Annotated in this window: 47 protein-coding genes and 1 tRNA gene (1 of these 48 running past the window's edge); 17 read left to right on the forward strand and 31 right to left on the reverse strand. The window is 47.1% G+C overall.

Features of this window, described 5'->3' with window-relative positions; genetic code table 11:
• Positions 1 to 110 carry the final stretch of an aminopeptidase P family protein gene (locus A1sIIB60_RS06975; RefSeq protein ID WP_095677785.1) on the forward strand. 1,342 nt of this gene lie to the left of the window's left edge, so 110 of the gene's 1,452 nt are visible here — the last part of the coding sequence; its start codon lies off the left edge, out of view; its stop codon occupies positions 108 to 110.
• Here A1sIIB60_RS06975 and A1sIIB60_RS06980 read toward each other — a convergent pair whose 3' ends face one another.
• The 10 genes from A1sIIB60_RS06980 to A1sIIB60_RS07025 all read right to left on the reverse strand — a co-directional run bounded on the left by A1sIIB60_RS06980 (position 111) and on the right by A1sIIB60_RS07025 (position 8,199).
• A complete protein-coding gene (locus tag A1sIIB60_RS06980; RefSeq protein WP_095677786.1) occupies positions 111 to 449 on the reverse strand; it encodes a fluoride efflux transporter FluC in 339 nt (112 codons plus the stop codon). It abuts the gene before it with no gap.
• Positions 446 to 799, reverse strand: a complete 354-nt coding sequence (locus A1sIIB60_RS06985) for a fluoride efflux transporter FluC (RefSeq protein ID WP_095677787.1) — start codon at positions 797 to 799, stop codon at positions 446 to 448. The genes A1sIIB60_RS06980 and A1sIIB60_RS06985 overlap by 4 nt, the downstream gene beginning before the upstream one ends.
• Before the next feature lie 3 nt (positions 800 to 802).
• Positions 803 to 1,561, reverse strand: coding sequence for a succinate dehydrogenase/fumarate reductase iron-sulfur subunit (locus A1sIIB60_RS06990; protein WP_095677788.1), 759 nt, complete (start codon positions 1,559 to 1,561; stop codon positions 803 to 805).
• Positions 1,561 to 3,447, reverse strand: a complete 1,887-nt coding sequence (locus A1sIIB60_RS06995) for a fumarate reductase/succinate dehydrogenase flavoprotein subunit (protein ID WP_095689572.1) — start codon at positions 3,445 to 3,447, stop codon at positions 1,561 to 1,563. Before A1sIIB60_RS06995 ends, A1sIIB60_RS06990 begins: the two co-directional genes overlap by 1 nt.
• Before the next feature lie 15 nt (positions 3,448 to 3,462).
• Positions 3,463 to 4,263 (reverse strand): hypothetical protein, encoded by an 801-nt coding sequence (locus A1sIIB60_RS07000; protein ID WP_095671732.1) that lies wholly within the window; start codon positions 4,261 to 4,263, stop codon positions 3,463 to 3,465.
• Positions 4,264 to 4,396: 133 nt separating this feature from the next.
• Positions 4,397 to 4,482, reverse strand: a tRNA-Ser gene (locus tag A1sIIB60_RS07005).
• Positions 4,483 to 4,529: 47 nt separating this feature from the next.
• Positions 4,530 to 5,345 (reverse strand): HAD family hydrolase, encoded by an 816-nt coding sequence (locus A1sIIB60_RS07010; RefSeq protein WP_095689573.1) that lies wholly within the window; start codon positions 5,343 to 5,345, stop codon positions 4,530 to 4,532.
• Positions 5,342 to 6,610: a serine--tRNA ligase gene (gene serS / locus A1sIIB60_RS07015; RefSeq protein ID WP_095689574.1), complete on the reverse strand. Its 1,269-nt coding sequence runs from the start codon at positions 6,608 to 6,610 to the stop codon at positions 5,342 to 5,344. Before serS ends, A1sIIB60_RS07010 begins: the two co-directional genes overlap by 4 nt.
• Positions 6,611 to 6,613: 3 nt before the next feature.
• On the reverse strand, positions 6,614 to 7,453 hold the full coding sequence (gene pheA, locus A1sIIB60_RS07020) for a prephenate dehydratase (protein WP_095689575.1): 840 nt from the start codon (positions 7,451 to 7,453) through the stop codon (positions 6,614 to 6,616).
• Positions 7,454 to 7,494: 41 nt separating this feature from the next.
• Complete coding sequence (locus tag A1sIIB60_RS07025) at positions 7,495 to 8,199, reverse strand: glycerophosphodiester phosphodiesterase (protein ID WP_095689576.1); 705 nt, start codon at positions 8,197 to 8,199, stop codon at positions 7,495 to 7,497.
• Positions 8,200 to 8,255: 56 nt separating this feature from the next.
• Here A1sIIB60_RS07025 and A1sIIB60_RS07030 point away from each other — a divergent pair, with 56 nt between their 5' ends.
• Together A1sIIB60_RS07030 and A1sIIB60_RS07035 are read left to right on the forward strand one after the other, a co-directional pair.
• Positions 8,256 to 9,032 carry a PP2C family protein-serine/threonine phosphatase gene (locus A1sIIB60_RS07030; RefSeq protein ID WP_095689577.1) on the forward strand — a complete coding sequence of 259 codons (777 nt, stop codon included), beginning with the start codon at positions 8,256 to 8,258 and terminating at the stop codon, positions 9,030 to 9,032.
• On the forward strand, positions 9,029 to 10,579 hold the full coding sequence (locus A1sIIB60_RS07035; protein ID WP_095689578.1) for a protein kinase domain-containing protein: 1,551 nt from the start codon (positions 9,029 to 9,031) through the stop codon (positions 10,577 to 10,579). Before A1sIIB60_RS07030 ends, A1sIIB60_RS07035 begins: the two co-directional genes overlap by 4 nt.
• Position 10,580: 1 nt before the next feature.
• Here the strand turns inward: A1sIIB60_RS07035 and A1sIIB60_RS07040 are convergent, their stop codons facing one another.
• Positions 10,581 to 11,210: an aminodeoxychorismate/anthranilate synthase component II gene (locus tag A1sIIB60_RS07040; RefSeq protein WP_095689579.1), complete on the reverse strand. Its 630-nt coding sequence runs from the start codon at positions 11,208 to 11,210 to the stop codon at positions 10,581 to 10,583.
• A 99-nt stretch (positions 11,211 to 11,309) separates the two neighbouring features.
• Between A1sIIB60_RS07040 and A1sIIB60_RS07045 the strand changes: the two genes are divergently transcribed.
• The 3 genes from A1sIIB60_RS07045 to A1sIIB60_RS07055 all read left to right on the forward strand — a co-directional run bounded on the left by A1sIIB60_RS07045 (position 11,310) and on the right by A1sIIB60_RS07055 (position 13,816).
• Complete coding sequence (locus A1sIIB60_RS07045; protein WP_095671740.1) at positions 11,310 to 11,576, forward strand: cell division protein CrgA; 267 nt, start codon at positions 11,310 to 11,312, stop codon at positions 11,574 to 11,576.
• A gap of 66 nt (positions 11,577 to 11,642) precedes the next feature.
• On the forward strand, positions 11,643 to 12,359 hold the full coding sequence (locus A1sIIB60_RS07050; RefSeq protein WP_095689580.1) for a response regulator transcription factor: 717 nt from the start codon (positions 11,643 to 11,645) through the stop codon (positions 12,357 to 12,359).
• A gap of 8 nt (positions 12,360 to 12,367) precedes the next feature.
• On the forward strand, positions 12,368 to 13,816 hold the full coding sequence (locus tag A1sIIB60_RS07055) for a sensor histidine kinase (protein WP_095677795.1): 1,449 nt from the start codon (positions 12,368 to 12,370) through the stop codon (positions 13,814 to 13,816).
• Here A1sIIB60_RS07055 and A1sIIB60_RS07060 read toward each other — a convergent pair.
• Genes A1sIIB60_RS07060 through dcd form a run of 3 tightly spaced genes read right to left on the reverse strand, consistent with a single transcriptional unit; the run spans position 13,813 to position 15,916 of the window.
• Positions 13,813 to 14,724: a M48 family metalloprotease gene (locus A1sIIB60_RS07060; RefSeq protein WP_095677796.1), complete on the reverse strand. Its 912-nt coding sequence runs from the start codon at positions 14,722 to 14,724 to the stop codon at positions 13,813 to 13,815. The genes A1sIIB60_RS07055 and A1sIIB60_RS07060 overlap by 4 nt on opposite strands.
• A 6-nt stretch (positions 14,725 to 14,730) precedes the next feature.
• Positions 14,731 to 15,282, reverse strand: a complete 552-nt coding sequence (locus A1sIIB60_RS07065) for a LemA family protein (protein ID WP_095677797.1) — start codon at positions 15,280 to 15,282, stop codon at positions 14,731 to 14,733.
• Positions 15,283 to 15,337: 55 nt separating this feature from the next.
• Complete coding sequence (gene dcd, locus A1sIIB60_RS07070; protein WP_095671745.1) at positions 15,338 to 15,916, reverse strand: dCTP deaminase; 579 nt, start codon at positions 15,914 to 15,916, stop codon at positions 15,338 to 15,340.
• A gap of 78 nt (positions 15,917 to 15,994) precedes the next feature.
• Here dcd and A1sIIB60_RS07075 point away from each other — a divergent pair, with 78 nt between their 5' ends.
• Together A1sIIB60_RS07075 and A1sIIB60_RS07080 are read left to right on the forward strand one after the other, a co-directional pair.
• Positions 15,995 to 17,821, forward strand: a complete 1,827-nt coding sequence (locus A1sIIB60_RS07075) for an acyl-CoA dehydrogenase (RefSeq protein ID WP_095677798.1) — start codon at positions 15,995 to 15,997, stop codon at positions 17,819 to 17,821.
• Between the two features lie 49 nt (positions 17,822 to 17,870).
• A complete protein-coding gene (locus tag A1sIIB60_RS07080; protein WP_095677799.1) occupies positions 17,871 to 18,791 on the forward strand; it encodes a DMT family transporter in 921 nt (306 codons plus the stop codon).
• Between the two features lie 2 nt (positions 18,792 to 18,793).
• Here A1sIIB60_RS07080 and dnaB read toward each other — a convergent pair whose 3' ends face one another.
• Positions 18,794 to 20,245 carry a replicative DNA helicase gene (gene dnaB, locus A1sIIB60_RS07085; RefSeq protein WP_095689581.1) on the reverse strand — a complete coding sequence of 484 codons (1,452 nt, stop codon included), beginning with the start codon at positions 20,243 to 20,245 and terminating at the stop codon, positions 18,794 to 18,796.
• A gap of 270 nt (positions 20,246 to 20,515) precedes the next feature.
• Between dnaB and A1sIIB60_RS07090 the strand changes: the two genes are divergently transcribed.
• Complete coding sequence (locus A1sIIB60_RS07090) at positions 20,516 to 21,487, forward strand: magnesium and cobalt transport protein CorA (protein WP_095689582.1); 972 nt, start codon at positions 20,516 to 20,518, stop codon at positions 21,485 to 21,487.
• Positions 21,488 to 21,543: 56 nt separating this feature from the next.
• Here A1sIIB60_RS07090 and rplI read toward each other — a convergent pair whose 3' ends face one another.
• The 7 genes from rplI to A1sIIB60_RS07125 all read right to left on the reverse strand — a co-directional run bounded on the left by rplI (position 21,544) and on the right by A1sIIB60_RS07125 (position 26,918).
• Entirely contained in the window at positions 21,544 to 21,993 is a 450-nt protein-coding gene (gene rplI / locus A1sIIB60_RS07095) for a 50S ribosomal protein L9 (RefSeq protein ID WP_095677802.1), read from the reverse strand.
• A 14-nt stretch (positions 21,994 to 22,007) separates the two neighbouring features.
• On the reverse strand, positions 22,008 to 22,295 hold the full coding sequence (rpsR, locus tag A1sIIB60_RS07100) for a 30S ribosomal protein S18 (RefSeq protein ID WP_095526666.1): 288 nt from the start codon (positions 22,293 to 22,295) through the stop codon (positions 22,008 to 22,010).
• 64 nt (positions 22,296 to 22,359) lie between these two features.
• Positions 22,360 to 22,869, reverse strand: coding sequence for a single-stranded DNA-binding protein (locus A1sIIB60_RS07105; RefSeq protein WP_095671750.1), 510 nt, complete (start codon positions 22,867 to 22,869; stop codon positions 22,360 to 22,362).
• 108 nt (positions 22,870 to 22,977) lie between these two features.
• The gene (gene rpsF, locus A1sIIB60_RS07110) at positions 22,978 to 23,262 is read right to left on the reverse strand and encodes a 30S ribosomal protein S6 (protein ID WP_095671751.1); all 285 of its coding nucleotides are present in this window, start codon (positions 23,260 to 23,262) and stop codon (positions 22,978 to 22,980) included.
• A gap of 104 nt (positions 23,263 to 23,366) precedes the next feature.
• Positions 23,367 to 24,584: a glycosyltransferase family 87 protein gene (locus tag A1sIIB60_RS07115; protein ID WP_095689583.1), complete on the reverse strand. Its 1,218-nt coding sequence runs from the start codon at positions 24,582 to 24,584 to the stop codon at positions 23,367 to 23,369.
• 3 nt (positions 24,585 to 24,587) lie between these two features.
• Positions 24,588 to 26,495, reverse strand: a complete 1,908-nt coding sequence (locus A1sIIB60_RS07120) for a transglycosylase domain-containing protein (protein WP_095689584.1) — start codon at positions 26,493 to 26,495, stop codon at positions 24,588 to 24,590.
• Between the two features lie 9 nt (positions 26,496 to 26,504).
• Complete coding sequence (locus tag A1sIIB60_RS07125; protein WP_190276882.1) at positions 26,505 to 26,918, reverse strand: DUF5318 family protein; 414 nt, start codon at positions 26,916 to 26,918, stop codon at positions 26,505 to 26,507.
• Between the two features lie 53 nt (positions 26,919 to 26,971).
• Here A1sIIB60_RS07125 and A1sIIB60_RS07130 point away from each other — a divergent pair, with 53 nt between their 5' ends.
• A complete protein-coding gene (locus A1sIIB60_RS07130; protein WP_095689585.1) occupies positions 26,972 to 28,249 on the forward strand; it encodes an MFS transporter in 1,278 nt (425 codons plus the stop codon).
• Here the strand turns inward: A1sIIB60_RS07130 and A1sIIB60_RS07135 are convergent.
• Entirely contained in the window at positions 28,208 to 29,653 is a 1,446-nt protein-coding gene (locus A1sIIB60_RS07135) for a CCA tRNA nucleotidyltransferase (protein WP_095689586.1), read from the reverse strand. The two genes, A1sIIB60_RS07130 and A1sIIB60_RS07135, sit on opposite strands and share 42 nt — an antisense overlap.
• Positions 29,654 to 29,684: 31 nt before the next feature.
• Here A1sIIB60_RS07135 and A1sIIB60_RS07140 point away from each other — a divergent pair, with 31 nt between their 5' ends.
• From A1sIIB60_RS07140 to A1sIIB60_RS07170, 7 genes are all read left to right on the forward strand, one after another.
• Complete coding sequence (locus tag A1sIIB60_RS07140; RefSeq protein ID WP_095677808.1) at positions 29,685 to 30,293, forward strand: NUDIX hydrolase; 609 nt, start codon at positions 29,685 to 29,687, stop codon at positions 30,291 to 30,293.
• Entirely contained in the window at positions 30,290 to 31,405 is a 1,116-nt protein-coding gene (locus tag A1sIIB60_RS07145; protein WP_095689587.1) for a DUF6049 family protein, read from the forward strand. Before A1sIIB60_RS07140 ends, A1sIIB60_RS07145 begins: the two co-directional genes overlap by 4 nt.
• A complete protein-coding gene (gene murJ, locus A1sIIB60_RS07150) occupies positions 31,392 to 33,035 on the forward strand; it encodes a murein biosynthesis integral membrane protein MurJ (protein WP_095689588.1) in 1,644 nt (547 codons plus the stop codon). The genes A1sIIB60_RS07145 and murJ overlap by 14 nt, the downstream gene beginning before the upstream one ends.
• Before the next feature lie 23 nt (positions 33,036 to 33,058).
• Positions 33,059 to 33,979: a thioredoxin-disulfide reductase gene (gene trxB, locus A1sIIB60_RS07155; RefSeq protein ID WP_095689589.1), complete on the forward strand. Its 921-nt coding sequence runs from the start codon at positions 33,059 to 33,061 to the stop codon at positions 33,977 to 33,979.
• Positions 33,980 to 34,052: 73 nt separating this feature from the next.
• A complete protein-coding gene (gene trxA / locus A1sIIB60_RS07160) occupies positions 34,053 to 34,373 on the forward strand; it encodes a thioredoxin (RefSeq protein WP_095671761.1) in 321 nt (106 codons plus the stop codon).
• A gap of 24 nt (positions 34,374 to 34,397) precedes the next feature.
• Entirely contained in the window at positions 34,398 to 35,399 is a 1,002-nt protein-coding gene (locus A1sIIB60_RS07165; RefSeq protein ID WP_095689590.1) for an N-acetylmuramoyl-L-alanine amidase, read from the forward strand.
• Positions 35,400 to 35,447: 48 nt separating this feature from the next.
• Entirely contained in the window at positions 35,448 to 36,707 is a 1,260-nt protein-coding gene (locus A1sIIB60_RS07170; protein WP_095689591.1) for an aminotransferase-like domain-containing protein, read from the forward strand.
• A gap of 16 nt (positions 36,708 to 36,723) precedes the next feature.
• Here the strand turns inward: A1sIIB60_RS07170 and A1sIIB60_RS07175 are convergent, their stop codons facing one another.
• The 8 genes from A1sIIB60_RS07175 to rpmH all read right to left on the reverse strand — a co-directional run bounded on the left by A1sIIB60_RS07175 (position 36,724) and on the right by rpmH (position 41,516).
• Positions 36,724 to 37,599 carry a ParB/RepB/Spo0J family partition protein gene (locus A1sIIB60_RS07175; RefSeq protein WP_095689592.1) on the reverse strand — a complete coding sequence of 292 codons (876 nt, stop codon included), beginning with the start codon at positions 37,597 to 37,599 and terminating at the stop codon, positions 36,724 to 36,726.
• Positions 37,596 to 38,525 carry a ParA family protein gene (locus A1sIIB60_RS07180; protein ID WP_190279205.1) on the reverse strand — a complete coding sequence of 310 codons (930 nt, stop codon included), beginning with the start codon at positions 38,523 to 38,525 and terminating at the stop codon, positions 37,596 to 37,598. Before A1sIIB60_RS07180 ends, A1sIIB60_RS07175 begins: the two co-directional genes overlap by 4 nt.
• Positions 38,526 to 38,533: 8 nt before the next feature.
• Entirely contained in the window at positions 38,534 to 39,172 is a 639-nt protein-coding gene (gene rsmG / locus A1sIIB60_RS07185; protein WP_095689593.1) for a 16S rRNA (guanine(527)-N(7))-methyltransferase RsmG, read from the reverse strand.
• 9 nt (positions 39,173 to 39,181) lie between these two features.
• On the reverse strand, positions 39,182 to 39,715 hold the full coding sequence (locus A1sIIB60_RS07190; RefSeq protein WP_095671766.1) for a Jag family protein: 534 nt from the start codon (positions 39,713 to 39,715) through the stop codon (positions 39,182 to 39,184).
• A gap of 69 nt (positions 39,716 to 39,784) precedes the next feature.
• A complete protein-coding gene (gene yidC, locus A1sIIB60_RS07195) occupies positions 39,785 to 40,732 on the reverse strand; it encodes a membrane protein insertase YidC (RefSeq protein WP_095689594.1) in 948 nt (315 codons plus the stop codon).
• Positions 40,732 to 40,992: a membrane protein insertion efficiency factor YidD gene (gene yidD, locus A1sIIB60_RS07200; protein ID WP_095677816.1), complete on the reverse strand. Its 261-nt coding sequence runs from the start codon at positions 40,990 to 40,992 to the stop codon at positions 40,732 to 40,734. The genes yidC and yidD overlap by 1 nt, the downstream gene beginning before the upstream one ends.
• Positions 40,993 to 41,352, reverse strand: coding sequence for a ribonuclease P protein component (gene rnpA / locus A1sIIB60_RS07205; protein WP_095689595.1), 360 nt, complete (start codon positions 41,350 to 41,352; stop codon positions 40,993 to 40,995). It abuts the gene before it with no gap.
• 26 nt (positions 41,353 to 41,378) lie between these two features.
• A complete protein-coding gene (gene rpmH, locus A1sIIB60_RS07210) occupies positions 41,379 to 41,516 on the reverse strand; it encodes a 50S ribosomal protein L34 (RefSeq protein ID WP_095671770.1) in 138 nt (45 codons plus the stop codon).
• Between the last annotated feature and the right edge of the window lie 126 nt (positions 41,517 to 41,642).

Genomic DNA, 41,642 nt, shown 5'->3' on the forward strand with positions numbered 1-41,642 from the left:
GTATCGAGGACGATGTCATTGTTACTGCAGATGGTTGCCGCAACTTAAGTGAAGATATTCCGCGCCATCCTGATGCAATTGAAGCTTGGATGGCTTCAATCCTCGGTTAATTAACCAGCTATCTGTAAACCTAGGTAAGCGGCAGCTAAGCCAAAGCCGAGTGACATAACTAAGTTAATTGTTATCTCGCGATAGCGCTTTAACTCAAACCCTAGGTAAATATCTAGCATAAAGGTTGACCAAGTTGTAAATGCGCCTGCAAAGCCAACGGCCAATAAATCGTAAAGGGTTTCAGATTTTGTAAAAGTTAAGCCAATGATAAATGAGCCAATTACATTTACGAGAAAGATTCCGTATGGCTTGTCGGTGTAGCGGCGAATGTATTGATCAATCGCAAAGCGCGCAGGTGCGCCAACTGCGGCGCCAAGAATCACATATAAGGTATTCATCTACGCACCGGAATCAACTTGCGGCTAACTGGCAGAACAATAAGCACGATTAGTAGGCTTAAAACAATGTTTTCAATTAAGAATAGAAATCCACCAGTGATCGGTTCTACAACTTGTACGGTAACTGAAGAGAATGTTGTCATTCCTGCGCAGAATCCGGGCAACAATAGATGCCTAAGTTCTGTAACACCTCGACGTTCCATTAACACCAAGAGCGCGCTAGCAAGAGCTACACCAAGCAAATTGGCGGCGAGTGTTCCGTTGCGATCATCAGGGATCGCAACTGAAAGCCCGAATCTAACTAAGGTTCCTGCTACGCCGCCAATCGCGACAAGTAGCAGTGACTTCATGGTTTAGTTGCGCTTCTCTCGCTTGAGAAGACCGGCGAACATACGAGCTGGATCGTACTTAATATCTACAACGCGCTCCTTCATCGGAATGATTGCGTTATCGGTGATCTTGATGTGCTCTGGGCAAACTTCAGTACAGCACTTGGTGATGTTACACATTCCAAGACCGTGCTCTTCTTGCGCAGTGCGCTTACGGTTTTTCAAGGTATCAAGTGGGTGCATATCAAGTTCTGCAATGCGGATAAAGAATCTTGGGCCAGCAAATGACTTCTTATTCTCTTCATGATCGCGAACTACGTGACAGACATCTTGGCAAAGGAAACATTCGATGCATTTGCGGAACTCTTGTGAACGCTCAACATCGATTTGCTCCATGCGTGCTTCCCCTGGCTTTAGATCTGCAGGTGGTGCATATGCCGGAATCTCCATCGCTTTTTTATAGTTAAAAGAGACATCGGTGACGAGATCTTTAATCACTGGGAATGCACGTAGCGGAGTAACTGTGATTCTTTCTTCATCACCGTAAGCAGCAACTTGTGTCATACATGCAAGGCGTGGCTTACCGTTGATCTCCATTGAACAAGATCCACATTTGCCGGCTTTACAGTTCCAGCGCACTGCCAGATCGCCCATTTGGGTCGCTTGTACGCGGTGAATTACATCGAGGACTACTTCACCATCGTTGGCTTCAACCTGTACATCTTGAAGTCCACCATCAGTTGAGTCTCCTCGCCAGATACGAAGATTTACTATGCGCGCCATTAGTTGGAACCGCCTTTCGCAATTTCTTCCGGTGTCATGTACTTCTTAAGTTCATCGACTTCAAAGAGGTCGAAGAGTTCTTTTGGCATAAATGGCAATTCTTGTTTGCGAACGCTCACTTGGTTGCCATCAAATGATGCGATGTGGTTATGTTGACGCCACTCTGAATCCATACCTGGGAAGTCATCACGTGTATGACCACCGCGTGATTCTTCGCGGCTGATTGCAGACTTGGCGGTGCTCTCTGCAACTAACAACATATTGTCGAGGTCGAATGCCAAGTGAAATCCTGGGTTGAACTTGCGTCCACCAGCAACCGCCACATTTGCACTGCGCTTTCTAATTTCAGAAATCTTTTCGATCGCATCCTTTAGTTCAGCGCCGGTACGGATAATTCCGACCAAGTTATGTGTAACTTCTTGCAGCTCTGCGTGGAGTGAATATGAATTCTCTCCACCGCTACGAGCAAATGGCGCTTCGATGCGCGCTGCTGCAGCTGCAACAGTTGCATCCGATACAGGTGCGGCAGTTGTCTGCTTAACGTAGGCAGCTGCTCCCATTCCGGCGCGGCGACCAAAGACCAAGAGATCTGAAAGTGAGTTACCACCAAGGCGATTTGAACCGTGCATTCCGCCAGCAACTTCACCTGCAGCAAAGAGCCCTGGAACGCCAACTGCTGCTGCAGTATCTGGCTCAACTTCCACGCCACCCATTACGTAGTGACAGGTTGGGCCGACTTCCATCGCCTCTTTTGTAATGTCCACGCCAGCTAGTTCGTAGAACTGGTGCCACATAGATGGCAGGCGCTTCTTAATTACTTCGGCAGATAAACGCTTTGAAACATCTAGGAATACACCGCCGTGTTCGGTGCCGCGCCCTGCTTTAACTTCAGAGTTAATTGCGCGCGCAACTTCATCGCGTGGCAATAACTCTGGTGGGCGGCGGTTATTGTCTTGATCGACATACCAACGATCGGCTTCTTCTTCATTGTCGGCATACTTATCTTTAAATACATCTGGGATGTACTTAAACATAAAGCGCTCACCCTTGTTGTTGGTAAGGATTCCACCTTCACCGCGAACTGATTCAGTAACAAGAATTCCGCGCACCGATGGTGGCCAAACCATTCCGGTTGGGTGGAATTGCAAGAACTCCATATCAACCAAATTAGCGCCCGCCTTTAAGGCAAGGGCATGGCCATCGCCAGTGCCTTCCCAAGAGTTAGAGGTAATTTTGAAAGTCTTTCCGACACCACCTGTTGCAATGATTACTGCAGGTGCTTCGAAGAGAACTTCAGATCCTGATTCGCGCCAGTAACCGTATGCGCCTGCGATCTTGCTATCTTCTTTTAGAATTTCAGTAATTGTTAGTTCTGCAAAAACCTTGATATGTGATTCATATTCGCCATGTTCGCGCTTATCTGCTTGTTGAAGTGCAACGATCTTCTGTTGCATTGTGCGAATAAGTTCTAGGCCGGTACGGTCACCAACGTGTGCAAGTCGTGGATATTCGTGTCCGCCGAAGTTTCGTTGGCTGATCTTTCCTTCTTTGGTGCGATCAAAGAGCGCGCCCCACATTTCAAGTTCCCAGATGCGATCTGGCGATTCTTTGGCGTGAAGTTCTGCCATGCGGAAATGGTTAAGGAACTTTCCACCGCGCATTGTGTCGCGGAAGTGAACCTGCCAGTTATCGTTTGAATTCGCGTTACCCATTGAGGCAGCAGCGCCACCTTCAGCCATAACGGTGTGGGCCTTGCCGAATAGTGATTTACAGATGATTGCTACGCGTAGACCTGATTCGCGAGCTTCTACTGCTGCACGCAGACCTGCACCGCCTGCACCAATTACCAAGACATCGTATTTGTGACGTTCTAGAGCGTTTGTCATATCAGTCGGCATCCCTTAGAAGAAGTAGAAGTTGGTCCAGGCGCCAGTTGCAACTTGGCGGACATAGATATCGGCAAAGGCAACTGCGGCAAGTGAATACCAGGCATATTGCTGATGTGAATGATTTAGTACTGAGACCCAACTCCAAAGCTTGTAACGAACTGGATGTTTAGAGAAGTGCTTTAAACGGCCGCCAATTGTGTGGCGACAGGTGTGGCAAGACAATGAATACATCCAGAGCATTGTTGCGCTCAAGGTAAGAACGATTGAGCCGACGCTCATGTGGCCCCATTCACCTGCTGGGTTCTTAAATGAAATCACTGCGTCGTAAGTAAGGATTACGTTAAATACCAAACCTGCGTAGAAGAACCAACGGTGGGCGTTCTGCAAGATAAGTGGTGCACGAGTTTCGCCTGTGTATTTGCTGTGTGGTTCCGCAACGGCGCATGCAGGTGGTGACAACCAGAAAGCACGGTAGTAAGCCTTGCGGTAGTAGTAACAAGTCATACGGAAACCAAGTGGGAATATCAAAATAATCAACGCTGGTGAAAGTGCGAAGTTAAAAATTTCTGCGCTAACTGGAGTCCAACCAAAAAGCGTTGCTTCAGGTACGCATGCTTCGGAAAGACATGGAGAATAGAAAGGAGAGATCAGGTGATCTTTGTAGTAGTTCGCACCTTCGAATGCGCGGAATGTTGCATAGACAATGAAGCTAAATAAAACTCCAAAGGTAATTGCCGGTTGCAACCACCATTTATCTGTGCGCAGCGTGCGCTCTTTAATCTTGGCGCGTGTTGGAGAAAAGACTCCGGACATTTCTACCCCTTTTTAGCCCATCAATCCTTGGAAGGATTGTTCTTGCTTAAGGAGAAGTGTCCGCTTCTGAGGCAAAACTCGCCAGATGGTTGCCCGCATCGTGGCTATGAAGTCAGCCACAGCGAGAGAAAAATGGCGGAGGGCGTGGGATTTGAACCCACGAAACTTTCGTTTGCCGGTTTTCAAGACCGGTGCACTCGGCCGCTATGCGAGCCCTCCGTGGGAGAGATTACCCGAAGTTGGAAGGCATTAAAAATCGGCGCTAATTACTGGGGTAGTTCGAGCAGTCGTTCAATAACGATGGCTACGCCATCTTGATTATGAGGCGGTGCCACATCTTTGGCATTTGCAGGTCCTGCATGATGTCCATCGATCATTGCATAAGAGCGTCCGGCCCATTGCAACATAGAAAAGTCATTTGGATTATCACCAAAGGCGACGCAATCTTCAGCAGTAATTCCGATACGCGCTGCCATCATTGCAAGCGTTTCACCTTTGGAAACGCCAAGGGCGGAAATTTCAAGCAGTGAATCGTTATTTGCCGAATGCGTAACATTTACAACGCCTTGTAGCGCAGGCGTTGCTAAGGCCAACATTTCATCTGCTGAAATTTCTTGCTGTGAAAGGCGAGCTAATAACTTTAGCGCCGGACGATTTGTAACAGTGTCGATTGTGTCAACGCCAATATCGTCCATGCCAACATCCCAGCGCGGGATATATGCCTTCTCGCGGTGGAAGTGATCATTTGATTCAACAGCAAATGAAACATTTGGAATAGTTATGCGCAAGATATCAACTGCTTTTTGAAGTTCTGTTGGCGCAATCATCCACTGTTCTAAAACTTTATCGTTATGCAAATCGTAGAGAAGTCCCCCGTTGCAGCAAATTGCAGAACCGAAATCAAATGCTTCTCGCACATCACCCATCCAACGTGGCGGACGGCCGGTGACAAAGAATATTTCTACGCCGAGATCGCGCGCCTTGGTAAATGCAGCAATTGTGCGATGAGAAATTGCCTCATCGTGCGGAACGATCGTGCCATCTAAATCTGTTGCAATTAACTTTGGGCGACGATCGCTCACACAAGCTCAAATCTCTTGGTGCCGAGGAATGGTTGCAGTGCAGCAGGCACATTTACTGTGCCATCTGCATTTTGGTGGTTCTCCAGAATCGCAACGATCATGCGGGGAATAGCGACCAGCGTGCCATTTAACGTTGCGACAGCCTTTGTGCCATCAGCATCTTTATAGCGAATATTTAAGCGGCGGGCTTGGAATTCTGTGCAGTTAGAAGTACTTGTTACTTCACGATATGCCTTCTGTGTTGGGATCCAAGCTTCGATATCAAATTTACGCGTTGCGCTTGATCCGAGATCACCAGATGCCACATCGATTACGCGGAAAGGGATCTCCATCGCATTTAAGAAATCTTTCTCCCATTGCAGTAAACGCTTATGTTCTTCCTTGGCTTCTTCCGGCTTACAGAAAGAGAACATTTCAACTTTATCGAATTGGTGTACTCGGATAATTCCGCGGGTATCTTTTCCATAACTTCCGGCCTCGCGGCGGAAACAAGTTGAATACCCGGCATAACGCATCGGCAATTTATCCGCTGGTAGTACTTCATCCATATGGAATGCAGCCAGTGGAACTTCACTTGTGCCGACTAAGTAAGCGTCATCTTTTTCAAGGTGATAAACATTTTCGGCTGCTTGTCCAAGAAAGCCGGTACCTTCCATCGCAGCAGGCTTAACAAGTACTGGTGGAATAACAGGGGTAAATCCAGCCTTTAGCGCGCTTTGAATCGCGTAGTTAACAAGTGCGAATTCCAGCATCGCTCCAACGCCGGTTAAATAATATGAACGAGAACCAGAAACTTTTGCACCACGTTCAGTGTCAATTGCGCCAAGTAGCTTTCCAAGTTCAACGTGATCTTTTGCTTCAAAGCCATCTTTCGCAAAATCACGTGGTGTGCCAACGTGTTCAATGGTTACGAAATCTGCTTCGCCACCGATAGGCGCTTCTGGGTCCAGTAAGTTTGAAAGTTGCATGACAAGTGCGTTGGCTTTAGCTTCGATTTCAGCGCGCTTAGCATCGGCAGCTTTTACTTTATCTGCCAGCGCTTTTGCATTCTCTAATAACGCAGCCTTTTCATCGCCTTTTGCAGCTCCGACTGATTTTGAAAGGGTGTTCTGTTCTGCGCGTAAAGTTTCGAATTCGGTAATTGCGGCACGGCGCACATCATCGATAGCAAGTACTTGATCCACGATCGTGACATCTTCACCACGACCTGTTTGTGATGCGCGAACTAGATCTGGATTCTCGCGAAGGAGTTTGATATCGATCATGCTTTAACGCACCTCTCGTGGGTAAGAACCTAAGAATCTGATGTCATCGCAAATCTCACGAAGTTCGGCAACGCTGCCACCGACTGCTTCGTCGTTGATATGTCCTTCGACATCAATAATGAAATGGTAGTGACCAAGTTCGCGGCCAGTAGGGCGACTTTGAATAAAAGTTAAGTTGACGTTGCGCTTGGCAAAAACCTGCAGGATCTCAAGCAGCGCTCCAGCGTGGTCGATATCGATAAAGATCGCCATAGAGGTGCGGTCATCACCAGTTGGCTCAGGAATCCATCCAGGTTTCTGGGCAGCGATAAAGCGAGTGACTGCTCCATTGTTATCGCCAATATTTTCGTCACGGATTTCTAAGCCGAAGTGTTCTGCGGCAACGCTTGATGCGATTGCTGCATCGAGCTCGCCTTTACTTACTAACTCAGCGGCGGCAGAGGTTGAATTCGTTGGGACAACTTCTGCATGCGGATAATTTTTAGCGATGTAGCTGCGGCACTGAGACTCAGCATGTGGGTGGGTGCCAATTCTTTTAATTTCTGTTGCACCTGGCTTAGTCATAAGCGCAAAGGTGACCGGCAAGGTAACTTCGCCAGAGATAGTTAGAGGGTCCCCCGTTGCGAGTTCATCGAGAGTGCGTGCGACAACGCCTTCCACGGAATTTTCAATTGGGACTAGGGCGTAATCAACTTCGCCGGTGCGAACTGCGTTAAGTGCGGCAGTGACATTTGCATAAGGAATTTTTACATCGGTGTCGCAAGTGATCTTATTTAGCGCAGCCTCAGTGAAGGTACCTACTGGACCTAAATAGGCGAATCTATGGCTATCTGCGGCGCTCACTTGCTAAGGATACCTGCTCCATAGCCAAAGATTTCCAGTAATTAATTGGAGGCAAGAACCTCACGCGCAAAGGCGGGGCGATTGGTAATCAAATTATCGACGCCGAGATGGCGACACAAGATGATGTCGGATGGTTCATCAACGGTCCAAACATTTAATTTCTTGCCGGCCGCTTTTATCTTCTGCGCTAACGCAGGCTTCTTGCGAAGTAGCTCGATGCCAGGACCAATTGAGTGAGCAGATGAGTAGCGTGTAGAAAACCACGGGGTGTAATCGTGAAGTAAATAGGTAGTTGAAATCTTGCTATCTAAAGCTTTTATCCGCTCTATCGCAAACCAAGAAAATGACATTACCGTTACATCGATTCCAGCTTTTTCGATTCTTTTGGCTTCTTTATGTAATTTCTGAACAACTTGGTTTTCAATTTCAGTGCGTGAAGGAACTGGATGTTTAGTTTCCAGCAATAAAGATTTCTTCTCGGTAATTCCAAAATCTATGAATTGATCGAGGGTAACAATCTGCGGATAGATTGCCACTAGCTGCGCATATGTTGATTCGTGAACTACGGCGGCGTTATTTGCGCGACGCTTTAAATCTGCATCATGCCAAAGAACTACGATGCCATCTTTAGTTAGTCGTAGATCGCATTCGAAACCATCGGCGCCTTGCTTAACCGCGCCTTCATAAGCCGCCATCGTCATCTCAGGAAAGTCATATGAGGCTCCGCGGTGAGCGTAAATCTTCATAGTTCGAGATTAACATCAATACCCCAGTACCAATGGGCTTGGGTAGGCTTAGCGTCATGAAGGCCTTGTACTTCCAATGCGCTGCACGTTCAGCGCTAGGTTTGGTGCGCAACGGCAATGAGGACTCTGCACTTATAGGCGCGCAAGTTATCGCCGTCGCTGATGGTATGGGTGGCCACGCAGGTGGTGAAGTTGCATCGAGCGTTGCAATAAATACGCTCTCAGAAATCGCACCGACTTTTACGGCTGAAAATATTGATCTTGATTCGGCGAGCGATCTTTATTTAAATTCACTACACACTATCGATGCGCAGATTCGCGCCGTCGCTAGCGATGAACCAGCCCTTTCCGGGATGGGAACAACTCTTACCTCTCTATTCATAAGTGGTACTGAGGTTTCTTTGCTTCATATCGGGGATTCCCGCGCTTATCGTCTGCGTGGAAACACTCTCGAGCAGCTCAGCGCCGACCACACCGTTCTGCAAGAGTTATTAGATAAAGGCGTAATTTCTGAATCAGAGGCGCAAGTACATCCACAACGCTCAATGCTGACGCAGGCGCTGATGGGTGAGGGAAATCTTGAGCCATCACTTCATGTTTTCGAAGGAAAAGTTCAGGATCGCTACCTATTGTGCAGCGATGGCTTAAGTGGGGTTCTCACTGAGAAAGAGATAAAAACTCTTATCAAGGGTAAAGATGCCGCTGAAGCAGTTGATGCCTTGATTGATGCGACTTATATAAATGGAGCACCAGATAACGTCACGATCGTAATCGCTGATATTGTCGAAGAAAGTTCCACCCAAGTAGAAAAGTTAGGAGCGGCAAAACCATGATGAATAAAATTTTGGGCGGCCGCTACCAACTCGGCGCGATGATCGGCACCGGCGGAATGGCCGATGTTTATATTGCACAAGATCAGCGTTTATCTCGCGAAGTCGCAGTAAAGATTCTGCGTAGTGATCTCGCGAAAGATCCAACCTTCGTTTCACGCTTTCGTAAAGAAGCAAAAGCTGCCGCTGGTTTAAACCACCCAGGCGTGGTTGCCGTTTATGACTCAGGTGAAGAACCTGCGCCATACATTGTTATGGAGCTTGTCTCTGGCCACACCCTTCGCGAGTTAATTCATGGTGGCGAGCGTTTGCCACTTGATCGCGCACTTGAAATCGGCGGTGGAATTTTAGAAGCCGTTGATTATTCACATCAACGCGGCATCGTTCACCGCGACATCAAACCCGCAAACGTGATGATCACCGATGGTGGCGACGTGAAGGTGATGGATTTCGGAATTGCGCGCGCCATGGATGATCTCGGTGCAACGTTAACTAGCACCTGGAACGTGGTCGGTACCGCACAATACTTATCTCCGGAACAAGCTCTTGGTGAAGTTGCAGATACTCCGACAGATATTTACTCAACTGGTTGCTTGTTATACGAACTGTTAACTGGCCGTCCCCCATTTACCGGTGAGACTCCAGTATCAATCGCCTACCAACATGTTTCAGGTCATTTAACACCGGCTCGACAACTTCAACCTGATCTTCCCGAGAGCGTTGAAGTTATGTTGGAAGTTGCTCTATCTAAGAAACCAGAAGATCGTTATATTTCTGCGCGCGCGATGCTCGAAGATTTAAATAAAATTCGCGCCGGTGAAAGTATTTCAACGAAAGTTGCACGTGGGCCGCTTGTCTCTCGTCGCACCGCTGTTATCTCTGGAATTTCGCTCTTGTTAGTTGGCGTTCTTGCCGTTGTAGGTCTTTCGCTAAACGGCGGTTCAACTCCTTCGCTAGGCAATGAAATCCCTAACGTGGTTGGCCTTACTGAAGATCAAGCCCGGGCTCTGTTAGGTGATTACACAGTCACGGTGCAGCGTGCGCCTGATCCACGGATTCCTAAAGATCGCGTTGCCAGCCAAATTCCACTTGCAACTAGCCAAGCAACAAAGGGTTCTGCCGTAACGCTAACTATCTCTGATGGTCCAGGTGATGCGATCGTTCCCGATGATTTAGTTGGAATGTCTTTAATTGATGCCCGCACTTCACTTGCTGCGGCAGGTTTAGTTATCTCTCGCACTGAAGCTGCACCATCAGATGAACCGCAAGGAACTGTATTAAGCGTGCTTCCTGAACCTGGTTCAACAATTACCGCCGGCACTGGAGTTGTCTTAACTATCGCTAGCGGAGAAGTTGAAGTTCCTAATTTGATTGGCGTTGAAGCGATCCAAGCGAAAACGCTTTTGATTCAGGCTGGCTTCTTAGTTCGCGAATTCAATGATTATGATGCCGCGCAGGCTGTTGGCGTTGTTATTCGCCAAGCACCTGATGCGGGCACAACTCAAACTATTGGTAAGCCTGTAACAATTACAATTAATAAAGCGCCGTAATTTAAGCGCGCTTACCAACAACTGGAGATAAGCCCACAGACTTTGCGAGCGCATCGATGTCTCCGCATTGTGTTAACCAGTTAGCGAGCATTAAATGTCCGTGTTCAGTCAGTACTGATTCGGGGTGGAACTGCACACCTTCAATTGGCAAAGTTTTATGGCGCATCGACATAACAACGCCAGATTCTGTTGAACCAGTAATCTCTAATTCGCTGCTAACCGTGTCGCGTTCTACTGCGAGTGAGTGGTAACGAGTTGCCGTAAATGGTGATGGAAGGCTTGTTAAAACACCTTTTCCTTCGTGCAACACTTGTGAAGTTTTTCCATGCAGTAACTCGGGTGCGCGCGAAACAGTTGCGCCAAATGCAACGCCGATTGCTTGATGTCCTAAGCAAACGCCAAAGAGTGGAATGTTTTTATCTGCGCAATATTTGATCATCGCGATACTGATGCCGGCCTCTTCTGGGGTGCCGGGCCCGGGAGAGATAAGTACTCCGTCATATTCGCCGGCTTCCTCAACGCTTACTTCGTCATTTCGCTTAACGATGCATTCGGCGCCAAGTTGGCCGAGGTATTGCACCAAGTTAAATACGAACGAGTCGTAGTTATCGATGACGAGGATGCGGGACATGGGTCAATTCTTGCAGGGTTGGCGGGCGGGCAGTTTCCAGATTTGTTCTTTTCAGTGCTGCAGTTTCCAGGATTGGGTTTTCCATGTAGCCTTCTACCTATGCCAAAGTCGAAATTGCGTAAAAAGGTTCAAGAAAAGCACGCTCACGAAGAGCAGATCTTTGATGCTGAGCCACACGGCCCAATCGAGAGCCCAAGCTGGCTTGCTCCAGTTATGGTCGCCAACTTCCTGGTCGGCCTCTTCTGGATCGTCGTCTTCTACGTAAGTCAGACCACCTACCCAATTCCGGGTATCGGCGCATGGAACATGATTATCGGCTTTAGCTTTATTGGGGTTGGATTCAGCCTCGCAACCAAGTGGCGTTAGGCGAATAACCCTCTTTTTTACACCTTTTCTCAGCCTTCTCTCAGCCTATGAGAGCATTCTCAAACCATGCCTAAGAGCTCTGAAAGCACCAATTACCGAATTCTCGTCGTTGATGATGAATCCAGTATCAGCGATCTAATCTCAACAAGTCTGCGCTTCGTCGGTTTTGAAGTTCGCACTGCTGCGACCGGCTCTGAAGCTTTAACAGTTGCTGAAGAATTCAAACCGCATGCTGTCGTACTCGATGTGATGCTTCCAGATTCAGATGGTTTTGAAGTCTGTCGCCAACTGCGCAGCGAAGGTTTAAATATTGGCGTGCTCTTCTTAACCGCTAAAGATGGCATGGAAGATAAAGTTGCCGGGTTAACAATCGGTGGCGATGATTACATGACCAAACCATTTAGTTTGGAAGAACTTGTTGCGCGTTTGCGTGCCCTGCTTCGCCGTATTGGTGTTGCTGAGATAAATACCGATGATGAAAAGATTCGCTTTGCTGACCTTGAACTAAATGAAGCAACTCATGAGGTTCGTCGCGGCGGCGTTTTACTTGAGATGTCTCCAACTGAATTTCAACTTCTGCGCTACTTATTAATTAACGCCGATCGCGTTGTCTCTAAATCTCAAATTCTTGATCACGTCTGGCAATACGATTTCCGCGGTGATGCCGGAATTGTCGAAACATATATCTCCTACTTACGAAAGAAGATCGATATCTTCGATCCACCACTAATTCATACGGTTCGCGGCGTTGGTTACCGCTTGCGCTTGCCAGCAGCGAAGTAGCATGAGCAATGCCATCGTTCTCTAGTTGGAGTCTGCTCAACCGCCTGACTTTAGGTGTTGTTCTGCTTTCTACACTAGGTGTGGTGGCGTCAGATATCTCTGCTCAATCGCTACTTCGAACTTACTTAACTCAAGAGGTAGATAACGAACTATTAAGTGTCGCTGGTGGTTCTATCCCGCGACTAGAACGTGCGGGAATCGAATCTGATTACGATGATTTCAGCGACAACGAAGCTCGTTCAATGCAGATGCGGCCACTGCGCAGTATCCCAACTTCAACTTCAGTCACTTTGATTGGACCTGCAGGAATAGTTCTAGGCCAAATTGGTGGAGATTTAAATGCCACCGAGATAACTAGTTATTTAACGGCAATTACCCCTGAAAAAGCTTCTGAAAATGGAGATCGCCCGTTCACTATTGAAACTGACGAACATGATTTCCGCGTTCTTTTGCGAACACTTCCTTCTGGTTTAGGAAATGTAGTAATCGCACATTCATTTGAAGATATCGATCGTATTCTCGCTCGCCTGCAAGGTCTCTTTATTCTTATTGGTTTATTCATGATCTTCTTTATCGCACTCGCCTCTCGCAAGATGATTATCGTTGGACTTAAGCCACTGGCAAACGTTGAAGCCACAGCCGAAAGAATTGCTGAAGGAGATCTAACTGCGCGTCTTCCAGATGTAAAACCAAATACTGAAGTCGGGCGCTTGGTCGGTACGCTAAATACAATGTTGGGGCGCATTGAGGAATCTTTCGCTGCGCGTTTAGAGAGCGAAAGTAAGTTACGCCGCTTTGTGGCCGATGCTTCACACGAACTTCGTACACCGATTACCGCTATCCGCGGCTTTGCCGAACTCCATCGTCAGGGAGCGGTTACTGGTGAAGAGAAGACGAAAGAGCTAATCGGTCGTATCGAGAACGAATCTAAGCGGATGGGTTCACTTGTAGAGGATCTACTGCTCTTGGCTCGCCTTGATCAATCGCGGGAAATGAAATCAGATCCGATTAACCTCACACAAATTGTCTCCGATGCAGTTGCATCTGCACGCGCCGCCGGACAAAATCACACCGTCAACTTTAATGAGCAAGCTGAAGAAATTTACGCACTTGGAGATAAGGATCGAATTCATCAAGTTATCGCAAACTTGCTTGCCAATGCGCGTACTCACACACCTGCCGGAACGGTTATAGATGTCTCACTAAAGCAAGATATTGATGGAGTTCGTATTCGAATTGCGGATAACGGTCCTGGTTTAACGGATGCGGATCAAGCGCGAATCTTTGAGCGCTTCTATCGCGCTGATGCTTCGCGTGTTCGCACCGATGGTGAAGGAACAGGTTTAGGACTTTCCATTGTTGATGCGGTTATGCGCGCCCATGCTGGCCAAGTAAGTGTTCAATCCGAAGTCGGAAAAGGTGCTGCATTTACCCTCTTCTTCCCGTTAGGAAGTTAGTTTCCTAACGACTCCATCGCACGCAGAGTTGAAATGCGCTCTTCAATTGGCGGATGGGTAGAGAACATCTTGGAAACTGCTTTGCCATCCAGCGGTGACTCAATCCAGATATGAGCAACTGCATTTGATTTCTGTTGCACGACCGTTGAATCTGCCGCAAGTACTTCAAGTGCTTTGCGAAGACCGGCAGGGTTGCGAGTAAATGAAACAGCAGTGGCATCAGCGAGTGATTCACGACGGCGTGAAATTGCGCTCTTAAGTAGTGTTGCCGCAATTGGCGCCAGGATTAAAACGAATAGTGAAACTACCAACATGATTGGGTTGGCGTTGCTATCGCGATCGCGACGACCACCACCAAACCACATCATGCGCATTAAGAAATCGCTCAAGATCGCAATTGCACCTGCAGTAGTTGCGGCAACTGCAGAAACTAAAGTATCGCGGTTTGCTACGTGCGCCATCTCGTGCGCAATAACGCCTTGCAGTTCATCACGATCCATAACTTCCAAGATGCGAGTTGTAAATGCAATTAACGCATGATCGGGATCGCGCCCTGTTGCAAAAGCGTTTGGCGCAGTGTCGACCACGATTGCAACCTGTGGCATTGGTAGTCCACTTGCGATAACAACTTCTTCAATGACGTTAAAGAGTTCGGGGTTATCTTCGCGCTGAATTAACTTAGCTCCAGTCATCTTTAGAACTAATTTATCTGAGCCGTAATACGAACCCCATACGCCGATCAGTGAAATACCAACTGCAAGTGGCACCATGAAGGTTGATGTGCCGGCGCCGAAGTAAGTTAGCGCTGCATATGCAACTAGACCGGTGAGTAAACCCATTGAGGCAAGAAGGAAATAAGTCTTTCCTTTATTTGTGCTCTGTTGGGCGCGAAAATCGTTTGTTGCCATTGTTTCTTAGAAAGTTACCTTTGGAACGTTGCGATCTTGAGGATCGGTAACTTCATAAAATTCGCGCTCTGTAACCTTTGCAAAACCTGCGAAAAAGCTGGTCGGGATGGTTTTTACAGCGGTGTTGAGGTTGCGAACGTTGTCGTTATAGAACTGACGTGAGAAAGCAACTTTATTTTCAGTTGTTGAAAGTTCTTCTTGTAGAGATAAGAAGTTTGATGATGCTTTGAGATCTGGGTAAGCCTCAGCGACTGCGAGCAATCCGCGGAGCGCTTGCGTCAACATTCCATCAGCGGCTGCAACATCGGCAACCGTTGAAGCAGTGGTCGCCTTAGCGCGCGCTGTAACAACGGCATCGAAGGTGCCTTGTTCGTGCGCGGCATAACCTTTTACGGTTTCAACTAAATTTGGGATTAAGTCAGAGCGGCGCTTTAACTGCACTTCGATCTGAGCAAATGATTCATCGACGCTGATATTTAAGCGGATGAGTCGGTTGTATTGAGCAACGAAGAAAAGTACGAGAAGACCAACAACTGCGAGCGCGATAATGATTTCCATAATTAATTCAACCCCTTAAGTAAAGGTTGTATTCCCTTTACTAGTTTATTGTGGATTACTTGATCTTGCTTTGGTGGAAATTTAAGAAGGAGCGGCTTGCGGTTGGTCCGCGTTGACCCTGATATCTAGAGCCGTATTTCGCACTGCCGTATGGATGCTCAGCAGGAGATGAGAGTTTGATCAGACAGAGCTGACCGATCTTCATTCCTGGGAATAGCTTTACCGGCAGATTTGCTACGTTGGAAAGTTCAAGGGTGATGTGTCCAGAAAATCCCGGATCGATAAAGCCAGCAGTTGAATGTGTAAGCAAGCCAAGGCGGCCGAGTGAAGATTTTCCTTCAAGGCGACCGGCAATATCATCGGGCAAGGTGATGATTTCGTAGGTGCTGGCGAGAACGAATTCGCCTGGGTGCAAGATAAATGCTTCGCCATCTTCGGCGACGACTTCGCGAGTTAGCTCGGCTTGTTCGATCGATGGATCGATAACTGAGTACTTGTGGTTTTCAAAGACGCGGAAGAATTTATCGAGGCGGACATCAACCGATGAAGGTTGGATCATCGCCTCTTCAAATGGTTCGACGGCGACGCGGCCGGCGTTGATTTCAGAGCGGATATCGCGATCACTTAGAAGCACGGCGTGAGCCTATCTGACCGCGGTAGAAACGCTTAGTTAGGGCTTGCGTAAGTTACTGGTGGGTAGCATTATTTGCCCATGAGCCATTACAACGCCAACCTGCGCGATATCGAATTCTGCCTCTTTGACCTCTTCCAAACCGAGAAGGTGCTGGGGACTTCCATCTTTAGCGAACTCGATCGCGAAACTGCGATGGGGATGTTGGAAGAGATGAAGCGCTTAACCGAGAACGATCTCGCTGAATCTTTCGTTGAAGGCGATCGCGTTGGTGCGATTCTCAATAAAGAAACTGGAAATGTCACACTTCCAGAAAGTTTTAAAAAATCTTATAAAGCTTATATTGATGGTGAATGGTGGCGTCTTGATGCGCCGGTTGATTTAGGCGGAACAAAAGTTCCGGCTGCAGTTCGTTGGGCGATCGCCGAAATGGTTTTAGGTTCAAACCCTGCGATTCACATTTATGCATCTGGTTATGCATTTGCACAAGTTGCATATGTTTTGGGCACCGAAGATCAGAAGCAGATGGCGAAGTTGATGGTTGATCGCCACTGGGGCGCAACGATGCAGTTAACAGAACCAGATGCTGGTTCAGATGTTGGTGCAGGTCGCAGCAAGGCGGTGCAACAACCTGATGGAACTTGGCATATCACCGGCACAAAGCGCTACATCACATCAGGTGATGCAGACTTCTACGAGAACGTTATGCACTTCGTTCTTGCTCGCCGCGAAGGTGGCGGACCAGGAACTAAGGGGTTGTCACTCTTCTTAATTCCTAAATTTATGTTTGATCTCAAGACCGGTGATCTCGGAAAGCGTAACGGCGTTTTTGTAACCTCACTTGAAAACAAGATGGGTCTAAACGTCTCCGCTACATGCGAAGTAAACCTCGGCGAGAAAGAGCCAGCAGTAGGTTATTTGTTAGGTGAAGTCCACGAAGGTATCGCGCAGATGTTTAAGGTAATTGAATTTGCGCGCATGATGGTTGGTACAAAGGCGATCGCGACTTTATCCGCTGGATATCAGCAAGCACTTAGCTATGCGAAAACCCGCGTACAAGGCGGGGATATGAAGGTTATGAACGATAAGGCGAGCCCGCGCGTAACGATTATCCATCACCCAGATGTGCGTCGTTCGCTGATGGTGCAGAAGTCATACTCCGAAGGTATGCGCGCACTAGTTCTATACACCGCAACTATTCAAGATGAGATTGAACTTGCTCGCGCAGCTGGCGATGAGGCAAAAGTTAAGACAATGGAAGCGCTTAATGATCTCTTGCTGCCAGTTGTTAAGGGTTACGGCTCTGAAAAATCTTGGACACTTCTTGGTACTGAATCGCTACAAACATTTGGTGGCGCAGGATTTACGCAAGATTGGCCGCTAGAACAATATGTTCGCGATGCCAAGATCGATACTTTGTATGAAGGCACAACTGCAATTCAGGGTCTTGATTTCTTCTTCCGTAAAGTTGTTAAAGATGGCGGAAAAGCACTTGGCCTTCTTGGAAAAGAGATCCAAACATTTGCTGAAGCAGGCGGTGCACATGCTGAAGAGAAGCAAGCGCTTCTCAAGGCTCTCGGTGATCTAAATGGCATGGTCGGCGTTCTTGTTGGACATGCCATGGCATCACAAGAATCTGCGCCAGAGATTTATAAAGTTGGTTTAAATACATCGCGTGTATTGATGGCAGTTGGCGACATCATCACTTCTTGGTTATTACTACGCCAAGCAGATATCGCTGCTGAGCGTTTGCCGAGCGCATCTGCAAAGGATGCCGATTTCTACACCGGCAAGATCGCATCAGCTAAGTTCTTTGTGACAAATTACCTGCCACATATCACCGCTGATCGTAAGATCGTTGAGGCCACCGATAGTTCAATCATGGAAATCTCTGAAAACGCCTTTTAAATAACTTTTGCTAATTAGGCGTATATCTAACTTAAGATAGGCTCACCCAATGCTAAATAAGCATCGGGGCGAGTTCTACCTAGTAATAGGTGCGATCTTCTTCTCCATGAACGGGGTAGTTGTCACCTTGGTCCTCGACCATATGACCACCTTCCGCCTGGCCCAAGTGCGCGCACTTGGAACCTTCTTCCTCCTCTTTCTTATTACCTTTATTCAGGATCGAAATTCCCTAAAGGCCGAACGCCGTGAAATCCCAACCTTGCTCTTCTATGGCGTTTTTGGCTACGCGATGGTGCAGCTCGGTTACTTCATCGGCATTTCTCGCGGAGTTCCGCTTAGCTTGGTGCTGATTATCGAATTTACCGCACCAATATGGATCGTTCTCTGGATCAAATTTGTTCGTAAATCAGTCGTTGCTAAAGATATGTGGGTGGCAATTGCACTTTCATTACTTGGGTTAATTCTGGTTGCAAAAGTTTGGCAAGGATTCTCATTCGACTTAATCGGATCTTTTGGCGCCCTTGGCGCCGCGTTGGCTTTGGCCGTTTACTTCTTAATGAGCCAATCGCAAGGCACAAAACGTTCTGCGCAAGCGATGGTTGTTTGGGGAATGGGAGTCGCAGGGCTTTTCTGGTCTTTAGTGCTGCCGATCTGGAATTTTCCGACAGCGATTTTTACAACAGAGATTAATTTGCAGGGGCGCTTTAGTGGCTACAGCGCACCAGGTTGGTTATTGATCGCCTACGTAATTGTTTTTGGAACCTTGGTTCCGTACCTATTTGTGGTTGGTGGAATTCGCAGGCTAAGTGCTTCAACATCTAGCGTTATCGGAATGCTTGAACCAGTTTTGGCTGGAGCATTTGCTTGGATCTGGTTATCGCAATCATGGACAGCGATTCAATTATTTGGCGGGCTTATTGTATTAATCGGTATCTATATTGCAGATCGAGCAAAGACAAACGCTAAATAACTTTATTCGTTCCAAGCGCCATCTTGTGGTTCTTGCTGTGCAGTGAAGTCGCGACCTGCACCGGCACTCGGCGCCATATCTGCAAAGCGCGCAAAGTGAAGTTGCGCAGCAACGGTGATCGTCTTGGTCTGACCGTTACGGTGCTTAGCAACGATTAGATCTGCTTCACCTGATCGGTTTTGAGAGTCATACATATCATCGCGGTGGAGCAAGATAACTACGTCGGCATCTTGTTCGATCGAACCAGATTCGCGAAGGTCTGAAAGCATTGGCTTCTTATCTGAACGCTGTTCCGGTGAACGGTTGAGCTGTGAGATCGCGATAACCGGAACGTTTAACTCTTTAGCCATAAGTTTTAGGTGGCGAGAAAATTCAGATACTTCTTGCTGACGGTTTTCTACGCGCTTGCCGCTAGTCATCAACTGCAAGTAGTCGATAACAATTAACTTGAGGTCGTGGCGCTGCTTTAAACGGCGGGCTTTAGCGCGGATCTCCATCATCGAAAGGTTTGGAGAGTCATCGATAAATAGAGGTGCGGCAGAGATTTCTCCCATACGGCGCGCAAGCTTCGACCATTCTTCATCGCTTAACTGACCGGCGCGAATATTATTTAAACCAACTCGCGCTTCAGCAGACAACATACGCATTGTGATTTCAGAGCGCGACATTTCGAGCGAGAAAATAACTGATGTTTTGCCGTCGTGGATTGATGCATGTCGTGCAATATCAAGGCCGAGAGTTGATTTACCAACTGCAGGACGAGCCGCCAAGATAATCATGTTGCCGGGATGGAAGCCGTGCGTTAAGAGATCTAGATCGCGGAAACCAGATTTAACTCCTTCAATGCCTGTTCCTTTTTGAATCGCTTCGATCTCATCGAGGGCTTCAGGTAGCAGCGTTGCAAGTTGTACATAATCTTCTGAGGTGCGGCGTTCGGTAACTGCATAAACTTCGGCTTGCGCTTGATCAACAGCGTCATCGACTTCACCTTCGACGTTGTAACCGAGTTGCACAATCTTGGTGCCGGCTTCAACAAGGCGACGCATGATCGCGTGTTCGCGAACAATCTTTGCGTAGTAACTTGCATTTGCTGCGGTTGGAACTGATGAAATTAAAGTGTGTAGGTAAGGTGCACCACCTGCACGTGCAATGTCACCGCGCTTTGTGAGCTCTGCAGAAACTGTGACCGCGTCCGCTGGTTCGCCGCGACCATAGAGATCGAGAATTGCATCGTAAATTAACTCGTGCGCTGGGCGATAGAAATCGCGTTCGCGTAAAATCTCTAGGACATCTGCTATTGCATCTTTTGATAAGAGCATTCCGCCGAGAACAGATTGTTCTGCGATTAAATCTTGTGGCGGTGTGCGCTCGAACTCGGCGCTAATGTTGTTTTGGGAATTGTTATACGATGAGTTGGCTCGCGAAGAGTTATTGGGTAATTCAGCGATGCTCACGGGTGTAACTTCCCACCTTGCACTGACAAAAGCGAAGGCACCTGGGGATAAGGCTGTGCATAAAGGGGTGGATAAGCGCCTTTTCCTGTGTAAATCCCTGTGTGCAGGGTGTGGGTAACTATTCTCTTTTTCAATCTTTTCAAGGAAAGCGCAGGTCAGATAGGGGTAGCACTCACCGCGGGCTGTGCATGAAAGTAAATTCTCACTTCTCAACCAGTGAGACTTTCTGGCAATAACCATTTATTCATCTAAATACTGGAGACTTCTCGCATGATCGTTGACTACGCCTTGTATCAAAATGGAGTTCGCTACAAAGAACCTTCTAATCTCCCTGAGTTAATTAGTAAAGCGCGCAATGGCGAAGGTTTTATCTGGTTGGGGCTAGCTGAGCCAACCCCAAATGAATTTGAGAAAATAGTAGGAGATTTTAGATTCCATCCTTTAGCAGTCGAAGATGCAATCACCGCTCATCAACGCCCAAAATTTGAAGAGTATCCGGGAGTGCAAGCGTTTGTTTTAAAAACCGCATTTTATGATGAGAGTAGTAGCCAAGTCTCAACTGGAGAAATCTTCTGTTTTATTGGAGATTACTTCATCGTCGTTGTTCGCCACGGAAATGGTGCACCACTTGTTAATACGCGCCATGCCCTCGAAAGCAATCCCGAGCAGTTGGCCAAAGGCCCTTATGCAGTTATGCATGCGATTCTCGATCATGTTATCGATTGTTATATTGATATTTCAATTGAATTAGAAAATGATGTGATTGGAGTGGAGCAGAAAGTATTTAGCGGAACTTCCAAAACGGTATCGCGAGATATTTACTTGCTAAAGCGCGAGATTATCGAATTCCGCCATGCGATTGATCCGCTACTTTCGCCGCTACAACAAATTGCAAGTGTGGGCGCACGTAATATTCCTGAATCGCTAACGCCGTTTTTCCGCGACACCCTTGATCATTTAGCGCGCGCATCTGATGCCGCTGCTGGATTGGATTCATTGCTTGCATCTGCGCTACAGGCAGATTTAGCGCAAGTTCAAGTTCAACAAAATGCAGATATGCGAAAGATTACTTCTTACGTAGCTTTAGCATCGGTCCCAACTATGGTCGCTGGTATTTACGGAATGAACTTTGATGTAATGCCTGAATTACGCTGGAAATATGGCTATCCGCTAGTAGTTGGTTCGCTGGCAATTCTTACCGTAGTTCTTTATCGCAAATTTAAGAAATCTGGTTGGCTCTAGCTTTTTTAAGGCAAAAACCCCGGCCGCATTAGCGACCGGGGTTTTTAATTAATAACTTACTTAGCAGCTACAACCTTTACGGTCACTGTTGCAACAACTGAATGTGCAAGTGAGACCTTAACTGTGTGCTCGCCAGCCTTCTTGATATGTCCAGCAGTCTTGATGCTGTGACGGTCGATATCGACGCCTGCTGCTGCCTTGATAGCTGCTGCGATGTCTTTATCTGTGACAGAACCGAATAGGCGGCCAGCTGTTCCAGCTTTAACTGAAACTGTAACTGCTGCCTTTTCAAGTGATGCCTTGATCTCTTTAGCGTGATCGATATCGCGGACTTCACGTGCAGCGCGAGCGCGACGGATTCCTTCGATCTGCTTTTCGCCACCAAGTGACCATGCGATTGCAACGCCACGTGGCAACAAGAAGTTGCGTGCGTAGCCATCTTTAACAGTTACTACATCGCCGGCTGAACCGAGCTTTGTAACTTCGCGAGTAAGGATAAGTTTCATTTTCTCATTCCCCCTTAGCGAGCCGTCGATGTGTAAGGCAAGAGCGCTACTTCACGGCTGTTCTTGACAGCTGTTGCGACCGAGCGTTGGTGTTGTGTGCATGCGCCAGTGACGCGACGAGCGCGGATCTTGCCGCGATCGGAAATGTACTTGCGAAGTGTGGCGATATCTTTGTAATCGATATATGTCACCTTGTCGCGGCAGAAGCTGCAAGGCTTCTTCTTGAACTTCTTATTTAGGGCTGCAGCTTTTGCGCCCTTATTTTTCGGTTCCTTGAGGTTCCGGTTATTTCTTGCTCCCATTGTGGTGCTCCTTTTAAGTGGGCCCTAGTTATTAGCTAGGAATGGATGGTTAGGTTTATAAGGCTTAAAAAGGTGGTTCTTCAGAAGTTGTGGTTGCCCATCCTCCGCCTGCATTGCTTGTTGAAGCAGCAGCCCATGGATCGTCATTAAATGACTCTCCGCCGGTTGCAGCTGGTGCAGAGAATCCGCCACTTGTTCCGCCTGCGCGTTGTGCACGAGTCACCTTTGCAGTTGCGTTACGTAGTGATGGACCGACTTCATCAACTTCTACCTCAAAAACAGTGCGCTTTTCACCTTCTTTAGTTTCATATGAACGCTGCTTTAGTCGACCAGAGAGAATGACGCGCATTCCCTTGGTTAGCGACTCTGCAACGTTCTCCGCAGCTTGACGCCAGATCTGACATTGAAGGAAGAGGCTCTCGCCATCTTTCCATTCGTTTGTTGTCTTATCTAGATAACGAGGTGTTGAGGCAACGCGAAATTTTGCAACGGCCGCACCTGATGGTGTGAAACGAAGCTCTGGATCGTCAACTAGGTTGCCGATCATTGTGATTGTTGTATCTCCTGCTGCCATTTTTTTACCTCTTCTCTCAGTTCACTGAGACTTATCTACTGGTGGAGTCCTTGCTATAAATTATCGTCAACGAGTGACAATTAAGGAGCGACGCTCCCTAACTGTGGATTACTCGGGACGCATAACCTTTGTACGGAGTACAGATTCATTCAAATTAAGTTGGCGATCCAACTCTTTGATTGCTGCTGGTTCGCAATTCATATCGATGACTGCGTAGATACCTTCGCCTTTTTTCAGAATTTCAAAAGACATACGGCGCTTGCCCCAAAGGTCAAGCTTGTTTACTGTGCCACCGCTATCTTTGATGATCTTGAGATATGTCTCAAGGCTTGGTGTGACTGTGCGTTCTTCAAGTTCTGGATCAAGAATGACCATTAATTCATAGTGACGCATGCGTTAACCCGACCTCCTCTGGACTAAGACGGCCACGGTATTTCCGTGACAGGAGGGTTAGTGCTTCTTTGTTTAGCCCCCGATGGGAGCCTCACGCTGAAGGGTTAAGGGTACGCGTTGCCGCTTTCAAAGAGAAATTCACGCAGGGATCTGTGGGCGGCTGGCCCCTGGGTGCCGCCGGCCAGCCCGCGGCGCACGAAGATGGCGATTAAGTAAAGGGTGGCGGCGATGCGCAGCAAGGTAATTAGCGCGTAACCGTAGAGCGGTAGGCCAAATGTTGCGCCCGTGACGGTCGCTAAGTGCTGCCAAATAGCAACGTGATAAATAACTTCGGCGCCTTGCCAGATCCAAAAGGCATGTAAATCGCGCTTATCAATTAAGGCAATTACCGCAAGTGGAGTTAGCCATAAAACATATTGCGGTGAGTAAACCTTGCTAGCCACCATCACCGATGCGAGAACAATGAAACTTAGCGAAGCAAGTGACGGAATGGTGCGGAGTTCGAGAATGTAAATGATGATTGCAGCAAAAGCTGCCAGCAAAATTAATATTGATATGTAATTTAAATTTGGTAGATACACACCGAGTGCGGTGAGTGCATACCAAAGCGATCCCCAATCCGAACCGCGCGAAAGATTTAACTGATAGAAACGTAACCAACCTTCAGGGGTCGTTAAGTAAACCGGCAAGTTGATCGCCGCAAATGTTGCAGCTGTGATTAGTAGATAACGAAGCGCCCCAGAAATTTGGTTACGTCGTAAGAAGATAAAGGCGATCGGAAGCAGTAAAAAGATCGGTATAAATTTTGTTGATATGGAAAGACCAAGTGCAAGCGCGCTTAAATCTAATTTCTTTCGATCAAACCAATAGATCGCACCTAACATCGAAATAATCGCCCAGAGATCCCAGTTGATGTAAAGGGATGCAATTGCCGCTGGTGCAAGTGGAGTTAAGTACGCAAACTCAGGGCGCATCTTGGCGACAATTAGCGAGATGAAGATAAAGAGCAGCGCTAGAAAAAAGATATTTGCGTAAAAGTAATTTTGTAGTGCGTTATCGCCTGTCGGAATTGCCTTGGCAACCACCCACATAATCGCACCAGTTACGACTGGATATTCAACTGAAGCATCGCCATTGCTATAGGCCCATTCGCCTTTATTTAAGCCTCTTTCGCCATATAAAGCAGGTAGGTCGGAATAACAGGCATGAACATATTGCCCAGGTGTTTCCCAGTCAGTTGATATGCAGGGGCTAAATTTTGCGAAACTCAATAGTGATGCAAGTATTGCTAGCGCAATTAACGCGCGTGCGCTTTTCTGCACAACTTATTCTTTTCTTGTTTGAACGCCGCCGCTAGTCATCACAATTGGATCGAGTCCACCGACATTTGCTGGCGCTGGGAAACTCATCACTGGCTGACCTTTCAGCGCGCCCTTCATAAATGCAGTCCAGATTCGCGCAGGGAAAGTTCCACCTGTAACAGATGTCAGCCCGCCAATTCCGTTTAGCGATTCTGATGCGCTATCGCGGAAGAGCGCAACTGATGCTGCAAGTTGCGGTGTGTAAGCACTAAACCAGGCTGATGCATTTGATTGGCTAGTTCCGGTCTTTCCAGCTGCTGGACGACCGAGTGCAAGGGCGGCAGAACCGGTTCCACCATTTACAACGCTCTTTAGCGCATAAGTTAAATCAGCCATTACATCTTTAGGGAAGACTTCTTGGGTCTGCATTGTTCCTTCATAGAGCAGACCTTTATTTGGGCCAGTAACTGATGTGATCAAATAAGGCTTTGCATAAACACCTTGTGCGGCAAATGTCGCATAAGCGTTTGCAACATCAATTACATGCGGGCTAGCAACACCGAGTGATACAGATGGTGCTGGCACCATCGCGACTGATTCTGGAATACCGGCACGTCGCGCAGCATCAACAACTTTATCTAGACCAGCTTTTTGTCCAAGTGGAACATAGATGGTGTTGATTGAGTGTTTAGTTGCCTGCAGAAGATCTATCTGGCCCCAGCCTTCATTTCCATAATTTGAAACTTCATATGGCTTTCCTAGATCATCAAATATTTGTGGTGAATCACCGTTCCACATTGAAGTAAGTGGAATACCGGCTTCAAGCGCTGCGATAAGTGCGAAGGGCTTAAAAGTAGAGCCGGCTAGCGCAATTGACTGGGTGGCATCGTTTAATTGGCGTTCCAAATAATCTCGTCCGCCAAACATTGCAACTATCTCGCCCGTTCCGGGACGGATCGCAGCTAAACCAATTCTTAAATTATCTGGTGCTTTCTTGGGATAGAACTTAGTTACCGCATCAACGGCTGATTGCTGTGCGCGCTGATCGATAGTTGTTTTGATTACTAGACCACCGACAAGTAATTGGTCTTCGGTAAAACCTAACTTGCCCATCTCTTTTTGAACTGCGGCGACAATATGTCCCTTAGGTCCGCTCAACTGACCAGTTTTGGTACGTGGAATAACTGTTGGGAATTTCGCCTTAGCGGCATCTTCAGGAGTAATCCATTCGCGTTCTAACATGCCATCAATTACATATTTAAATCGGTTCTCTAAACGTACGCCATTCTCTTCAGAAAGAGATGGGTCGTAGTAACCAGGAGAACGCAAAATACTTGCGATCACCGCCATCTGAGATAAGTTGAGTTGGTTAGCGTTACGATTGAAATATTGTTGCGATGCGGTCTGCACGCCATATGAACCGCGGCCGAAGTAAATAGTATTTAAGTAATTTTCAAGAATCTGATCTTTAGAAAGAGAATTCTCCAACTTCAAAGAGATAACTAGCTCTTTGATCTTTCTTTGGATCGTTCGGCTGGGAGAGAGAAAGGCGGTTTTGGCGTACTGCTGGGTGATTGTTGATCCACCTTCGCCATTTAAATTACCGGAGCGTAAGTTGTTAAGTAGTGCGCGCGTAATACCAGTGATGCTAAATGCTTTATTTGAATAAAAGTTTCGATCTTCGGCAGCTAGAACTGCGTTACGTAGATCTAGCGGAATTTTGGCAAGTGGCAAGATTTGGCGATTTTGAGATCCAATGCGCCCAATCTCTTGACCATTTGAATATTGAATAATTGTTGATTGGCTATTTACATATGCGTTTGGGTCTGGAATTGAAACGGTAAACCAAGCAAATGCGAATAGCGTTGATCCAGCGATAAAACCAAAGCCGGCTAAGAAAATACCGGCGCGGATAAGTTTTCTGCGGATCATTTCTTAAGGTTACCCTTTAACCCAATCTTCATCTTCCAAGGTGCGTACGCGACGGGGTGGCTTTCGCTCACTTCCATCGCCCAATAGGTATGAAGAGCAGAGATGGTTCCAAGAGCATTCACGGCAGACTTCAACGGTATAAACGGCAAACTCCCCGAACTCTTTCTCCATTTCTAACAACTCAACCTCAGTCTTTATGCGACCTGAGAATTGTCCGAGTTGATCACCAAATGTATAACGGAGTTCAACTAGCGATTCTTTTTTACAGACCGGACATTTTCGTTGCGCTTTCTCACCGTGATATTTAGCGGCGCGCATCAAATAAGGGTCAGCATCACAGGCATCAACTACTCCGCGAAAGAGCGCCAATAAAGTGGCGCGCTTATCAAGTGAATAATCAATGAACGCACGCTTGGATTTCATAATGAGAGAAGGATAAACCTCTTTTGCAGGCTTTGCGCGACTACCCTTTAACTATGAACGTCTGGCAGATATTGACCGATCGTAAATTCTCTCGGTTACTCCGCCTACGCTGGACTGGTCAGATGACCGATGGAATATTCCAGAGCGCCTTAGCCTCATTCGTTTTATTTTCACCAGAGCGCCAAGCAAATGCACTTAACGCCGCCTTAGCGTTTGCTGTGGTTCTTCTTCCGTATTCTTTAATTGGTCCATTTGTCGGAACAATTCTTGATCGCGTTTCCAGACAACGAGCGATCATGTTTGCCAACTTAACTAGAGCAGCGACTTTATCGATTATCTCGCTGCTGATATTTCAAGGGCGAACCGGTATTGAGATGACCGTCTTTGTTCTCGTTGCTTTTGGAGTTAATCGTTTAATTCTTGCCGGACTCTCTGCAGGTATTCCGCTGATGATTGAAAGTAAATCTCTCATTAGCGCCAACGCTCTTGCTGTAACTGGTGGTTCGGTTTGGGTGGTTTTAGGTGGCGGAATTGGCCTTGGTTTACGCCGATTAATCAACGAGACAACCACTGCAGATAAAGCAGATGGCTTCATAATCTTGGTGGCGGCAGCGGGTTATTTAATTGCCGCGCTCTTTGCTTCGTTGTTAAAGCGAAAAGAGATTGGCCCGTTAGATCACGAGATAAAGAACGCAAGCTTTACCCAAGGCTTAATTGAAATGCGCGAAGGTGTGCGTTTTCTTCGCCAACATATGGATGCGGCGCGCGGTATCGGTGCGATTGCAATTCATCGCGGCGGAATAACTGCCTTGACTCTTATCGCTCTTCTATTAGAGCGAAATACCTTTAACGATCCAGTCGATAATGAAGCGGGGTTGGCCGGACTTAGTTTTACCTTATCTATTGCAGCAATCGGTTTCGTTGTTGGCGCAGTGGCCGCACCTTACGGAGTTCGCCTGGTTGGGCGCCATCGTTGGATGAGATTTTCGCTAATTGCGAGCACTTGTGGCCCGTTATTCATCTTATTTGTGCGAACACCACTGACTTTAATCTGCGCAGCTTTTGTTACCGCACTTTTTGGGCAGAGTTTAAAAGTTACCAATGACGCGCTAGTGCAATCAAAGATCGATGATATTTATCGCGGTCGCGTCTTCTCTGTTTATGACGTTGTCGTAAATGGGGCAATTGTTTCAGGCGCTGTTATTGCAGCTCTGCTTCTACCTAATAGCGGCGATAGTTATCTGGTACCGCTAATCGTGTCAACGATTTATCTGATCGCTGGGCTTCGTCTACTTCGCAGTGGGGTTTTCTTTGCTCCACCAGTTAAGTAGCTCTTCGGTGGCGCGTTCTTCACCAAGTGGGCCGTGTTCAAGGCGCAACTCAAGGAGAAAATCCAAAGCTTTACCAACTGCAGCAGATGGTTTGATATTAAGTAATTTCATAACTTGAGCGCCATCTAAATCTGGACGGATTCTAGAAAGTTCTTCTTCCTCCATTAATTTTGCGATGCGCGCTTCGAGCCCGTCATAAGTCTTGGCTAAACGCTCTGCCTTCTTCGCATTACGCGTTGTGCAATCAGCGCGAGTTAAAACATGTAAATGAACCAGTAAATCCCCTGCATCGCGCACATAACGGCGTACTGCAGAATCAGTCCATTCGCCATCTCCGTAGCCATGAAAACGCAAGTGAAGTGCAACGAGTGTTTCAACTTCTTCAATCGTGTCACCGTCAAAGCGCAACGCTTTCAACCTGGACTTGGTAAGACGTGCGCCAACAATTTCATGGTGATGAAAGGACACTCCTCCACCTGGAATTAAATTACGCGTCTTTGGCTTACCAATGTCGTGAAGTAGCGCTGCCAGGCGAATAATTAAATTAGGACCACCTAAGCGATCTTCATGTGAAATCGCCTGCTCTAGAACGGTTATTGAATGCTCATAAACATCTTTGTGGTGATGGTGTTCATCAATTTCTAGACGGAGTTTAGGAATCTCTGGAAGAACTATTTCGGCAAGGCCCGTTTCAACTAAAATTGTAATTCCGGTACGTGGGTTCTTCGACATTAACATTTTTGTGAATTCATCACGGATGCGTTCAGCTGAAATTATTGAAATCCTGCCCGACATATCTTTCATTGCTTGCAGAACATCAGGTGCGATTTCGAAATCTAGTTGGCTCGCAAATCGCGCAGCGCGCATCATGCGCAGTGGATCATCAGAGAAAGAGTTTTCCGCCTTTACTGGTGTGCGTAAAACTCTCTTCGCTAAATCTTCCAAGCCGTTAAAGGGATCGATAAATTCTGGAGTTTTTGTTGTTAGCTCAAGCGCCATTGAGTTAACTGTGAAATCACGCCGTGATAAATCACCTTCAATTGAATCACCGTACTCAACTTCAGGTTTGCGACTATCGGGATCGTAACTTTCAGTTCGGTAAGTTGTAACTTCAACAGTTGTGTCACCGCGTTTTCCAGCAACAGTTCCGAATTCAATTCCGGTATCCCAAACGTTTTCCGCCCAACCTTGCAGAATTTTCTTTGTAACTTCTGGTCGCGCATCGGTTGTGAAATCTAAATCATTTCCAAGTCGGCCAAGCAGCGCATCGCGAACTGGTCCGCCAACTAAAGCCAAGCGAAATCCTTGGGCGGCAAAACTTTGGGCGAGTGAACTTGCTAGCGGCGCCCGTTTAATGAGTGAGGCGATCGCAACTTCTCCCGCGGCTCCTAATGCACTCGTCACAAGACCAAGATTAGAGCAGTACCCTTGGTCTATGACCCCGGCACCTAGTGCGGGCAGCGAAGGTACGAAGAAAAAGCGCAGGCGTAGACGCCCCGCAAATCGCGCCCCACTTGCAAGTGATTCACCTGCCAAAGATGCGCAGGCGCAGAATAAACGCCCTGCAAAGAGCCCTGCCAAGAATCCGGCAAAAAATTACGCCAAGCGGGTAGATGAAGTCAGCGCTGGCGGTTTGGTTATTGATCACAGCGGTAAGAATGGACTTCTGATCGGAAGAATTGATCATAAAGATGCCAGTGGAAAACGTATTTTATGGTCGTTACCAAAAGGACATATCGAAGAAGGTGAAACCCCGGAGCAGGCTGCGCTACGTGAGGTCGCCGAAGAAACTGGAATTGAATCTGAGATCGAGCGCTCTTTAGGTGTTATTGATTTCTGGTTTATGGCTGGGGGTAAGCGAATTCATAAAACTGTTCATCATTACTTGTTCCGCGAGACCGGTGGATTATTAGCCCCGCAAGAGAGTGAAGTCGATGAGGTCGGTTGGTTTCCACTTGCTGAAATTGTTGATCGTTTAGCTTATCCGGATGAGAAGAAATTGATTGCACGAACTGACGCAACTGCTGAAGTTGGCGCTAAATGAAGAAGTTGTCCGCACTCTTCTTATCTTTAGCCTTTCTATTTATTAGTGCTCCTCTTTCAGTTGGTGATGTAACAGTTACAAAGTTAACTAGTAAGCCACATCAATTATTTGATGGCACTTTTAGAAATGATGATCTAACTAACGATCTACTTCCAACTGGCAGATTAGGTAAACCACTTGAAAGTAAGCCTAAAGGGCAACGCACTTGGGTTATTGATGGCGCACTGCTTGATGAAGTCGCTGCTATGGCAGATGGATATGAGTTAAGTAATGGTGAATTAACTACCGGACAACTCGTTGCAAAAGGTTGGATCTCTCGCTTAATTCTTTTAACGGCTGGCGATAAAGTCTTTGCGCTGCCTTATGGAAATCCTGATTTATCACTAGCTACGCGCTCTGCTCCTAGTGAGCTTCGCTTATATAAAAGTTATGGCGTAGAACGAGTTGAATTCCATTTAAATCGGAAAATTTCTATCGGGGATAGCAGCGTTTGGAGCACTGGGCAGTCGCGCCTAAGCCCAGTCTTACGTAAGAAATACACGCAAAATCGCCAAGCGTTAACTGCTCTGTCATCGGTCGTTAACGCCCCTGAAGTTAAAGCCCAGCGCGCCAAGTTAGCGGTTTTACTTTCGCCATCGCTTAATCAGAAAGATCGCGAATTTTTCTCATATGACGCAGCCGATGGGGTAGCAAAAACCTTAAATCGTTTACGAGTTTCATCAGGTAAATACCAAATCGCATCTGAAACTGGAAAAGTCCCGGTTACTGTAACAAATGATTTTAGCGTGCCCGTAAAGGTTGGAGTTGAATTAACTCCACTCAACTCTCGCGTGCAAGTATCGGATGTTGCAACCTTTGCAATTGGTGCAAACTCGCGAACCCAGTTATCAATTCCGTTTAACGCAATCGCTCCTGGTGCAACGACTGTGCTCGCGCAAATCATAAATTCTGAAGGCGATGAAATTGGTCCAGCATCGCGTTTAGCAATCAAAGTAGCCTTCTTTGATTCGCGGGTTACTTACTTCACGATTGGTGCGGCGCTCTTGCTATTTGTAGCGGCTTTAACCCAGACTATTCGCAGAATACGAAGGGGGCGTAATGAAAAGCAATGAGCTCTTTCGCGCCTCAGGTGTTATGGCGATCGGAACAATCCTTTCGCGTATTACTGGTTTCTTCCGGGCAATTCTTGCCGTTGCTGTCTTGGGCACAGCGTTACTTGCAGATTCATACAACGTGGCAAATACGATGCCAAATATTCTCTACAACCTACTTGTCGGAGGAGCGTTAACCGCGATCTTCGTTCCGCAATTAGTGCGCTCATTCTCAGATGAAGATGGTGGACATGGTTTTGCCTCGCGCTTAGTTACAACAATTTCTGGAATTCTCTTACTCCTTGTTTTAGTTGGAGTAATTTTTGCGCCGTACCTTGTAAAACTCTATGCACCGGAGTTTGCAACTGACGGTTTCGAGCGCGAGTTCTCTATCGCTGTAGCCTTTACGCGTTACTGCCTGCCGCAGATCTTCTTCTTGGGGCTATTCACAATGCTCGGCCAAGTTGCAAATGCGCGTGGTTCTTTCGCCCCTTTAATGTGGGCGCCAATCGCTAATAACCTAGTCGTTATAGTGATTTTTAGCGGGGTTCTACTTCTTCAAGAAAGTATCTCGGTTGAAAACATCACTGATGCACAGATCCAACTTCTCGGTTGGGGAACAACTCTCGGAATTGTTATTCAGGCGCTAATCCTGATCCCGGTTGTTAAGAAATCCGGAATACGTTTGCGCCCAATTTTCGGTGTTGCCGGGCTTGGTAAATCTTTCTCATTAGCCGGTTGGACCTTGGTTTATGTCTTAATTTCTCAACTTGGTTACTTAATTACAGTAAATGTCGCTACTAGCGCTGCGGTGCGTAGCGCCCAAGCCGGAATAACAACTGGCGTTGGTTTCACACCATTTACCAGCGCTTACTACATTATGTTGCTGCCGTATTCGATCGTCACAATTTCAATCGTTACCGCGTTGCTTCCACATTTATCTAAGTTGGCAATTGATAAGAATGTAGAAGAAGTTAAGAAGCAGTTAATTCGCGCTATCCGCATGTGTGGCGTTGTGACAGTTCCAAGCTCTGTCGCGTTATTGCTCTTTGGTTCACTAATGACTGAAGTTCTCTACTTTGGAATTTCCTTGGAAGATTCGCGATATATCGGTTATGTCTTATCGGCGCTAAGTTTAGGTTTGGTTGCATTCTCAATTAACTTGATCTTAATCCGTGGCTTTAATGCCTTTGAAGATACCAAGACCCAGGTTGTATCGATTTTGATAATCAACATAATCTCTTCAGTACTTTCCTATGTTTTCTTGGCAACGTTAAAGAGTGAATTTGTAACAATTGGTCTGGGTGTGGCTTTTGCAGTTAGTTATATCCTCGGTCTCTTTGTAACTATTGCTCTCTTAAAGAAGCACACTGGGCCTCTCGAGATGTCGAAGTTTGCAGGTCAGCATGCGCGCCTTTATCTAGCGTCGGCGATCGCAATGGTTCCCTTCTTTCTTCTCGCCTTCTTCTTAAATTGGATGAATGACGATGCCGCACCCCTGATCGGTGTAGCTCGTTTATTAGTTGTTTTGATTGGCAGTGGGGTCGGGTTCTTGCTCGTTGCGCATGCCCTAAAAATCACGGAAATCACTGCGATGAAAGAGTTTGCAATCTCACTTTTGGGTAAGCGCCGTGCTGCCCGCGCAAAGTAATCTCAAATGGATACGCTGAGCCCATGGTAAAAGATCTCGTAATTGTTGGTTCTGGTCCTGCCGGATATACCGCTGCTATATATGCAGCGCGCGCGCAATTAAATCCAGTTATTTATGAAGGTTCAGTTACTGCAGGTGGCGCGCTGATGAATACCACTGAAGTAGAAAATTTTCCTGGCTTTGTGGATGGCGTAATGGGCCCAGATCTAATGGACAGCATGCGCAAGCAAGCAAAGCGTTTCGGTGCAGAGTTGATCACCGATGATGTTGTTGAAATGGATTTATCCGGCGATATCAAAATTATTAAAGATGGTTCGGGAAATACCGTTCAAGCTAAAGCGGTAATCCTTGCAATGGGTTCTGCCTATAAAGAAATCGGTTTAGAGAATGAGAAGCGTTTATCTGGTCGCGGCGTTTCATGGTGCGCAACTTGCGATGGTTTCTTCTTCCGCGATCAAACAATTGCAGTTGTCGGTGGCGGAGACTCTGCTGTTGAAGAAGCAACTTTCTTAACAAAATTTGCCTCAAAGGTTGTTTTGATCCACCGCCGAGATTCACTTCGCGCCTCAAAAATTATGGCAGAGCGCGCCTTTGCAAATCCAAAGATTGAAATGCTCTGGAATACCGAAGTTACAGATGTACTTGGCGCAGACAAAGTTGAGGCGTTAGAACTTCGCAACATGGTTACCGGTGAAGTAATTAAGCGAGATTTCACCGGGTTATTTGTTGCTATCGGGCATATTCCGCGTAGTGAACTTGTTACATCTCAAGTAACGCTAAATGAAGAGGGTTATGTTTCAGTAGAGGGTCGCTCAACGCGTACCAACGTTAAGGGCGTCTTTGCCTGCGGCGATCTTGTCGATTTCACATATCGTCAGGCGATCACTGCAGCAGGGTCGGGATGCCAAGCGGCGTTAGACGCTGAAAAATTCCTCTCCCACTAGTACTCTTACAGCAACTTACCAATCAAAACGATAAAGAAGTCATAACCGATAACAAGCAATCTAGGAGCAGCAAATGAGCGCAGGAAAAGTAACCGCAGCCAATTTCGATGAGGTCGTACTCAAGAGCAGCAAGCCAGTTCTTGTTGATTTCTGGGCTGAGTGGTGTGGCCCTTGCCGCGCAGTTGGACCAATCCTTGATGAGATCGCAACTGAGCACGGCGACAAGCTCACTATCGTGAAGTTAAATACCGATGAAGAGTCAGCTATCGCGATCAAATACGGAGTTACATCAATTCCAATGCTCAACGTTTATGTAAACGGTGAAGTTGTAAAGACAATTATTGGTGCAAAGCCAAAGCCGGCGCTTCTAAAAGAGCTCGAAGGCTTCATCTAATCAACTCGTTGGTTTAGATCTCTTATGAAAGAACTATCTCCTGACGAGATTCGTTCTTTTCAGCAAGATCGTGGCTTGCATGTAACTGGTGAGTTAAATGACCAGACCAAACGCGCCCTTGAAGAATCTCGTTGGAAGTTAGGCGATCGTTCTCTAAATCTTCAACCATCTCCAATGATGCGCGGTGACGATGTTGCAGCACTTCAAGCGCGCCTTACTGAGATGGGTTTTAACGCCGGACGCGTTGATGGAATCTTTGGTGAGCGCACTGAATCTGCTGTTAAAGAATTTCAAAAATCAGTTGGAATTAAAGTCGATGGTAAATGTGGTCCAGCAACAATTATCGCGCTGATTCGTTTAACAAAAATTGTTTCTGGTGGAGCACCTGCGCAGATGCGCGAAAGTGCGAAGCAACGCAATCGCGGCCCTGCACTTGCAAATAAGGTAATTGTTTTGGATCCGGCTTTCGGCAATGACGAGGCAGAGATTGTTTATGACATTGCCCAACGTTTAGAAGGTCGTTTGTTAGCGCTTGGCGCCAGCGTGTTTTTAACGCGTGGGCCAAAGAATGTTTTAACAGAGAACGAGATCATCTCTTTCTCAAATAAAAATAGCGCAGACTTGGTTATCTCTTTACATACCGATAAACACTCAAACCCTAACGCACATGGGGTTTCGACTTACTTCTATGGCAGCGATGCGCATGGAGTTCATTCGATTGTTGGTGAAAGGTTTGCATCCCTTGTGCAGCGCGAACTCTGTGCGCGTACCGATTTATTAAATTGCCGAACCCATGCCAAAACTTGGGATCTGCTTCGCCTAACTCAAGCCCCAGCGGTACGTGTAGATCTTGGTTATCTATCAAACGCGGGCGATGCTGCGCGCCTGGCCCGTCCTGATTTTCGCGATACTTTGGCTGAGGCTTTTATCATTGCGATTCAACGCCTTTATCTATCGGCTGAAGATGATGCTAAAACAGGAACTTTGCGGTTATCTGACCTGCGCAGTGCGGGAATCCGTCGCTAGTTTTAATTAATTCGCTAGCGCTAGTGGGCATGTGGGAGACTAACGGGTATGTCTGAGGTATCAGTTCGCTATCAAACCGGTGTACCGCAAAATCTAGAACAACGTTTTGCAACCCGCGCTGCCGGAATGTTGCCTTCTGAAATTCGTTCGCTTTTTGCTGTTGCATCTCGTCCAGAGATTGTTTCGCTGGCCGGTGGAATGCCAAATCTTTCAGCGCTTCCAATGGAGATGATGGCTGGCGTTGTTAATCAGTTAATCCTTAATAATGGCGCTGAAGCTCTGCAATACGGCAGCGGCCAAGGACATCCAAAACTTCGCGAGCAAATCTGCGACGTTATGGCCCTTGAAGGAATTCGCGCTAATCCTGATGACGTTGTTGTTACAACGGGTTCACAGCAAGCACTTGATTTGATTTCACGAATTTTTATCGATCCCGGCGATGTTGTATTGGTAGAAGCGCCTTCTTATGTTGGTGCGCTCGGAACATTTAGACAATATGAGGCATCTGTAGTCCATGTTGAGATGGATATGAACGGCCTGGTTCCAGATGCTCTGCGCGTAGCGATTAAATCTGTCCGCGCAGCTGGTCGCAAAGTTAAATTCTTATATTTGATTCCAAATTACCAAAATCCAACAGGTGTATTGCTGCCGGCGGATCGCCGCACTGAAATTCTTAATATTTGTCGCGAAGAAGGAATCTTTGTTGTTGAAGATAACCCTTACGGACTTCTTGGCTTTGATCGCCCATCACCAAATGCGATGCGCGCTGAAGATTCAGAGAACGTTATCTATCTAGGCTCATTCTCAAAGACAATTGCCTCAGGTTTGCGTATCGGTTGGGCGCTAGTTCCGCAATCGCTAAAGGATAAATTGGTAATTGCATCTGAATCATCAATTCTCTGCCCATCAAACTTTACGCAGCTAACTATCTCTAGCTACCTTGCTGATCAACCATGGCGCGATCAGATCGCATCATTCTGCGAGCTATATAAGGTTCGTCGCGATGCGATGCTTGAATCACTTGAGCAATATTTTCCTGCTGAGGCTACTTGGACTAAACCAGGTGGCGGTTTCTATGTTTGGGTTAACTTGCCACCAGAGATCGACACTAAAGCGATGATGCCAAAGGCGATCGTTGCCAAGGTCGCCTATGTTCCAGGAAATGCTTTCTATGCAGATGGTTTTGGATCTTGGTCGATGCGACTTTCTTACTGCCACCCAACTCCTGAGCGAATCCGCGAAGGCGTTAAAGCACTTGGTGGAATTGTGACGCAGGAAATGTCGCGTCGCGGTACAGCGCTTCAGTAATTTAAACAGTTTGGAATTACTTATCGCCCTCAATTAGATCAACGATTCGCTGTAAATCTTCGCGTCCAGCATATTCAATAACAATCTTGCCTTTGCCATTAACGCCCTGCACGCTTACACGGGTATCTAGGTAATCACTTAACAACTCTTCGGCAGCCAGGGTCTCTCCGGTTGTAGAACTCTTTCCGCCCTTGCCACTCTTGGTTGAACCCTTCTTTGGAGAGTGAATTGCAACCGCTTCTTCAGTTGCGCGAACACTTAAACCTTCGGCAACGATTCGGTTGGCGAGTTTTTCGATCTCCACCTGATCGGTTAATCCAAGTAGCGCGCGAGCATGGCCTGCTGAGATAACTCCGGCAGCAACTTTGCGTTGCACGGTTGGTGGAAGATTTAAAAGGCGGATTGTGTTTGAGATAAGCGGACGTGAGCGACCAAGTTTTAGCGCAAGCTCATCATGTGTGCAGTTAAAGTCGGTAAGCAGTTGTGCGTAAGCAGCGCCTTCTTCAAGTGGGTTAAGTTGGCTGCGGTGAATATTTTCAATTAACGCTTCGCGCAAAAGTTCATTATCTGGCGTTTGGCGAATAATTACTGGAATCTTCTTTAAACCTGCAGCCTTTGCCGCGCGGAAGCGGCGCTCTCCCATAATCAATTCATATTTACCTGGAGATGTTTGGCGAACAACCGGTGGTTGCAAGATGCCGATCTCTTTAATTGATGCGATTAATTCATTTAGTGCGCCCTCTTCAAAGATGGTGCGCGGTTGGCGTGGATTAGGGGAAATTGCATCGACTGAAACTTCATTCTGTTGCGCAACTTCATTGCCGGCAACAGTTAGAGATGTTGGAATTAAAGAATCTAAATTAGTTCCAAGGCCACCACGTTTTGCACTCATGCAATTTCTCCATCGCGTTTGTAATTAATATTTACAACATTTGAATCAAAGTTAACATCGAGCGCATCTTTTGGCTTTCCGCGTTCTGCAATTTCGCGCGCTACCTGCATATATGCAATGGCACCTGGTGATAGCGGGTCATATGTCATAACTGTTTGGTTATATGAAGGTGCCTCAGATACACGTACAGCGCGCGGGATTGGAATATCAATTAACTCGTTTGGAAAGTGCGCGCGAACATTTGCGGCGACGTCATTTGATAAACGAGTGCGTCCATCAAACATTGTTAAGACAATTGTCGAAAGATCTAGGTTTGCATTTAAACGCTTCTTCACAACGCTATAAGTTTCAAGAAGTTGTGACAAACCTTCAAGTGCGTAATATTCAGTTTGAATTGGAATTAAAAGTTCACGCGCTGCAGCAAGTGCGTTGATTGTGAGCAGACCAAGTGATGGTGGGCAATCAATAAAAATGTAATCGTAATTTGGTGAAATCTCATCGATCGCTTCTTTTAAACGAAGTTCGCGCGCAACCATTGAAACTAAATTAACTTCAGCATTTGCAAGAGATGAATTTGAAGGAACGCAATCGAGTGCAGGAAAACCTGCAACTTTTTGAATTACAGAGCTAATTTGGTTATTTCCCATAAGTACTTCGTAGATACCTTCGATATCGCGGTGCGGAACGCCCAGTGCGGTGCTGGCGTTGCCCTGTGGATCTAGATCAACGACCAGGATCCGCAGGCCGCCCATAGAAAGGGCAGCTGCGATATTGACCGTTGTGGTGGTCTTTCCGACCCCACCCTTCTGGTTTGCCACAGTGAAGATGCGGGTTGAGGCAGGTTTTGCCATCGCCTCTTTTAGCCGCCGGACGCCGACGACCTTTGTCTCGCTCTCGCGATCCTTTGTTTCACGTGAATCAACCACGCGCTTATCTAAGCACTTATTAGAGAGCCTTTACGCACAGCGATCACTCTGCCGAGCTCGATTCCCTCAAGTTTTATCTCGTGGAGCTCGGCTCCCTTGATTCCAACCATCTCGGTTGCGGCAGACTCCCCCTTCATCGCTAAAAGGGAGCCTCCGGTTTTCACCATATGCCAGCTCATCTTCTTCAACTTCTCCATTGGAGCAACGGCGCGGGCGGTAACAAAATCTGCGCTCTTCTTTACATCTTGGGCGCGGCCACGGATGACCGCAATCTCGACCCCGCCGGTTGCGATAGCGGCAACTGCCTCATTTAAGAACTCAACTCTGCGCTCAAGTGGCTCGATTAGCGTCACTTTTAAATCTGGGCGGGCTAGTGCGATAACAATTCCTGGCAGCCCTGCCCCAGAACCGATATCGAAGAGGGAGGCCCCCTGCGGCAAGAGTTGGGTTACAGGTAGGCAGTTAAAGATATGGCGCTCCCAGATCCGCTCACCTTCGCGTGGGCCAATTAGCCCTCGTTCGATGCCTGCAGTGGTGAGAAATTCGGCGTAGGCGCGGATAGCGTCCTCTTGCCCAGGAAAGTACTTGGCAATCGTTGTTTCACGTGAAACTTGTGAAGGATCTAACTCCGGCTGGAGATTTGTCATGAGGTCCTTTTAGGCGGGATAGATGACGACGAAGCGGTTTGGATCTTCGCCATCTGACTCAGATGAGAGACCTAAGGTCTGGATTGTGTCGTGGATGATCTTGCGCTCAAAGGCGTTCATTGGGTCGAGCTTGATCGATGCCCCAGTGGTCTTTGCCTGTTCTGCCATCTTCTCGGCGAGGGCGGTTAGCTCCTTGCGGCGGCCTGAGCGGAATCCATCGATATCGAGCATTAAGCGGCTACGGTCGCCGGTCGCTGTCTGAACAGCAAGGCGAGTTAGCTCCTGGATAGCATCAAGGACTTCACCTTCCTGGCCGACTAGGTGGCGGAGCTTTCCGCCCACAATGGCAAGGCTGGCGCGGTCGTTTTCCACATCAATATCGATATCGCCATCTAGGTCTGCAATATCTAGTAAGCCTTCGAGGTAATCCGCTGCGATATCGCCTTCTTCCTCAAGGCGCGCAATTGTTTTTGGCGCCTTTTTGGTAGGGGTACCCGCTTCTGCCGTCTCGTTTTCCAATACTTCTGTGGTCTCTTCGCTCATCTTCTCACTCCTTGTAGTTATGTAAAGTTGTTTGGGTCTTTTGATAGTTTTTGTACTTAAATGTCCGTTTTACTTCTTCTTTTTCTTCTTTGGCTGCTTTCTCTGGCCTTTAACCTCATTAGTTCCTTCAGCACCGTCTTCAGGGTTTGTTCCGTCAAGAACAGTTCCTGTTGAATCTTTTGAACCTTTTTTATCTTTTGCTGCCTTCTTCTTTTGTAGCTCTTCGTAGGCAGGTGACCCTGGAGTTGGGTTGCGTTTAATTACATAGAACTGTTGTCCCCATGTCCAGAAGTTTGTTGTCGACCAATAAATCAAAACTCCGACCGGAAAGTTAACGCCTGATACCGCGAAAATTACTGGGAATAAATACAACATGATTTTCTGTTGTTGCAACATCATATTGTTGCTGGAATCCATCTTTGGCATTCCTTTTACCATCAACTGACGTTGTGTTGTAAAAGTTGTAGCAGACATAATAAAAATCAAAATAACTGTAACAATCTTTACATTTGTGTCAGGTGAACCTAGGAAGGTCTCTGAAATTTTCGCGCCGAAAAATGTTGCCTGTGCTGCGCTATCTAGATATTCGCCTTTTAGGAAACCGCGCGCGATTGGCGCTGGTACACCAGCATCTGTCTTTGCCGCAATTCCATTTAGAACTGTAAAGAGTGCGAAGAAGATTGGTGCTTGCGCCAAGATTGGAAAACAAGATGCAAGTGGATTTGTCTTATGTTCTTTATAGAGCTTCATCATCTCTTCTGATTGCTTTTGGCGATCATCTTTATATTTATTTTGGATCGCCTTCATTTGTGGTTGAAGAGCAGTAAGCGCGCGTTGACTTTTAATCTGCTTAACAAATAGCGGGATCAAAATAATACGAATTAGAACAACAAGTCCGACAATCGAGAGCGCCCAAGTAACTCCGCTATCGAAACCGAAGATAGGTGAGAGTAAGTAGTGAATTCCGACAATAACTCCGGATACGAAGTTATAGAGGGGGTTTAAAATAAAGCCCATTAGTTAGCTCCTACGCTGGTTTTCTCTGTGGTTTTAGTGTTTGTTGAGGCTTCTTTAACTGCATAATCAACGCCGCCATGTGACCATGGGTTGCAGCGCACTAAACGCCAGAGCGCCATACCTACGCCGCGGATTCCGTAATGCGAAATTGCAGATGCGGCATATGTCGAACAAGATGGGTAATACTTACAACGCGGTGCAAAAGATGGGGAGATCCATTTTTGATAGAAGTTAATTGCCGCAACCAATACTGTGCGCATCTACTTCACCGCGTTTCGGGTTGAGCGTTCCAGTAATTTAGAGACAAGTTTTTCAACCTCAGAGATAACGTCAGAAGATGAGCCTTTAGCCAGTGCGCGAATTACAAAGAGAGAGTTCTTTGGAAGTTTTGAAAGTTGTGGCGCTGCCGCGTGGCGAAGTTTGCGAGCTAAAGCATGGCGCGCAACCGAGCCGCCAACTCTTTTATTAACAATTAACCCAAACTTTGGTGGGTTGGATTCTTCTGGAGCAGGGCTGATGTAGAGGTATCCAACGAAGTGCTCTGAGGTAACGCGGGTTCCGCTCTTTGTTGCGCGAGCGAAATCGGCGGTTAAATTCAAACGTGCGTTTTTAGGCAGCACGAGATTTTCCGGTGCGGCTCTATAACTTACGCAGAGAGGCGAACGCGGCCCTTGGCGCGACGAGCTGAAAGAACTGCACGTCCTGCGCGGGTTGCCATGCGTGCGCGGAAGCCGTGCTTCTTGGCGCGACGACGAGTATTAGGTTGGAAGGTGCGCTTTGTCATGATGACTCCTTTTAAAACTTAAATTGCGGCCAGTTCGATTTGAGCGTGGGCGGGTTTTGACTGACCCGACCTGAGCGCAAACCGGTTTCTATGAACTCTTCATAAATACGGGGGAAGCGAGGGTGT

Source organism: Candidatus Planktophila lacus (genome assembly GCF_002288385.1).
In the GTDB taxonomy this organism is placed as follows: domain Bacteria; phylum Actinomycetota; class Actinomycetes; order Nanopelagicales; family Nanopelagicaceae; genus Planktophila; species Planktophila lacus_D.

Coding starts and splice junctions, on each gene's coding strand:
- A1sIIB60_RS06980 (WP_095677786.1), bottom strand. CDS start 449: ATGAATACCTTATATGTGATTCTTGGCGCCGCAGTTGGCGCACCTGCG.
- A1sIIB60_RS06985 (WP_095677787.1), bottom strand. CDS start 799: ATGAAGTCACTGCTACTTGTCGCGATTGGCGGCGTAGCAGGAACCTTA.
- A1sIIB60_RS06990 (WP_095677788.1), bottom strand. CDS start 1,561: ATGGCGCGCATAGTAAATCTTCGTATCTGGCGAGGAGACTCAACTGAT.
- A1sIIB60_RS06995 (WP_095689572.1), bottom strand. CDS start 3,447: ATGACAAACGCTCTAGAACGTCACAAATACGATGTCTTGGTAATTGGT.
- A1sIIB60_RS07000 (WP_095671732.1), bottom strand. CDS start 4,263: ATGTCCGGAGTCTTTTCTCCAACACGCGCCAAGATTAAAGAGCGCACG.
- serS (WP_095689574.1), bottom strand. CDS start 6,610: ATGATCGATATCAAACTCCTTCGCGAGAATCCAGATCTAGTTCGCGCA.
- A1sIIB60_RS07025 (WP_095689576.1), bottom strand. CDS start 8,199: ATGAAGATTTACGCTCACCGCGGAGCCTCATATGACTTTCCTGAGATG.
- A1sIIB60_RS07030 (WP_095689577.1), top strand. CDS start 8,256: ATGAAGGCCTTGTACTTCCAATGCGCTGCACGTTCAGCGCTAGGTTTG.
- A1sIIB60_RS07035 (WP_095689578.1), top strand. CDS start 9,029: ATGATGAATAAAATTTTGGGCGGCCGCTACCAACTCGGCGCGATGATC.
- A1sIIB60_RS07040 (WP_095689579.1), bottom strand. CDS start 11,210: ATGTCCCGCATCCTCGTCATCGATAACTACGACTCGTTCGTATTTAAC.
- A1sIIB60_RS07045 (WP_095671740.1), top strand. CDS start 11,310: ATGCCAAAGTCGAAATTGCGTAAAAAGGTTCAAGAAAAGCACGCTCAC.
- A1sIIB60_RS07050 (WP_095689580.1), top strand. CDS start 11,643: ATGCCTAAGAGCTCTGAAAGCACCAATTACCGAATTCTCGTCGTTGAT.
- A1sIIB60_RS07055 (WP_095677795.1), top strand. CDS start 12,368: ATGCCATCGTTCTCTAGTTGGAGTCTGCTCAACCGCCTGACTTTAGGT.
- A1sIIB60_RS07060 (WP_095677796.1), bottom strand. CDS start 14,724: ATGGCAACAAACGATTTTCGCGCCCAACAGAGCACAAATAAAGGAAAG.
- A1sIIB60_RS07065 (WP_095677797.1), bottom strand. CDS start 15,282: ATGGAAATCATTATCGCGCTCGCAGTTGTTGGTCTTCTCGTACTTTTC.
- A1sIIB60_RS07075 (WP_095677798.1), top strand. CDS start 15,995: ATGAGCCATTACAACGCCAACCTGCGCGATATCGAATTCTGCCTCTTT.
- A1sIIB60_RS07080 (WP_095677799.1), top strand. CDS start 17,871: ATGCTAAATAAGCATCGGGGCGAGTTCTACCTAGTAATAGGTGCGATC.
- A1sIIB60_RS07090 (WP_095689582.1), top strand. CDS start 20,516: ATGATCGTTGACTACGCCTTGTATCAAAATGGAGTTCGCTACAAAGAA.
- rplI (WP_095677802.1), bottom strand. CDS start 21,993: ATGAAACTTATCCTTACTCGCGAAGTTACAAAGCTCGGTTCAGCCGGC.
- rpsR (WP_095526666.1), bottom strand. CDS start 22,295: ATGGGAGCAAGAAATAACCGGAACCTCAAGGAACCGAAAAATAAGGGC.
- A1sIIB60_RS07105 (WP_095671750.1), bottom strand. CDS start 22,869: ATGGCAGCAGGAGATACAACAATCACAATGATCGGCAACCTAGTTGAC.
- rpsF (WP_095671751.1), bottom strand. CDS start 23,262: ATGCGTCACTATGAATTAATGGTCATTCTTGATCCAGAACTTGAAGAA.
- A1sIIB60_RS07120 (WP_095689584.1), bottom strand. CDS start 26,495: ATGATCCGCAGAAAACTTATCCGCGCCGGTATTTTCTTAGCCGGCTTT.
- A1sIIB60_RS07125 (WP_190276882.1), bottom strand. CDS start 26,918: ATGAAATCCAAGCGTGCGTTCATTGATTATTCACTTGATAAGCGCGCC.
- A1sIIB60_RS07130 (WP_095689585.1), top strand. CDS start 26,972: ATGAACGTCTGGCAGATATTGACCGATCGTAAATTCTCTCGGTTACTC.
- A1sIIB60_RS07140 (WP_095677808.1), top strand. CDS start 29,685: ATGACCCCGGCACCTAGTGCGGGCAGCGAAGGTACGAAGAAAAAGCGC.
- A1sIIB60_RS07145 (WP_095689587.1), top strand. CDS start 30,290: ATGAAGAAGTTGTCCGCACTCTTCTTATCTTTAGCCTTTCTATTTATT.
- murJ (WP_095689588.1), top strand. CDS start 31,392: ATGAAAAGCAATGAGCTCTTTCGCGCCTCAGGTGTTATGGCGATCGGA.
- trxB (WP_095689589.1), top strand. CDS start 33,059: ATGGTAAAAGATCTCGTAATTGTTGGTTCTGGTCCTGCCGGATATACC.
- trxA (WP_095671761.1), top strand. CDS start 34,053: ATGAGCGCAGGAAAAGTAACCGCAGCCAATTTCGATGAGGTCGTACTC.
- A1sIIB60_RS07165 (WP_095689590.1), top strand. CDS start 34,398: ATGAAAGAACTATCTCCTGACGAGATTCGTTCTTTTCAGCAAGATCGT.
- A1sIIB60_RS07170 (WP_095689591.1), top strand. CDS start 35,448: ATGTCTGAGGTATCAGTTCGCTATCAAACCGGTGTACCGCAAAATCTA.
- A1sIIB60_RS07175 (WP_095689592.1), bottom strand. CDS start 37,599: ATGAGTGCAAAACGTGGTGGCCTTGGAACTAATTTAGATTCTTTAATT.
- rsmG (WP_095689593.1), bottom strand. CDS start 39,172: ATGACAAATCTCCAGCCGGAGTTAGATCCTTCACAAGTTTCACGTGAA.
- A1sIIB60_RS07190 (WP_095671766.1), bottom strand. CDS start 39,715: ATGAGCGAAGAGACCACAGAAGTATTGGAAAACGAGACGGCAGAAGCG.
- yidC (WP_095689594.1), bottom strand. CDS start 40,732: ATGGGCTTTATTTTAAACCCCCTCTATAACTTCGTATCCGGAGTTATT.
- yidD (WP_095677816.1), bottom strand. CDS start 40,992: ATGCGCACAGTATTGGTTGCGGCAATTAACTTCTATCAAAAATGGATC.
- rpmH (WP_095671770.1), bottom strand. CDS start 41,516: ATGACAAAGCGCACCTTCCAACCTAATACTCGTCGTCGCGCCAAGAAG.